Raw genomic sequence first — 57,671 nt, 5'->3', positions numbered from 1 at the left:
GTCAACGCCTCGATGGAGTCCGGCCGGGCAGCTCGTGCGTAGGCCAGTGCACGCAGGGTGGGCAGATGCAGCTTGGACACCAACACCACACAGTGTGTCCGGCTGGGTAGGACGACCTCCCACGAGGAGTCGTCGAGCTCGCGGGCGACCGAGACGTAGTGCCGGTGGATGAGCCGCATGATCCCGAAGGCACCGAGCATCGCCAGGACCGCGATGTAGGCGCCGGAGAGGAATTTGGTCGCCATCACGATCACCAGGACTCCGGCCGTGAGGAGGAACCCGACGGCGTTGATCGATCGGGACCTGTGGATCCGCCGACGCACGGCGGGGACCCGCTCGTGGCCCAGGCGCCGGGTCCAGTGTCGGACCATGCCGAGCTGGCCGAGCGTGAAGGCGACGAACACGCCCACGATGTAGAGCTGGATGAGGAGCGACACCTGGGCGTCGAACGCCACGACCAACACGACCGCCGCGATCGCGAGGAGGACGATCCCGTTGGAGAACGCCAGCCTGTCCCCGCGGGTGGCGAGCTGACGGGGCAGGTACTTGTCGCGCGCGAGGACCGAGGCCAGTACCGGGAACCCGTTGAACGCGGTGTTGGCGGCGAGCGCCAGGATCAGCGCGGTGATGATGATGACGGCGTAGAACGCGATCGGCAACCCCGCGAAGACCGGCCGAGCCAACTGGGCGATCATCGTCTTCTGCCGGTATCCCTCCGGAGCCCCGATCAACTGTGCTGCGGGCTGCTCGGCGATACGGACCCCGAGTCGGCCGGCCAGGGCGATGAGCCCGAGTAGGAACGAGACCGCGAGGACCCCGAGGACGGCCAGCGTCACGGCGGCGTTGCGGGCCCGCGGCTTCCGGAAGGCCGGGACACCGTTGTGGATGGCTTCGATCCCGGTCAGGGCGGCACATCCGGACGCGAACGACTTGGCGACGACGAACGCGAGTGCGAGTCCGGCCACCTCCGCACCGTCCACGGGGACCAGTTCGAATCCCGCGGACTCGGCCCGGAGGTCGCGACCCAGGATCTCGACCTGGAACAACCCCCAGGCGATGAGTGCCGTCATGGACGCGAGGAACGCGTAGACGGGGACGGCGAACATCGCGCCGGTCTCACGGAGTCCACGCAGGTTGAGCGCCGCCAGGAGGATGATCGCCAGGACGGCGAACGGGACCTCCCTGGACTGGACGAACGGGATCGCCGATCCGATGGTCGCGGCGGCGGCCGAAATCGACACGGCCACCGTGAGGACGTAGTCGAACAGCAGGGCCGCGCCGACCGCCAGGCCCGCACGGGGGCCCAGATTGACGGTGGCGACCTCGTAGTCGCCTCCTCCCGACGGGTAGGCACGGACGTTCTGCCGGTAACAGGCGATGACGACCACAAGGACCGCCGCCACCGCCAGTCCCACCCACGGGGTGAACGTGAGTGCCGAGACCCCGGCGATGGAGAGCACGAGGAAGATCTCCTGCGGGGCGTAGGCCACCGAGGACAGCGCGTCGGACGCGAACACCGGCAACGCGATCCGTTTGCGGAGGCTGGTGGCACCGATGGTGTCGCTGCGCGAGGGACGCCCCACGAGGAGACGCTTGGTTCCCACGGAGACCTTCGAGATCCTGGACACCGACATATCGTAGGGCCCGCGAGCCCCGCCGGGCAGCATCCGTGGGTGTGAGTAGCGTGTCCGTCACTGGCTCACGTGCGTGGGCCGTGAGGAGTGGACTCGTCATGAGGGTCGTCGTCATGGGCTGTGGTCGTGTCGGGGCCGCGCTGTCCGTCGAACTCGACGCAGCCGGCCACCAGGTCGTGGTGATCGACCGCGACTCGGCTGCGTTCGCCAGATTGTCGGCCGAGTTCTCGGGGCGCACGGTGACCGGCCAGGGCTTCGACAAGACGGTGCTCACCGAGGCCGGGCTCGAGGGGGCCGACGCATTCGCCGCAGTGTCCTCCGGGGACAACTCGAACATCATCGCCGCGCGTGTCGCCCGGGAGACCTTCGGCGTCGACCGGGTGATAGCGCGCATCTACGACGCGGGGCGCGCAGAGGTCTACGAACGACTGGGGATCTCGACCATCGCCACGGTTCCGTGGGCCACCGGTCGTCTGGTCCGTTACATCACCGCCGGGTCGAGTCCCGTCGAGTGGCGGGACCAGACGGACTCCGTGTCCCTCGTCGCCCTCGACGCACCGGCGGCGTGGGTCGGGGTCCCGGTCGACCGGCTCGCGGCCGCGGTCGGAGGACGTGCTGCGGCCGTCACCCGCTTCGGCGAGAGCCGCCTCCCGGACGCTCACACGCTCGTCCAGGCCGACGATGTCCTCCATATCGTCGTGCCCTCGCAGACGGTGTCGGAACTGGACGACCTGGTGCAGGAAGGACCCTCCGATGTCTGAGAATTCCGTCCCCGACTACGCCGACGGCTCGGGATTGCTCGCCGGAGCCCCGGCCAGGACCGTGTACTCCGCGACCATGCGGGTGGTGGTGGCCGGAGCCGGTGTCGTCGGACGGTCGATCGCACGCGAACTCGTGACCGGCGGCCATGACGTCACGCTGATAGACAAGCGCTCCACCGTGTTCTCGGCCGACCCGGTCGACGGGGCGGATCAACAGGTCGGCGACGCCTGCGAGCTCAGTGTCCTCGAACGGTTGGACGTGCAGGCGGCGGACGTGGTGGTGGCCGCCACGGGTGATGACAAGGCCAACCTGGTGGTGAGCCTGTTGGCCAAGACCGAATTCGCGGTGTCCCGGGTCGTCGCCCGCGTCAACGATCCCCGCAACGAGTGGCTCTACGACGAGCGCTGGGGCGTCGACGTGGCGGTGTCGACGCCCCGGCTGATCGTCTCGGTCGTCGAGGAGGCGGTCTCCGTCGGCGACGTGGTCCGTCTGATGACCCTGCGCCGTGGAGGCGCGAACCTGGTGAGCGTGACGCTGCCGGACCAGACCCCGCTGGCGGGGCGGTCGGTGTCCCGCGTTCGGTTTCCCCGGGACGCCGCCCTCGTCGCGATCCTGCGCGGCGGGCGGGTGATCGTCCCCGAACCCGACGTTCCGTTCGAGCCCGGCGACGAACTGCTCGTGGTGGCCCCGGAGGAGGTCGAGGCCGATATCAGCGAGGTCGTCCTGGGCGGGTGACCGTCACCGCGATCTCCCGTCCGTAGTCCCATCCCGGGGCCAGCGGCAGGTCGTCACCGCTCCAGAAACGGCCCGGGTCGTACCAACTCGCCTCACCCGCGGGCAGGAGTACACCCATCGCCTCCAGGGTGACCCCCACGACCTCCGCGCAGTACGCCGCCTCCATACGCATCGCCGCACCGGCATCGGATCCCGAGCGGCCGCTGCGACCCCTGGCGTCCGGCCGCGTCCCACGTGCCGCCCACCGTCCCCGTGCCCACCTCGCGGTGAGACGTCCCGCGGAGGGGAAGGACACCCCGTTCAACCGGGCGATCGACGCCAGTAGCGCGTCCTCGTGTTCCCCACCCACCTCCGGGGAGATCTGGCGGAACCACGCTCGTTGGCCGTACGGCCCGGCCCACTGCCGGACAGCCGACTCGAGGTCATGCAGCTGCACCCCACGCTGGTGGCGACCCGTCCACACGTCCGGCAGCGCCCGTCCCATCTCGGCGTGCCACAGCAGCGGCGGCATGTCGTCCAGGACCACCGCGACGCCCACGTGATTGACGGGTGCGTTCGTCAGGGTCTGGATCAACCGGTCCGCCGTGCTCCGGCCGCGGAAGAGCCAGAGGTCCCCGGTGCGGGTGCGGTGCGCCGCGGCGGCCAGGGGGACGGTGTCGACGCTCATACCGCGATCCTGCCAGGCCGCCCGTGCGTACCCGCCTAGTCTCGGCCGTATGGCTCCCAGAGGACGACAGTGGCTCAAGGTGATCGGCGCGGCGGGTGCAGCGGGGGTGGCCGCCACGGGGATCCTGGCGGCCCGTTCCGAGCGGCGTCGGCGTTCCTACGAGCCCGATGAGGTGCGGGAGCGGCTGCACGAGCGCTACGCGAGGATCCAGAGTCGGCGGGACGGCGTCGTCGACTAGGGACCGCGCCGGTCGGAGCCCGGGGACGCGAGTCGATATCCTTGCGGAACCATGCCGTCGTCCTCCTCACCCACCCCCGATCTCCGCCGAGCCCGAAACGAACTCTTCGCCCGTCTCGACGATGTCGGCACCCTCGACGCCCATCGTCTCCGGTCCCGGGTCCGGCGTGCCCGGGTCGACCAACTGGATGACCTCGGACGGAGGATCGACGAGGCCGCCGAGCGCGTGCGGCGCCGATCAGAGTCGATCCCCACCCCCCGCTACCCGGAACAGCTCCCGGTCAGCGCACGCAAGGACGAGATCGCCGAGGCGATCCGGGACAACCAGGTGGTGGTGATCGCCGGCGAGACGGGGTCGGGCAAGACCACCCAGATCCCCAAGATCTGCCTGGAACTGGGGCGCGGGGTCAAGGGCATGATCGGCCACACCCAGCCGAGGAGGTTGGCCGCCCGCTCCGTCGCCGAGCGGATCGCGGACGAGCTCGGGGTGGAGATCGGTGGCCCGGTCGGTTCCGCCGTCCGCTTCGACGACCGCACCAGCCCCGAGACGGCGGTCAAGCTCATGACCGACGGTGTGCTGCTCGCCGAGATCCGGCGTGACCGGCTGCTGCGGGCCTACGACACGATCATCATCGACGAGGCCCACGAACGCAGTCTCAACATCGACTTCCTGCTGGGTTATCTCAAGCAGATCCTGCCCCGTCGCCCGGACCTCAAACTCGTCATCACTTCCGCCACGATCGACCCGGACCGTTTCGCCCGTCACTTCGCCGGCCCGGAGGGGCGCCCGGCCCCGGTCATCGAGGTCTCGGGGCGCACTTATCCCGTGGAGGTCCGGTACCGGCCCCTACAGGTCGTACACGCCGATCGCGTGGTCGACCTTGATCCCCTCGACGCGCTCGCCGACGCCGTGGCGGAACTCTTACGCGAGGACGACGGTGACGTACTCGTGTTCCTCTCCGGTGAGCGTGAGATCCGCGACGCCGAGGAGGTGCTGCGGGGCCGGAAGTTCCCGAGCACCGAGATCTTCCCGCTGTTCGCCCGCCTCACGGCAGCCGAACAGCAGCGCGCGTTCCGGGCCCATTCCACCCGGCGGGTGGTCCTGTCGACCAATATCGCCGAGACCTCGGTGACCGTGCCCGGCATCCGCTACGTCGTGGACACCGGCCTGGCGAGGATCTCCCGCTACTCCACCCGGACCAAGGTGCAGCGACTGCCCATCGAGCCGGTGTCCCAGGCCTCCGCCGCCCAACGCGCGGGACGCTGCGGCCGCGTCGCCGACGGGATCTGTATCCGCCTCTACTCCGAGGAGGACTTCGACTCGCGCCCCGAGTTCACCGACCCGGAGATCCTGCGGACGAACCTCGCCTCGGTGATCCTGTCCATGGCGGATCTGGACCTGGGCCCCGTCGACGACTTCCCGTTCGTGGAACCCCCGGACCGCAAGGCCGTCCGGGACGGCCTCACCCTGCTCTCCGAACTCGGGGCGGTGAGGGTCGACGACGACGAGCGCCCTCACCTGACCGAGGTGGGCCGTGACATGGCGGCACTCCCCCTCGATCCCCGACTCGCCCGGATGGTGGTCGAGGGCCACCGCAACGGTTCGCTGTCGGACGTGCTGGTGGTGGTCGCCGCACTGACGGTGCAGGACGTCCGCGAACGTCCCGCGGAGGAGCGGGACAAGGCAGATCTGCTGCACCGCCGCTTCGCGGACAAGACGTCCGACTTCCTCGGATATCTCAATCTGTGGAGGTACATCACCGAGCAGCGCCGTGAGCTGTCCGGCAGCGCCTTCCGCAAGATGTGCAAGGCCGAGTATCTGCACTGGCTACGCATCCGAGAGTGGCAGGACCTCAACGCCCAGCTGCGGAGCATGTGCCGTGAACGAGGGTGGCATCCCGCGTCCGGACACGCCGCGGAGGACGACCTCCACAAGGCGGTCCTGACCGGTCTGCTCACCAATGTCGGTATGCGAGACGAGGAGACCCGCGAGTTCCGGGGCACCCGGGGCATCCGGTTCCAGGTGTTCCCCGGGTCGGACCTGTCCAGGAAGCCTCCCCGCTGGGTGATGGCATCCGAACTCGTCGAGACGTCCCGGTTGTGGGCGCGTGACGTCGCCCGGATCGATCCGGGGTGGATCGAGCAACTCGGGGGTCACCTCACCCGCACCCAGTACTCCGAACCGCACTGGTCGGACGCCCAGGGTGCGGCGATGGCGTATGAGAAGGTGCTGCTGCTGGGATTGACCGTGGTGGAGGCGCGGCGGATCCTGCTCTCCAGGGTCGACGCCCCGCTCGCCCGCGAGATGCTCGTCCGCCACGGGATCGTGGAAGGACGCCTGGATACCCGGGTCCCGGTCATCCGCGAGAACGCCGAGGCCGTGGAGCAGGCCCGTGAACTGGAGACGCGGAGCCGCCGTCGGGATCTGGTGATCGACGACGAGGCATTGGTGGCCTTCTATCTCGATCGCCTGCCCGAGGACATCACCTCCGGCCGGCATCTGGAGTCCTGGTGGAAGAAGCGTGGTCATCGCGACCAGGAGGCCCTCCGTCTCACCCCCGAGGACATACGCACCTCCGAGGCGGTGCCCGATGCCGCCGATTTCCCGCCCCTCTGGCGTCAGGGAGAGCGGAGTTTCGAACTGCGGTACGCGTTCGATCCGGGCGTCACCACCGACGGGATCACGGTGCGCATCCCGCTGCCGCAGCTGTCCTCGGTCACCACCGCCGGGTTCGAATGGCTGGTGCCGGGGCTGCGGGAGGAGCTCTATACCGAGATGCTCCGCACGCTGCCCAAGTATCTGCGTCGACTGTGTTCTCCGCCCGCCGAGTTCGCGTCCCTGTTGGCGGGAGACGTCTCGCCCCGGTCCGCCCCGTTGTCCGTCGCGCTCGCGCGGGCGCTGTCTACTCGGATCGGTACCACGGTCGACCCGCGTGACTTCGATCAGAACCAGCTACCGGGCCATCTCCGGATGCGTTTCGAGGTGGTCGACGGGGACGAGGTCGTGGCCTCCGGAACGGATCTCGCGCAGTTGAGGACCCGGTTGGTGGACAGGGTACGGGCGACCCTCAACGCCCGTCTGGTACCCGACAGGGGGCCCTACCGGGAGTGGACATCCGACACCGTCGGCGACCTCCCGCAGTCGGTCACCGGCTCGGTGGACGGGGTCGAGGTGACCGTCTACCCCGCCCTGCGTGTCGGTGGGGACGGAATTCACCTCGTGGCGTGCGCCACGGAGGACGAGCGTCGATCCACCCAGGCGTCGGCGGTGCTCACGCTGGTCTCGGCCGGCCTGGTCTCCGCGGCGTCGATTCTGCGCGGCCGTCCGGTCCAGCAGCGACTCGCGCTCACCCAGTACCCGCACGGAGGGATGGAATCCCTGGTGTCGGATGCATCGCTCGCTGCGAGTGGGCGGATCATCGCCCGGCGAAAGGGCGCACCGGTTCTCACGGTCGCGGAATTCCACGAACTCCAGGCCACTGCGCGGGCGGAGGTCCCCGGTGCGGTGGCGTCCGCGATCTCGTCGGCGGTTCCCGCGCTGATGGCCGCCCAGTCCGTGTCGGGCCGTCTGGCGGGGGCGCCCGCAGATGTCGCCGACGATGTCCGTCCTTCACTGGACTTCCTCGTCGGGCGCGGATTCCTCGCCCGCCATCCCTCGGATGTGCTTCCACATCTGGAGCGACATGTGCGGGCGGTCGGCCTCCGGTTGGACCTCGCGGAGAAGTCACCCGCCCGGCACGGCGAACTCACGGCGAAGTTGAACCGCTCCGAGTCGATCGTCGAGGAGGCGTGCGCCGCGCTGCGGCGGCGGCCGGGTGGCGCACGGGCGTGCCGCGACCTGCGGTGGATGCTCGCCGAGTACCGGGTGGGGCTGTTCGCGCAGTCACTGGGTACCGCCCGGCCGGTCTCGGCAGAGCGGATCGACAAGGCGGTGGCGTCTGCGCTCGCCCCGCGGTCGTCCCGATGATGCCGCGTGGTCAGCGGCTCGCGCGGCGCTCCCGGAGGGCGATGATCTCGCGTTCGAAGTCGTCGGCCGAGCTGAACTGCTTGTACACGGACGCGAACCGCAGGTAGGCGACCTCGTCCAGATCCTGCAGAGGGCCCAGGATGGCGAGCCCGATCTCGTGGGCGGGAACCTCGGACGCACCGCCGGATCGCACAGCGTCCTCGACCTGCTGGGCGAGGCGACGCAGAGCGTCCTCGTCAACCGATCGTCCCTGGCACGCGCGGCGGACACCGCGGACGACCTTGTCCCGACTGAACGCCTCGGTCACCCCGTTCCGCTTGAGAACCGTCAGCAGGGGCGTCTCCAGCGTCGTGAACCGGTGTCCACACCGGGGGCACTCCCGGCGACGCCGGATCGCCTGACCCTCGTCGACGGATCGTGAGTCGATTACCCGGGAGTCCTCGTGGTGGCATGTCGGGCAGTACATTCCCGTGGGGCCCTTCGTCGACCGGAGTTCACGCGTCTCGGATCGTGCCTGACGGAACGCGGGGGCGGTAGACCACCGCCCACGGTCCATTCTAGGAGGCCCGCTGCCCGGTCACGCGTAGGCGGGTCCACCGAGGAAGGCCACTGCGAGAAGCATGATCACGCCGAATGCGATCCCGCACGCCAGTAGCGCCCAGGCCGGCACGTCGTCGACGACCCCGGTGGACGCCGGGGCCTCGACATGGCACGCCCGCACGCGGTCCGTGGAGACCGGGCGCACGAGCACGCGGCGACCCGGGGCGACCGACGTGACGGCGGCCGGACGGGCGGTCACCCGCGGCCGGACGAGATTCTCCGCACGCGAGGACGTGACGGCGGGCCGGCTGCCCTCCGGTCGGGCCAGGGGGCGTCGCGGCGCACGGGTGGACCGCGCCGACACGTCACCGGGCCGGTCGAGGTGCGCGACCCGTCCACGATGGTCGTCGGGGCAGACCTCGGTCCACCGCGCGGCCGGACGTGGGTGGGACTGAAGCTCGACAACGGTCATGGTGGCTCCCTACTCGATACGGTGTGCGATCGTGATTCGCACACCTGTATGTGTTTCTCAGTACATCTGTTCGAATCCGAACTCCCCTAGAGTTGTATCACGCGACTCCGACACAGTCACGATCCACGGAGGAATTTCTTCGAACACGTGTGTGGCGCGCCGCAGCCCGTGGCACTAGGGTGTAGACAGATCACAGCGTCGAACATCCATTCGCCGAAGGGACCACACGAGATGCCGAAGCCCGATTTCGAGTCACTGACGGACCGACAGAAGAGCGTTCTGCTCCACATCCACGACACCGTCAAGGAGCGTGGCTATCCGCCGAGCATCCGCGAGATCGGGGACGCGGTCGGCTTGCAGTCCACGTCGTCGGTGGCGCATCAACTCCGCACGCTGGAGAAGAAGGGCTTCCTGACGCGGGATCCGCACAAGCCGCGGGCGGTCGATGTCCACGGTGTCCCGGGGCAGAAGTCACGGGGCCGTCGGTCACCTGCTCCGGAGCCCCAGCGTCCGGGCGGCGCGGTCGAACCCGTCTACGTCCCCGTGCTCGGCCGGATCGCGGCGGGCGGGCCCATCCTCGCGGAGCAAGCCGTCGAGGAGATCTTCCCGCTGCCGTCGGACCTCGTCGGATCAGGCGATCTGTTCATGCTCAAGGTCGTCGGCGAGTCGATGATCGACGCCGCCATCTGCGACGGCGACTACGTGGTGGTCAGGCGGCAGAACGTCGCGGACAACGGGGAGATCGTCGCCGCCATGATCGACGGGGAGGCGACGGTCAAGACCTTCCGGAACGACTCGAGCGGAGTCTGGTTGCTGCCCCACAATCCGTCGTTCAGCCCGATTCCGGGCGAGCACGCGACGATCCTCGGCAAGGTCGTGACAGTGTTCCGGAAACTCTGAGTCCCGGTTCGAACGACGCGCCGCCCGTCCCCGCAGGGGTCAGGCGGCGCCGTCATGTGGACCGCGGGCGGCGAACTCGTCCAGTTCGCCGGCCACGGACGCGGGCAGTCGGACCACCAGCCGGGTTCCGTCCTGGGTGTGTTCCTCCTCGACCACTGCGCCCTCGGCGTGGACCCGAGACACCACGTCCCCGCGGGAGTACGGGACGGACAGGGTCACCTCGGTGTCCCCCGAGGCGACGATCTGCGTGATTCGCTCGAGGAGTTCGTCGACACCCTGCCCGGTGACCGCCGAGACGAACACGGCGTCGGGCAGCGCGTGGTGCAACTCGGTGAGGACCACGGGATCCGCGGCGTCGATCTTGTTGATCACCAGGAGTTCCCGAGGCCGCTCCGCGTTCTGCTCCTCGACCACCTCGTTGATCACCTTGCGCACCGCCTCGATCTGGCGGAGCGGGAAGGCATCCGAACCATCCACGACGTGGAGGAGCAACTCGGAGTCGACGACCTCTTCCAGTGTGGACCTGAACGCCTCGACCAACTGGGTCGGCAGGTGTCGGACGAATCCCACGGTGTCCGTGAAGACGACTGCTCTGCCGTCAGGCAACTCGGCCTTGCGCGTCGTCGGGTCGAGTGTGGCGAACAGGGCGTTCTGAACCAGGACGCCGGCTCCGGTGATCCTGTTGAGCAGGCTCGACTTCCCGGCGTTCGTGTATCCGGCGATGGCGATGGACGGCACCGGAGTGGAACGCCGTCGGTGCCGTTTGGTGTCTCGGGCCTGCTTCATCCCCTTGATGTCCCGGCGCAGACGGGCCATCCGCTCGCGGATCCGACGCCGATCGGTCTCGATCTTGGTCTCACCCGGGCCACGGAGACCGACGCCGCCGTTGCTCCCGGCACGACCGCCCGCCTGGCGCGACAGCGACTCGCCCCACCCACGCAGACGGGGGAGCATGTACTCCATCTGGGCGAGGGTCACCTGGGCCTTGCCCTCACGGCTGGTGGCGTGCTGCGCGAAGATGTCGAGGATCAGCGCGGTACGGTCGATGACCTTCACGTTGACCGCCTTCTCCAGCGCGAGCAACTGTCCCGGGGTGAGTTCGCCGTCGCAGATGACGGTGTCCGCGCCGGTCGCGGCGATCACGTCCTTGAGGACGCTGACCTTGCCCGACCCGATGTATGTGGCGGCATCGGGCTTGTCGCGGCGCTGGATGAGCGCGTCGCACACTTCCGATCCCGCGGTCTCGGCGAGCTGGGCGAGCTCGTCCATCGCGGCGTCCGCCTGCGCGGCGGACCCTTCGGTCCAGACACCGACGAGCACGACCCGTTCGAGTCGGAGCTGGCGGTACTCGGCGTCGTTGACGTCCTGGAGTTCGGTGGAGAGTCCCGCCACCCGGCGCATCGAGGATCTCTCCTCGAGCTGGAAATCACCGATGGACGGATCGAGGTCGCGTGTCGGCCGGTCAGCGGCCGTGTGATCAGTAGTCATTCGGGTTCATCTTCTCACACCGGGCCCCCCGGTGTCCCGTGCGAGACGGTGTGCTACCGACCACGGTGGTAATGACCGCGGGCGACGAGTGTGGACGGCCCGGTGAGCGAGGACCCGGCCTCGGTGAGTGAGACCTCGACCTCGCCGCCGGGGACCACCACGACGACGTCGCCCGTCGCCTCCCCCGAGTCGGCCAGCGCGGCGACCGCGGTCGCGACGATTCCGGTTCCGCAGGACATGGTCTCCCCTGATCCCCGCTCGTGGACCCGCATCGAGACCCGACCGTCCACCATCGGGGTGGCGATCTCGACGTTGACGCCGTCGGGGAAGAAGTCCCGGTCGTACACCGGGGTCTCCTGCACCGGCAGCCCGGCGAGGTCCGCGGCGTCCAGATCGGGGACCACACAGGCGAGGTGCGGATTTCCCATGTCGACGGCGAGTCCCGCGAAGGTCCGGCCACCGACCTCCGCCGAGGACAGTCCGAGCAGACGCGGCTCCCCCATGTCCACCCGCACCACCGCGTCATCACCCGAGTGGGAGAGGACCTCGGCGGGGCGGGCCCCTGACCGCGTGCCCACCGGGATGGAGCCGGACTCCGCTCTCCCGGTCGCGACGAGGGCGTGGGCGAAGACCCGGACCCCGTTGCCGCACATCTCCGCGATGGAACCATCGGCGTTGCGGTAGTCCATGAACCAGTCCCCACCGTCCACGCCGGGCGGCAGGGTCGCGAGCACGCCCCGGTCGACGAGGGCTCCGGCGGTCGCGATTCTCAGGACTCCGTCGGCGCCGATTCCGGCACGCCGATCGCACAGTGCCCGTACGAGGTCCACGTCGAGGTCCAGGTCGGCCTGATCGTCCGGGAGGATCACGAAGTCGTTGAGGGTGCCGTGGCCCTTGAGGAAGGCGATACCGTCGGGCTGCGAGGCCTGGCGCGTCGAAGTCATGGCGAAATCGTACTCGCCGGCGGGGGCCGTTCCGCACTGTGGAAATGTCGGATGATGCCGGACGGTACGCCCACTAGAGTCGGCCTGGAGAACGGTCCCCTACCTCCAGGAGAGCATCGATGTCCGAACGCATCACTGTCGGCGGAATCCAGGTCGACGAGGTCCTGTACGACTTCGTCAACTCCCAGGCGATCCCGGGCACCGGGGTCGATCCCGACGCGTTCTGGGCGGGCGCCTCCGAGATCTTCACCGAAATGGCCCCCCGCAACCGCGAACTGCTCGACACCCGCGACCGGTTGCAGTCCCGGATCGACGCCTGGCACCACGAGAACCCGGCGCCGATCGACCCGGGCGCCTACAAGGCGTTCCTGCGGGAGATCGGGTACCTGGTGCCCGAGCCCGAGTCCGTCTCCGTCACGACCGAGAACGTCGACGCGGAGATCGCCACGGTCGCCGGCCCACAGCTCGTCGTGCCGGTCATGAACGCCCGGTTCGCGATCAACGCGGGTAACGCCCGCTGGGGTTCGCTCTACGACGCCCTCTACGGCACCGATGCGATCCCGGAGTCCGACGGCGCCGAGCAGGGCTCGGGATACAACAAAGTCCGCGGGGACAAGGTCATCGACTGGGCCCGTGAATTCCTCGACGACGCCGCACCGCTGGAGTCGGGCAGCCACGTGGGCTCCACTGCCTACGCCGTGGTCGACGGAGGCCTGCAGGTGACCGTGTCCGACGGGTCGACCGCCCGGTTGGCGGCCCCGGAGAAGTTCGTGGGCTACCTGGGCGAGCCCTCGAGCCCGTCCTCGGTCCTGCTGTGCAACAACGGTCTGCACATCGAGATCCAGATCGACCCGGACTCCCCCATCGGCTCGACCGACGGCGCCGGCGTCAAGGACGTCGTCCTGGAGTCCGCCGTCTCCACCATCATGGATTTCGAGGACTCGGTCGCCGCCGTCGACGCCGAGGACAAGACCCAGGGCTACAGCAACTGGCTGGGTCTCATGAAGGGAGACCTGTCCGAGGAGATCACCAAGGGCGACAAGACCTTCACCCGTGTCCTCAACGACGACCGGGTCTTCACCGCGCCCGATGGTTCGGGTGAAGTCCGTCTCCACGGCCGCTCGATGCTGTTCGTGCGCAACGTCGGCCACCTGATGACCAACCCGGCCGTGCTCGACGCCGACGGCAACGAGATGCCCGAGGGCATCCTCGACGCACTGGTCACCTCGCTCGCCGGCATGCACGGGATCGCCGAGGGCAACGAGCGCCGGAACAGCCGCCACGGGTCGATCTACATCGTGAAGCCCAAGCAGCACGGGCCGGAGGAGGTCGCGTTCACCACCGAGCTGTTCGGTCGTGTCGAGAAGCTCCTCGGGCTGCCCGAGAACACCCTCAAGGTGGGCATCATGGACGAGGAGCGTCGTACCTCGGTCAACCTCGCCGCCTGCATCGCCGAGGCCACCGAACGGGTCGTGTTCATCAACACCGGCTTCCTCGACCGGACCGGCGACGAGATCCACACCTCCATGGAGGCCGGGCCGATGATCCGCAAGGGCGAGATGAAGGGCGCCCGGTGGATGAACGCCTACGAGGACTTCAACGTCGACACGGGTCTGGCGTGCGGCCTGCGTGGCCGTGCCCAGATCGGCAAGGGCATGTGGGCCAAGACCGACCTCATGGCCGAGATGCTCGCCGAGAAGATCGGCCAGCCCGAGGCCGGCGCCAACACCGCGTGGGTGCCCTCGCCGACCGGCGCCACGCTGCACGCCACCCACTACCACCGGGTCAACGTCATGACCCGGCAGGAAGAGCTGCTCGCCGGGGGTGCCCGCGCGAGTGTCGACGACATCCTCACCGTCCCCCTGGCCCCGTCCACGGACTGGACGGACGAGGAGAAGAAGGAAGAGGTCGACAACTCCTGCCAGACCATCCTCGGCTACGTCGTGCGGTGGGTCGAGCAGGGCATCGGCGTCTCCAAGGTGCCGGACATCCACGACGTCAACCTCATGGAGGACCGCGCCACCCTGCGGATCTCCTCGCAGATGCTGGCCAACTGGATCCGTCACGACATCATCACCGCCGACGACGTCGAGGACTCGCTGCGCCGGATGGCCGAGATCGTCGACAAGCAGAACGCCGGCGACGACGCCTACCGGAACATGGCACCGGACTTCGACTCGTCCATCGCCTGGCAGGCGGCCCGGGAACTGATCCTCGAGGGCACCAAGCAGCCGTCGGGCTACACCGAGCCGATCCTGCATCGCCGTCGTCGCGAGTTCAAGGCCGCCAACGCGGGCTAGACCGGCGCCGGCCCACCCGCCGACCCGCAGAATCCGCCACGTCCGCCCGACTTCCGATCCCACGCCGGTGGGGCCGGTTCCGGGCGGGGGTGGCGGATTCTCCGCTCTCACGGCCGCGGGCGTCCTGCGCCCGGCCCGATGGCGTCCGGCGGGCGGGCGTGCTCGCCGGACGCGAGATCAGGGGACGAGCCCGGCCACGGCCGCACGCAGGATCGCGACGGCGGCGTCGCGGCGATCGCGCGTGAACCTGGCCTCCGGGCCGGATGCCGACACCGCGAAGGCGGCGTCCCCGGTACCCACCGCGATGGCGACGCAGCGGACGCCCTCCTCCTGCTCGGACTCATCGGTGGCGAACCCGGCCTGTCGCACCAGCCGCAGTTCGTCGATCAACCTGTCGGGCTCGACGATGGTCGAGTCGGTGAAGCGGCGCATGCCCGCCCTGTCGAGCATCCTGCGGACCTCGTCGTCGTCGTCGCCCGCGACCAGGGCCTTGCCCACCGCGGTGCAGTGCACGTCCACCCGTCGTCCCACCTCGGTGAACATCCGCATCGAGTGTGGGGACGGCACCTGGGCGAGGTAGACCACCCCGTCGCCCTCCCGGACGGCCAGGTTGGCGGTCTCCCCGGTGCCCTCGACCACGGCGGTGAGCACCGGCACGGCCCAGGACGCGGTGGCGCGTCCGGCGACGTCGCCGATCCGCTGGAGGCGCGGTCCGAGCAGGTAGTCGCGGCCCGCGTCGCGCCGGAGGTGCCCGCTCTCGGCGAGCGTGCCGCACAACCGGTGGACGGTGGCGGCGGCCAGACCCGTGTCGGCGACGAGGTCCCCGAGGCTCGCCCGACCCCCGCGGATGCTCAGCGCGTCGAGTAGGTCGAAGGCCCGGTCGACGGACTGGACCCGCGGCCGCCCGGGTCCGGGGCTGCTCACGGTCGGCCCTCCCCGAGGATCCCCAGCGCGGCCTCGAGCGGGCGGGGTGCGTGGGCGTCGCGTCCGTGGGTGTCGGTGTCTATCCACCGGATCCGGTGATCCCGGCCGAACCATGACCGCTGGCGCCGGACGTAGCGGCGGGTCCCGATCACCGTCCGTTCCTCGGCGCGGGCCGCCCCGGCGTCGTCGATCCGCTGCTGCCCGTCCATCTCGTCGAGCACCTGGGCGTACCCGATCGCGCGCCGTGCGGTGACGCCCTCGAGCAGCCCGACTCCCACGAGCCGGCGGACCTCCGGGACGAGCCCGTCGGCGAACATCGCGGCCGTACGCGTCGTCAGCCTCTCGTCCAATTCGGGCAGACCGCAGCGCAGGCCCAGCATGCGCGTGCCCCAGCGCGGCTCCCCGATCGTCGGTCGGGAGGCGGAGAAGGGCTTGCCGGTGAGTTCCACGACCTCCAATGCGCGCACGGTGCGCCTGGGGTCGCTGGGGAGGATGGTCTGCGCGGCCTCGGGGTCCACCACGGCGAGTTCGGCGTGCAGGGCCTGCACCCCGATCTGCTCGAGGCGACGTTCGTAGTGGGCGCGCACGTCCGGGTCCGTGTCCGGGATCGACCACCCGTCGACAAGCGCCTGGATGTACATCATCGACCCTCCGCACAGGATCGGCACGTGGCCGCGATCGCGGATCTCGGAGATCTCGCGTTCCGCCTCGGTGCGGAAGTCCGCGACGCTGGCGGTCTCGGTGACGTCCAGCACGTCGAGCCGGTGGTGCGGGATCCCCCGCCGCTGAGCCGGTGTCAGTTTGGCGGTGCCGATGTCCATGCCGCGGTACTGCTGCATGGCATCGCAGTTGACGATCTCACCGCCGAGCCGCTCGGCCAGGCCGAGGGCCAGCTCGGACTTTCCGGTCCCGGTCGGCCCCACCACGGCGACGGGGTTTCGCCCGGTCATGACGGTGCCCCGGGTTCGCCGGGCGTGGCGGCCGGCGCGTCGACGACCACCGTGGCATGCGCGGCGGCCTTCGGCGGCCACCACGCGCCGTGATACCCCACGCCGAACGGTGCCCAGGACAGCGCCTCGACGGCAGTTCGGTCTGCGACGAGCTCCGCCAGGACGAGCCACGAGGGCCGGCTCCACCAGCCGATCTCGTCAGCCACTCGCTCGCCGGGGTCGGGGAGCCCGCCCGAGGCGCGCAACCACCGGGCGAGCCGCCCGTCGAGCGCGATACCGCGGGGGTCCTCCGGTACGGGAGCACGCGGAGTGAGGGAGGCGGGGCCGTCGGCGACGACGACGACGAGGTCGTCCGACACCGGCGTGGGGACGGGCTGCGGTCCCCCGGTCACGCCGACGAACCTCCTCGGGAGGTCGATACCCGCCAGGTCGAGCAGCCACCAGGCGATCAACGCCGGGTCGGGAACCGCAGCGTGCGGCGCCGGCGGGGCACCGGGCGGGCCCACGGGCACGTCGACCCCCCATCTGGAGAGCGAGGAGCGCATGTCCCCAAGACTTCTGCCCGCGTGGTCGGTCCCCAGGACGACGACCCGTGTCGCGCCGCGTCCGGCCCGGCGGAGCATCTCGCATATCGTGGCCACACCGCCCTCGGTCTCGGCCACCGCAGAGCCGGACAGCTCCGGCACGAGGACCGGCGCTCCGGGGACCAGGACGACAGAGGGGCTCACATCCGGAAACCCTACTGACCGCCCCCGACGCCGCGGAACGGACCCGTCCGGGGATGCCGCGGGGATACGGCGGGGATACGCCGGACACCCGGGCGGGGGTTGGTACACACTAGGAGGATGCCGTCTCCTCGATACGGGGCGGCGAGGCGATGACCGGTGCGATCCCGGTGACGGTGCCGTGACACGCGGCAGAAGGAAACGAGGACGACATGACCGAGCAGTCACCCACCGCCCAGGGCGGATCGAGTCCGGGCGGATCGAGTTCGGGCGGATCGAGTTCGGGCGGAGCGACCCCGACCCCCGGTCCGAGGCCGGGTGCGCCATCCCCCGCCGCGTTGGCACGCAAGGTGGCACCGCGGCCGACCCCCGCGGGTACCCCGGGGGTCACGCGCGCCTCGGACCCCTCGCAGTGGGGTCGCGTCGACGAGTCGGGCGCGGTGTTCGTCCGGACCTCCGACGGTGAGCGTCAGGTCGGGTCGTGGCAGGCCGGCGCTCCCGAGGAGGGCCTCGCGCACTTCGGTCTGCGCTTCGATGACCTCGCCGCCGAGGTCGCCCTGCTCGAGACCCGTCTCGAGTCCCATCCGCAGGACGCCAGGAAGACCCGCGCCTCGGCGGAGACCCTGGCCGAACAGATCCCCACCGCCGCCGCCGTGGGCGATCTGGATTCTCTCACCGCGCGTGTGGCTGCGGTGATCGAGCGTTCCGGCGAGGTCGAGGCCGTGTCGAAGCAGCGCAAGGACGAGCAGCGGGCGGCCGCGATCGCGCGGAAGGAGGCGTTGGCGGACGAGGCCGAGGAGATCGGGGCGTCATCGACGCAGTGGAAGTCCGCCGGGGACCGTCTGCGAGAGATCCTCGAGGAATGGAAGACGATCCGGGGTATCGACCGCAAGACGGACGACGCCCTGTGGAAGAGGTTCTCCAAGGCCCGGGAGGCGTTCAACCGTCGCCGGGGCTCGCACTTCGCCGAACTGGACCGCAACCGCGCCTCGGTCAAGAAGGTCAAGGAGGACCTGGTGGAGCGGGCGGAGGCCCTGTCCGGATCCACCGACTGGAACGACACGGCCACGGCGTTCCGTCGTCTCATGGACGAGTGGAAGGCCGCCGGCCGGGCCCCGCGGGATGCCGATGAGGCCCTGTGGAAGCGGTTCAAGGCGGCCCAAGACACGTTCTTCGACGCCCGCCACGCCGCCGCTGCGGAACGGGACGCCGAGTTCGAGACCAACGCCCAAGCCAAGGAGGCCCTGCTCGCCGAGTACGAGGGCCGGATCGATCCTGCGGCCGACCTGGGCGCCGCCCGGTCCACTCTCCGGCAGCTGCAGTCGCGGTGGGAGGAGATCGGCAAGGTCCCGCGCGAGCGGATGGGTCAGTTGGAGGGGCGTATCCGGGCCCTGGAGAAGCGTGTCGCCGACGCGGCGGACACGGAATGGCGTCGAACCGACCCGGAGGCCAAGGCCCGCGCCGGCCAGTTCTGGGACCGGGTCCACGACTTCGAGGAGCAGGCCGCGAAGGCGGACGCTGCGGGCAAGAACAAGGACGCCGAGAGCGCCCGGGCCCAGGCCGCGCAGTGGAAGGAGTGGGCGGAGGCAGCCGAGAAGGCTGTCGACACCCGCTGACGCGCCCCACCGGCGGCCACCCGCCGACGGGCGACGAGAACTCGCAGACGAGAAGAGCCCGGCCCGTCACGACGGGGCCGGGCTCTTCTCGCGCCGGTCATCCCACCGTGCGTCGTCCGGGAGGTCGGTTCAGCGCCCGTCTCCGTGACGGGCGTTCTCCTCGAGGGTGATCTGCTCCGGGGTCCGCGCCCACAGCACGCTCGCCAGCGTGATGACCAGCGCGAACACGATGATCTCACTGAGGTAGAGGCCAATGCCGGGCCCGCCGAAGTCCTGCACATCAGGGTTGGGCCCGCGACCGGACTGGCGGAGCCAGATCGCCAACACGCCGTAGACGGCGGACACGCACGTCGCACTCCAGGCGATCCCGGCGGCCCACCACTTCTGGGTCATGATCATCGCTGCCCCGAACGCGATGGTGCCCACGGAGTACAGGAGCACGAACAGATGGGACGGCAGGGTCGTGTACTGCTCACGCGCCACGTCGGTGAAGAACAGGACGTCGAGTCCCCGCACCCCCTCGCTGTGCGGCAGGGCCAGGGCGACGGCCAACAGGACGATGAGGACGGCGGACGCCAGGTAGGCCCGCCCGATCACGAGGGTGCGCCCGAGGACGCGGTCACGGTCTCGCATCTCCGATTCCGCGTTCCGGGTGACTTCCATGATCCCCGCGATCGGATCGGGACGGTCGTCGGTGCTCACGTGGGGCATCCCTTCTCGGTGGTGACTGGGGCGCTGACGGTGTCGCGCCGGAGCGTGGGAAGTCCGAGCCCGACCCCGATGGGCGGGGTCTCGGGCTTGTGGCCCGCCGCGTGACGATCCCCGGCCCGGGTGGCCCGGTGGCTGAGCACCCCGTCATCGGCGAGCAGGTGGTGAGGGGCCGCTGCGGTGACGCGGGTGGTCACCACGTCACCCGGACGCACCCGATCGGCGTGGTCGCCGATGGGTGCGAAGTGCACGAGCCGACCGTCGCGGGCCCGGCCCGTCATCCGTGCGGTGGCCGCGTCCTTGCGGCCCTCGTCGGCGGTCACGAGGAGTTCGACGACCCGCCCGACCTGCTTCTGGTTCTCCTCGAGGGTGATGCGCTCCTGGAGCTCGATCAGCCGCTCGTAGCGTTCCTGGACCACGGCCTTGGGGATCTGGTCCTCCATGGTGGCCGCGGGGGTCCCCGGGCGGGGCGAGTACTGGAAGGTGAACGCGCTGGAGAACCGGGCCTTCTCGACCACGTCGAGGGTTGCCTGGAAGTCCTCCTCGGTCTCCCCGGGGAACCCGACGATGATGTCGGTGGTGATGGCCGCGTGCGGCATGGCCGCGCGGACGCGCTCGATGATCCCGAGGAAGCGCTCGGACCGGTAGGAGCGTCGCATGGCGCGCAGGACGCGGTCGGACCCGGACTGCAGCGGCATGTGCAGTTGGGGGCAGACGGTCGGTGTGGAGGCCATGGCCTCGATCACGTCGTCGGTGAACTCCGCCGGGTGCGGCGAGGTGAAGCGGATCCGTTCGATCCCCTCGACCCGGCCGGCCGCCCGCAGCAGTGAGGCGAAGGCTCCCTTGTCGGAGGGCTCGTCGGGGTCGTGGAAGGACCGCCCGTAGGCGTTGACGTTCTGGCCGAGCAGCGTGACCTCGAGGACGCCCTCGTCGGCGAGCGCCTGCACCTCGGCCAGGACCTCGCCGGGCCGACGATCGACCTCTTTGCCGCGCAGGGACGGAACGATGCAGAACGTGCAGGTGTTGTTGCATCCCACGGACACCGAGACCCACCCGGCGTATGAGGATTCGCGGGTGGCCGGCAGGGTCGACGGGAAATGCTGCAGGGAGTCGGCGATCTCCACCTCGGCCCGCTCGTTGTGGCGGGAGCGGTCGAGGAGCGTCGGCAGGTGTCCGAGGTTGTGGGTGCCGAACACGACGTCGACCCACGGTGCGCGGGAGACGACGACGTCCTTGTCCTTCTGCGCGAGGCACCCCCCGACGGCGATCTGCAGGCGGGGGTTCGCGTCCTTCCACGGCCGCAGGTGACCGAGGGTGCCGTAGAGCCGGTTGTCGGCGTTCTCCCGGACCGCGCAGGTGTTGAACACGACCAGATCGGGAAGGTGACCTCCGGCCGGGTCGGCGTCGCCCTCGAAGGGCACGTACCCCGCGGCGTCGAGGACCCCGGCGAGACGCTCGGAGTCATGGACGTTCATCTGACATCCGAAGGTGCGAACCTGGTAGGTCCGGCGGGCGTCGCCCTCGGCATGCGCTTCCTGCGCCGCCGCCTGCAGGTCGGTCACGAGAGTATCCACGCAGGCCAGGGTACTCAGGGCGATGCGTGGGCCGCCAATTCGGCGTCCACGACTTTCACCGCCAACCCCGTCGGATAACCCCGCCGGGCCAGGAAGGCGATGAGCCTGCGCCGCTCGCCCTGCACGTCCGGCCCGGACAGTGCGGCGCGCGGCCGGCGATCCAGCCGACCGCGTACCAGTTCGGCGGCCTGCCGACGGTCATCCGACTCGTCGATCTCGCCGACAGCCCGGGCGATGTGCGCCTCCGCCACGCCCTTGTCCCGCAGCTCGCGCTCTAGGGCGCCGCGCGAACGGCCACGGCGTCTCCTACGGCCACGTACCCACTCCTCGGCGAAGTCGGCATCGTCGACCAGTCCCCACGCCCTGACCCTGCCGAGCGCCTCGTCGACAGCCTCCGCGGCGTACTCCTTGTCGAGCAGCCGCTCGCGCAACTCGTGCTCACTGCGCGGCCGGTAGCGCAGTAGTCGGAGCGCGGCGTTCGCGGCCTCGTGTGCTTCGGGGGCCAGGGGCGGAAGGTCCGAGGACCCGGAGGGCCTGGCCTCCACCGCGGCGATCGCCGTACGGAGTTCCTCCGCCCCGGGCGCCCCGGCGCCGCGGGGCCCGCGGGTGTCCCTGCCCGACATCAGAACTCGACGGGCACCACGTCGATCGGCGCGTCCTCGTCGGACTCCGCCTCGATCTCGGCGATCTCCGCCCCCGCGCCGATATTGAGCTTGTCCAGGATCTTGCGCTCAATCTCGTCCCGCACCGACGGGTTCTCCTTGAGGTACCGACGGGCGTTCTCCTTGCCCTGGCCCAACTGGTCCGGTCCGTAGGTGAACCAGGACCCCGACTTCTTGATGAAGCCGTTGTCCACGCCCATGTCGATGAGCGAGCCCTCGCGGCTGATCCCCTCGCCGTAGAGGATGTCGAACTCCGCGATCTTGAACGGCGGCGCGACCTTGTTCTTGACGACCTTGCACTTGGTGCGGTTACCGACCGCGTCGGCACCGTCCTTGAGCGTCTCGATACGGCGCACGTCCAACCGCACCGACGCGTAGAACTTCAGCGCCTTACCACCGGTGGTGGTCTCGGGCGAGCCGAACATGACGCCGATCTTCTCGCGCAGCTGGTTGATGAAGATCGCGGTGGTGCCGGTGTTGTGCAGCGCGCCCGTCATCTTCCGCAGGGCCTGGCTCATGAGTCGCGCCTGCAGGCCGACGTGGCTGTCGCCCATCTCCCCCTCGATCTCGGCACGGGGGACGAGCGCCGCCACGGAGTCGATCACCAGGATGTCGATCGACCCGGAGCGGACCAGCATGTCCGCGATCTCGAGGGCCTGCTCACCCGTGTCCGGCTGGGAGACGATGAGGTTGTCCGTGTCCACGCCGAGCTTGCGGGCGTACTCCGGATCCAGGGCGTGCTCCGCGTCGATGAACGCCGCGATCCCGCCAGCCGCCTGCGCGTTGGCCACGGCGTGCAACGCGACCGTGGTCTTACCCGAGGACTCCGGCCCGTAGATCTCCACGACGCGTCCCCGGGGGAAGCCGCCCACGCCCAGTGCCACGTCGAGGGACAGCGCCCCGGTCGGGATGACCTGGACCGGCGGCCGGTTGTCGTCACCCAACCGCATGACCGAGCCCTTGCCGTAGGCCTTGTCGATCTGCGCGAGGGCCAGTTCCAGCGCCTGTTCGCGATTCTGGGCCACGCCCGTCTTGGTCCCCGACTTCGCGGTGGTCTTGGGTGCCATGGTGCTCTCCGTTCCTGCGCGACCCCCGGCGTCCGGCCGATCGGTCTGGGTGGTGATTCAGTTGCGGACGTTACGGGCCGGGTACGACACGAACGTCTCGCGCGAACCCGGCGACCGCTTTCCTGTGGAGGAAGGGCGCCCTGTGGACGGGGCGAACCGTCATCACGTGACACCCAGTGTAGGCGAACGGGTGTTCGAGGTCGACCGACACGCCGCGGACGGAGCGCTAGTGCAGCTGTTCGGGTACCTCGAACTCGGCGCACAACGCCAACCACACTCGCTTGACGGGGAGGCCGGCGTCGATCGCCTCGAGGGCGGTCCTCCCGCCACACTCCGCCAGATGGTGCGATCTGGTCAGACTGTCGGCGCGGAGTTCACCGAAGGCCTCCACGGTGCGTGCGCGGAACTCGGTCAGGGTCACGTCTCGCCCTCCCCTACGGACGACGACGGGCCGCCGGCGTGGTCGCCGACGGCCCGTTGCCGCGAGATCACTGCTGTTCGGTCTGCGCCTGCTGCTGCTGCGGCGGCGCGGCCGGCTCGGACTGGCCCTGGCCGAGCTGGCCGGTGGCACCGGTACCGGACCCGAGTTGGCCGCCCTCCGCCATCGACGCGCGGATCTGCTCGAGGCGGCTGTGGCCGGCCATCTGGGTCGAGGCCTGCTCGACCTCGAGCATGCGACCCTGCACCGAGTTCTGTGCGAGTTCCGCCGAGCCCAGGGCGTTGGCGTAGCGTCGCTCGATCTTGTCGCGGACCTGGTCGAGGTTCGGGGTGTTGCCGCCCGAGGACAGCTCCGACATCGACTGCAGGGAGGCGCTGACCTGCTCCTGCATCTTGGCCTGCTCCAGCTGACTGAGCAGCTTGGTGCGCTCGGCCACGCGCTGCTGGAGGACCATCGCGTTCTGCTCGACGGCCTTCTTGGCCTGGGCGGCGGCCTGGAGCGACTGGTCGTGCAGGCCCTTGAGGTCCTCCACACTCTGCTCGGCCGTGACCAGTTGGGCCGCGAACGCCTCCGCGGCGTTCTCGTATTCGGTGGCCTTGGCCGCGTCACCCTTCTGGCGCGCCTGCTCCGACATCTGCAATGCCTGCCGGGTGGAGCCCTGGAGCTTCTCGATCTCCGCGAGCTGCCGGTTGAGCTTCATCTCCAGCTGGCGCTGGTTGCCGATGACCGCCGCAGCCTGCTGCGAGAGCTGCTGGTGCTGACGCTGCGCGTCAGCGATCGCCTGCTGGATCTGGACCTTGGGGTCGGCCTTCTCGTCGATCTTCGAATCGAACAACGCCATGAGGTAGCGCCATGCCTTGGTAAACGGATTGGCCATCGCTGCGTAGTGTCCTTCTGCCGATTCGGACGACGGGTCTGTTCAACGGTACCGAACAACGCACGGTTGCGACCACCGGGCGTGACGGGCGCGCGGTCAGGCCGCGAGCACCGGCTCGGTGAACGTGCCCGGAGGGGAGACCTCGAGGGCGGCGCGGATGAGGATCTCGCCCAGGGAGACGTCGAGCGCCCCGGAGATGGAGGCCAGCAGTTCGCTGGAGGCCTCCTTGCGGCCGCGCTCGATCTCCGAGAGGTACCCGGGGCTCACACGGGCGGCGTCGGCCACGTCCCGCAGGGTCCGACCGGATTCCCCGCGCAGGCCGCGCAGGACCGTCCCGAGCGTCTCGCGTAGCAGAGGGGCACCGCCGGGCTGGTCCGGTCTGGGCAGGGTGGTCATCTGGATGTTCGGCATCACGGGGTACAACGCATCACATCCCGGATTCGTTCCCGTCGTCGTCGTCACCGGTCCCCTCCCCCGTCGCCGCCGCGATGACCAGCTCCAACGCCGCCGTGCACGCCGCCGTACGGATACGGCTCCGGTCGCCGCTCAACGCCAGCGTCACGGACCAGGGCTCCCTCCCGGGAACCGTCAGGCCGACGTGGACGGTCCCCACCGGCCTGCCCTCCTGGGGCTCGGGCCCCGCCACCCCCGTCAGGCCCACGCCGACATCGGCACCACAGCGCCGCGCAGCCCCGCGCGCGAGTGCGCGGGCGGTCTCCGCGGACACGGCCCCGTGCCGCTCCAGGACCTCGGTCGGCACCCCGGCGAGGTCGTGCTTCAGCTCCGTCGCGTAGACGATCAACCCGCCGCGGAGCACCATGCTGGCCCCCGGCACCTCGGCGACGGTGGCCGCGAGCAGCCCGGCCGTGAGGGACTCGGCCGTCGCCAGGGTCCATCCGCGGTCCCGCAGTGCGGAGACGGCGGCGGCCGCCGGCGGGGACACGGCGGCGGAGGGATCCACGGGGGTCAGTCCGCGGTGCGTGCGGCCCGGCGGGCCTTGACCAGGTAATCGATGCCGGTGAAGACGGTGAGCACCACGGCCGCACCGACCACGATCCATTCCACCGGCCACACCCAGTGCGGCAGCGGCAGGATGAGCATCCCCATGCCGACCGTCTGTGTGACGGTCTTGAGCTTGCCTCCCCTGCTCGCGGCCACGACGTAGTCCACCCCGAACAGGCGCCACAGCGTGATGCCGACCTCGCGGACCAGGATCACCACGGTCACCCACCAGAACAGCTCGCCCACCAGTGAGAGCGAGATGAGCGCGGCGGCGATGAGCGCCTTGTCGGCGATCGGGTCGGCGATCTTGCCAAAGTCGGTGACCAACCCGAGCTTGCGGGCCAGGTGACCGTCGACGTAGTCGGTGAACATCGCCACGGCGAAGACGACGAACGCCCCCACCCGCCACCAGGGATCCTGGGCGTCGGCGACGAAGAACAGGACCACGAAGACGGGGACCAGGAGGATCCTCACCACCGTGAGGACGTTCGCGATGTTGAGGACGGGCACCTCGTCGGTTCGGCGCCTGTTCTCGCGCGTGGAAGCAGTCACCCCCTCACCTTAGCGAGGACGGCGGGAATACCCTTGGTCGCGACGCACCCCCGACCCCGATCCCAGGAGATCCACGATGCCGCTCTTCGCCGTCACCTACCGCTACTCCGACGCCCAGACCGAGGAGCGGGAGGCCAACAAGCCCGCCCACCGCGAGTGGCTGTCCGCCCGCGTCGACGACGGGTCCGTCCGGTCCGTGGGACCGTTCGTCGACGGATCCGGGGCGTTGCTGGTGGTGGAGGCCGACGACGACGAGGCCGCACGATCGCTCGTGGGCGACGACCCCCACTGCCTGCGCGGAATGGTCTCGGAGATCACGGTCCGGGAGTGGAAGCCGGTCTTCGGCGCCCTCGCCTGACGCATACCCCGCCCGGCCGCTACCCCACCGGGGTCTCGGCCGGGTCGCGGAGGTCGGCCGGCTCGTCGTCCGGATCCTCCTCCGGCGGGGCCCCGCCCTTGATCATCCAGAGCACCGAGGCGAGTTCCTCGGGCTTGACCAGCACGTCGCGTGCCTTGGACCCCTCGGAGGGTCCGACGATGTCGCGCGACTCCATCAGGTCCATGAGGCGGCCGGCCTTGGCGAAGCCGACCCGGAGCTTGCGCTGCAGCATCGAGGTGGAGCCGAACTGGCTGGACACCACGAGCTCCACGGCGGCGAGCAGGTCGTCGAGGTCGTCGCCGATGTCGGCGTCGATGTCCTTCTTGCCGTCCTCCTTGGCGGCGGTGATGGACTCGTCGTACTCGGGCTCGGCCTGGTTCTTGGCGTAGTCGACGACCTCGTGGATCTCCTCGTCGGTGATGAACGCACCCTGCATACGGATGGGGCGCGAGGCACCCATCGGGATGAAGAGCCCGTCGCCCATACCGATGAGCTTCTCCGCCCCGGCCTGGTCGAGGATGACCCGGGAGTCGGTGAGCGAGGACGTGGCGAACGCCAGGCGGGACGGCACGTTGGTCTTGATGAGGCCGGTGACCACGTCGACGGACGGCCGCTGCGTGGCCAGGACGAGGTGGATGCCGGCCGCACGGGCCTTCTGGGTGATGCGGACGATCGCGTCCTCGATGTCGCGGGGCGCGGTCATCATGAGGTCGGCCAGCTCGTCGACCACCGCCACGATGTACGGGTAGGGGCGGTAGACGCGCTCGCTGCCGGGCGGCGTCGTGATGGCTCCCGACTTCACGCGCTCGTTGAAGTCGGTGATGTGGCGAACGCGGGTGGACTTCATGTCCTGGTAGCGCTGCTCCATCTCCTCGACGAGCCACGCGAGCGCCGCGGCCGCCTTCTTGGGCTGGGTGATGATCGGCGTGATGAGGTGCGGGATGCCCTCGTACGGCGTGAGCTCCACCATCTTGGGGTCGACGAGGATGAGGCGGACCTCGTCCGGGGTGGCCCGCGTGAGCAGGGACACGAGCATCGAGTTGACGAAGCTCGACTTACCCGAACCGGTGGAGCCGGCCACCAGGAGGTGCGGCATCTTGGCCAGGTCTGCGGTGACGAAGTCGCCCTCGATGTCCTTGCCCAGTCCGATGAGCATCGGATTGTGCTTGCTGGCGGTCTTGGGGTCGGTCAGCACGTCCGCCAGCCGCACCAGTTCGCGGTCGAGGTTGGGCACCTCGATGCCGACCGCGGACTTGCCGGGGATCGGTGCCAGCAGCCGCACGTTGTCCGTGGCGACCGCGTAGGCGATGTTGCGGTGCAGGGCGGTGATCTTCTCGACCTTCACGCCGGGGCCCAGTTCGACCTCGTAGCGCGTGACCGTCGGGCCGCGGGTGAATCCGGTGACGGCCGCGTCGATCTTGAACTGCTCCAGGACGCCCTGGATGGCCTCGATCATCTGGTCGTTGGACTCGCTGCGCGCCTTGGGCGGGTCGCCGGCCGTGAGCAGGCTGACGGGCGGCAGTGCGTAGTCCACGCCGTTCAGCAGCTGGGTCTGGGAGTCGAGCCGCTCCGCGTCGCTCTCGGAGGCGGTGTGGGTGGACGGGACGTTGGTCTGCGGGACCGCGGAGGTGTCCACCGACGGTGTCGAGACGGGACGTCGGGGCGCGGTGGCCGGCGAGGACGGAGTGGCCGAGGCCGGCGGGCGGGCCGGGGCCTCGTCGGCGTCGGCGCCCGCAGGCAGGACCTCGGTCCTGCGGGGGGCGGGCTTCCGACGTGCCGGGGCCCGGGCCGGTTCCTCCGGGGGGAGGTCGGCGACCTCCGGGGCCGCCTCGGGCTCGGCGGATGGCCGCGCGGCGCGGGGCATCTCGACCGTCTCGCCCGCCGTGGGGGTATCGGACCACGCGGCGATCCGGCGGCGGGAGCTGCGCCGCGTCGCCGAGCGCTCGGTCTCGGACGTCCGCGTCGTCTCCGCGATCGGGTACGCCGTGGTCATCTCGTCGTCCCAGTCCTCGTCGGAATCGACGTAGTCGTGGTCGACGATGTCGCCGCTGCCGTCCCAGCCGAAGAACCCGCGGACGATGCCGGGGATCTCGCGCGCGGGCCGCCCCACCATCACCAGGATCCCGAACGCGACGAGCAGGACGAGGAGCGGTACCGCGACGAAGACGGACAGGCCGGCCTCGAGCGTTCCACCGACGATCCGGCCGAGCACCCCGGCGCCGGACCGCACCCCGTCCGGATCCGTCGGCGAGCCGGACCCCAGGTGCCACAGTCCGAGCACACCGAGAGCGGCGACGGTCGTCCCGACCAGCCAGCGCGAGTGCACGTCGGGACGGGGTTCGCGGGCCATGACGAGCACGCCCCATCCGCCCAGCAGGAGCGGCAGGAGGGCACCGGGGGTACCGACCACCGTCCGGATCCCGGTGTCGATCCAGTGGCCGATCGGACCGGCCGCGCCGAACCACACGGCGCCGACGAACACGATCGCCACGCCGATGAGGATCAGACCGAGACCGTCACGGCGGTGCGGCGGGACCACCTTGTCGTCGTCTCCACCCCCGAGGCCACGGACCCCGTGGCCGACACCCTTCGCCATCGCGGACCACCCTCCGCGCAGCCCACGCCCCACGGCACCGAACGCACCCGAGGTGCGTTCCGGCGCCGGGGCGGCGGTCCGAGGACCGCTGCGGGTCCCCTTCTTGGGGGTCGAGACGACCGCACCGCGACGGGAACCGCCTCCCCGCGACGACGACGGGGTGGACTTGGTCGATCGCTGTGCTCCCGAGGTCGAAGCCGGACGTCGGCCGCCGGGGGCACGGGTGGAGCGCGTGCTCGAGCTGGATGCCATGGCCGTCACTCTATCGTCTGGAGCACCACTGGTAACAGCAGCCACACGGGGGTGGGGTGGTTCAGATGCCGCGTGGGACGGCTTCGAGCGCGTCGATCCCCCGCTGGGCACCGGAGATGTCGATCTCGACCTCGTCGCGACCGAACGTCCACAGGAGGAACTCGACGGGATCCGCCGTGATGCTCACCAGCGGGGCGAGCGCCGCGCCCGTCGAGACCGACGCGATCGTGGCCGATCCAACGTGGGCCGGGGTGCGCAGGTCGACGCGGGCCGCGACCTTGCGCAGGAAGGTCTTCGCCACGGTCGTGGCGAGGGACCAGACCCGTTCGAGGTCGTCCACCTCGAACTCGCGGGGTGCCCACCCGGGGCGCCCCCTGCGCACGTCCTCGTGGTGGACGAGGTACTCGGCCAGGTTCGCGACCCGGTCCGCGTAGCGCAGCGGTGAGTACCAGGGAGCTCCCCCGGCGATCGTGTCGAGCAGGTCTTCCCACGGGCGCTCGGCCTCCCGCAGGCGCAGGTGCTCCATCCGGTCCGCGAGGGCGGGGACGACTATCCCCGCCGCCGCGTCGGGTCGGTACTCCCGCACGACGAGGTGTGCGGCCAGGTCCCTGGTCGTCCAGCCCTCGCACAGCGTCGGGGCGTCGGGCCCGATGGCACGCATGCTCTCCACGAGAGCGCTGCGCTCCCGCTGCGCGAGGGTCGGACGGCTGGGACTCACCGGACTCAGACCTGCGCGACGGCGGAGGTGATGACGGTGGGCACGATCATGGGCTTGCGGCGCCACTTGTCCGACACCCACCGGCCGACCACGCGCCGCACGGCCTGGGCGAGACGGTACGGATCGGTCTCGCCCTCGCCGGCCAGGTCCCACAGGGCGTTCTCCACGAGCTCCACGACCGGGTCGAGTGCACCCGGCTCGTCGGTGAAGCCCTTACCGATGATCTGGGGCTTGCTCACCGGCCGGCCGGTACGCGGGTCCACCACGACGGTCGCGACGATGAAGCCGTCCTCGCCGAGCGCGGTGCGGTCCGCGAGGACCGTGTCGCCGACGTCGCCGGTGGACAGGCCGTCGACGTACAGGTTGCCGACGGGGATCTGACCGACCACGGACGCCTTGCCGTCCACGAGGTCGACCACGACGCCGTTCTGCGCGAGGACGACGTTCTCCTCCGGTACCCCGGTGGCGATCGCCAGGGCCTTGTTGGCGCGCAGGTGCCGCCACTCACCGTGGACCGGCATGGCGTTCTTCGGTCGTACGGCGTTGTAGACGAAGAGCAGCTCGCCCGCGTCCCCGTGGCCGGAGACGTGGATGTTGGCCTCGCGGCTGGTCACCACGTTCACACCCATCTGGGACAGACTGTTCTGCACGCTGAAGACGGGCTCCTCGTTGCCCGGGACGATCGACGAGGAGAACAGCACGGTGTCGCCCTCGGAGAGGTTGATCTGCCGGTGCTCGCGGCGGGCCATCCGGGAGAGCCCCGCCATGGACTCGCCCTGGGTCCCGGTCGTCATGACGACGACCTTCTCCGACGGGAGCTTGGCGGCCGTGTCCATGTCCACGATCACCTTGTTCGGATCGGTGAGCAGGCCCATCTCGAGGGCGATCTCCATGTTCCGGATCATCGACCGACCGGTGAGCGCGACCTTGCGACCGCTCGCGGCGGCGGCCGCGATGACGGACTGGACGCGGTAGACGTTGGAGGCGAAGCAGGCCACCACGACGAGCTGACGCGCGTCGGAGATGAGCCGCTGGAGCGCGGGACCGATCTCCGACTCCGAGCGACTGACCCCCGGGGTGGTGGCGTTGGTCGAATCCATCAGCAGCAGGTCGACGCCCTCGTCGCCGAATCGCCCCATCTTGGGCAGGTCGGTGGGGCGCTTGTCCGTGGGCAGCTGGTCGAGCTTGATGTCACCCGTCATCATCACCGACTGGCCACCGGCGCGGATGACCAGGCCGAGGCACTCGGGGATCGAGTGGTTGACGTCGAAGTAGCGCACCTCGAACTTGCCCAGGGTGCTCACGCTGGACTCGTCGACCTCGCGGAAGACCGGCTTGATGCGATGCTCGCGGCACTTCGCGGCGACCAGTGCGAGCGTGAACCGCGATCCGATGACCGGGATGTCCGGGCGCAGCTTGAGCAGGAACGGGATCGCCCCGATGTGGTCCTCGTGGGCGTGGGTCAGCACGAGCGCCTCGACCTGGTCCAGACGATCCTCGATGTGGCCGAAGTCCGGGAGGATGAGGTCGACGCCGGGCTCGGTCGAGCTCGGGAAGAGGACGCCGCAGTCGACGATGAGCAGCTTCGAGTCGTACTCGAAGGTCATCATGTTGCGGCCGATCTCCGTGACGCCGCCGAGCGCCACCAAGCGCAGCGCACCCTTGCGGGGCTTGGGCGGGCTGGGTAGGCGGACGGTCATGTCGCCGCCCTGCATGGTCTTCACGCCACCGAACTCGGCGGTGGAGGTGTCGCCGCGACCGCGGCCGCGTCCGCTGCGACCACGGCCGCCCTTCTGACCCCCCGAGCCCTGGCCGCCTGAGTTCTGGCCGCCGTTCTGGTCGCCGCTCGAGGATCCGCCCTTGGCTCCCGAGGACGAACCCCTGCCCCGGCCACGCGATCCGCCCTTAGGCGAGTCCTTCTGGCCGCTGTCTTTCTGGCCGCTGTCTTTCTGGCCGCTGTCTTTCTGGCCGCTGTCTTTCTGGCCGCCGTCCTTCGGGCCGTCGCCCTGCTGGTTCCTACCCTGCTGGGGCTGGTCCTGCCTACCCTTGGCCCGATCGGAGCGTCCCTGCCCCGCGTCTGCGGCGGGGGCGTCGGCTACCGGGGTGGGCTCGGTGAACTGCACGGCGGCCGTGGCCGCCGGCTCTCCCGAGGGCCGTCCTGCGGCACGTCGGGTGCGGCCGCGTCCGCGGCCGGTGGAGGTACTTTCCGTCATCTGGTGACTCCTGCTCTGTGCAGCAGCGCCGCGAGGGCGTCTCGCTGCTCGTCGGTTGGTGGTAACTGCGGGAGTCGCGGCACACCGGCCGGGACCCCGAGAAGTTCTAGTGCTGCTTTGGACATCGACACACCTCCGAGCGCCCGCTGGGCGTCGAAGAGAGGGAGGAGTCCGAGGTTGATACGTCGTGCCGTCTCGATGTCGCCACTCAGGTACGCACGGCGCAGGTCGACCAGCCGTGATGCGGCTACATGGCCGATCACACTGACGAACCCGGTCGCTCCGACGGCCAGCCACGGGAGGTTGAGTTGGTCGTCCCCCGAGTAGTAGACGAGGTCGCAGTGGGACATGACGGTGACGGCGTCGTGGAAGTCGCCCTTCGCGTCCTTGACCGCCACGATGTTCGGGTGGTCGGACAGACCGATCAGGGTGTCCGCCTGGATGGGGACCACCGATCTCGGCGGGATGTCGTAGAGCATCACGGGCCGGTCGGTCGCGTCGGCGATCGTCCGGAAGTGGACGTCCAGTCCTGCCTGGGTGGGCTTCGAGTAGTACGGCGTCACCACGAGCAGTCCGTGCGCCCCGGAGGCAGCGGCCTGCTTGGCCGCGTGCACCGAGTGCGCGGTGTCGTACGTACCGACACCCGCGACGATCGTCGCCCGGTCCCCCACCTCGGCGAGGACGGTCTCGAGGACCGCGATCTTCTCCGCGTCGGTGGTGGTGGGCGATTCCCCCGTGGTGCCGGAGACGACGAGACCGTCGCACCCCGAGTCCACGAGATGCCGCGCGACACGTGCGACGGCCTTCAGATCGACGTAACCGTCGGACCCGAACGGGGTCACCATCGCCGTGACGACCGTGCCGAACGGCGCGGGGCGCCCTGTATCGGCGGGGGCCCAGCCACGGTCGGTCGGCGCTTGCCGGCCGACAGGGCCCCCGGTGGTCACGTGTGTCATGGTCTCCCAGACTACCCGCAGTACCCGGCAGACCCCGATTCCCACCCTGGGGGCGTCGTCATCCCTCGAGAACGTAGGGGCTGACCGCGATCTCCGAGCCGTCCTCCAGCGTGGCGATCTCGAAGTCCGAGAACACCGCCGGCGCCGCCTCGCGGAGACGACGGAGTACGTCGATCGCCAGGCCCCGGATCTCGGTGTCGGCGTGCTCGGTGGCGCGCATGCCGATGAAGTGGCGCCACGAGCGGTAGTTCCCCGTCACGACGATCCGGGTCTCGGTGGCGTTCGGTAGCACGGAGCGGGCGGCCTGCCGGGCCTGCTTGTGCCGCAGCATGGGGTTGGGCACGTCCGCGAACCTGTCCTCGAGCTTCGCCAGCATCTCCGCGTAGGCGTCACGGGAGGCGTCGGTCGCGCGCCGGAAGATCTCGACGAGCTCGGGATCGTCCGCTATCGCCGGTGGGGGCACCACCTTCGAATCGTGTTCGGGGACGAAACGCTGGGACAACTGGCTGTAGGAGAAGTGGCGGTGCCGGATCAGTTCGTGGGTGCACGAGCGGGAGATCCCGGTGATGTAGAACGACACACTCGCGTGCTCGAACACCGACAGGTGCCCGACCTCGAGGATGTGCCGCAGATACCCGGCGTTGGTCGCGGTGCGTGGATTCGGTTTCTCCCAGCTCTGGTAGCAGGCCCGCCCCGCGAACTCGGCCAGCGCCGATCCGCCTTCGGCGTCCGTCTCCCACTCGACCTCGTCGGGCGGGATGAACTCGGTGTGCGCGACCAGGCGGACCTGCCGCCGGACGAGCTCGGACATCGTGGGTCTCCTTCGGTGATGTGCCCGGCGGTTCAGCCGAGCAGATGTGCGGCGACGGTGGCCGCGACCTCGGCGGCGGTGTCGAGATCCTGGCGTCCGGGTTCGCCGGTCAACTGGACTGCGGGGGCGACGGCCTGCAGTCCCCAGCCGGTGGCGATCCGTTCGACCGAGTTGACCGCTCCCGCGGTGTCGTTGTCCCCGTGTACGCACAGGGCGTACGGCCGGCCTGCCACCGCTCCCTCGCAGGTGTAGTAGGTGCGGTCGAAGAAGTGCTTGAGCGCGCCGGACATGTACCCGAAATTGGCCGGGGTGAGCAGGACATAGCCGTCGGCGCGCAGGACGTGGTCGTCGGTGGTGGCCAACGCGGGGACGGACTCGACCGCGATCCCTTCGAGTTCGGGATGGTCGAGACCGGTGACGAGTGCTTCGAGAATGCGGCGCAGGCGTGGTGACGGGGCGTGGTGCACGACCAGTACCGTGCTCATCCCAGACCCTTCCCCGAGGTGAGTTCCGTCTCGCGCAGCCCGATGGCGGCCTTCATGACCTCCCGGGCGCGGACGCGGTCGCCGGCGTGGTCGTAGGCCCGCGCCAGCCGGTAGGTCGTCCGCCAGTCGTCGGGGGCGGCCTGGTACTCGGCGCTGACCCGGTCGAACAGCGCGTCCGCCGCGTCATGCTCGAGTCGGCCGGAGGGGCGTCGCTCCATGTCCGCGAGATCGAGTTCGATCCCCTCCGCCGCGGCGGCGGCCGAGATCCTCTGGAGTTCGAGGCCGTTGCGGAAGATGGCCCAGGTCGCCCAGGCGCCGACGCCGGTGAGCAGGATGATCCCCGCCCCGAGCCCGCGCACGGCCAGATAGTCGGAGGCGCTGACCATCGACCAGCCGAGGTACAGCAGGTACCCGAAGGCCACGACCAGGCCCAGCGCCGTGAGGGCCATGACCAGGGGCTTGACGATGCGCTCCACGGCGGTGGTCCTAGAGGTCCATGAAGGAGTCGAGCCCGACGGTCAGGCCCGGGGCCCCGGCGATCGAGCGGACCCCCAGAAGCACTCCGGGCGCGAACGAGGTGCGGTCCAGCGAGTCGTGCCGGAGGGTGAGGGTCTCCCCCTGCGTCCCGAGCAGCACCTCCTGGTGGGCGACGAGGCCCGACAGTCGCACCGAGTGCACGCGGATCCCGTCGACGTCGGCGCCGCGGGCCCCGTCGAGTTCCGTGGACGTGGCATCGGGCGACGGCCCGAGCCCCGCCTCCCGGCGAGCCGCCGCCATCATGGCGGCGGTGCGGTGGGCCGTCCCCGACGGCGCGTCGGCCTTGTTGGGATGATGCAGCTCGACGATCTCGGCGGACGGGAAGTACTTCGCGGCCTGGACCGCGAACCGCATCATCAGGATGGCACCGATGGCGAAATTGGGCGCGACCAGTACACCGGTCCCGGGACTGTCCTCCAGCCACCCCCTGAGGGTGGCGAGACGGTCCTCGGTGAACCCGGTGGTGCCGACCACCGCGTGTATGCCGTTGGCCACGCAGTACTCGAGGTTGTCCAGCACCACGTCCGGGTGGGTGAAGTCCACCACCACCTCGGCACCGGAGTTGACGAGCGCGTCCAGCGGATCGCCCTGGTCGACCTCCGCGACGAGTTCGAGGTCCTCCGCGTCACGGACGGCCTCACAGATCGCCGTCCCCACCTTGCCGCGTGCGCCGAGCACTCCGACCTTCGTCACCGTCATCGTCTCCTCACGTGGTCCTCGTCGAGCCCGTCCAGCCTATCCGCCGACGCGCCCGAGCAGTCCAGCCGCGCCGTCGCCGGGCATCCCGGGGCCGACCGCCGCCAGACACCACGGGGCGGACTCGTCGGTCCAGTAGGCGGCGACCTCGTCGCGGGTGACCCGACGGAGCCTGGCCACCGATTCCTCGACGGGGACCACCGTGTCGCGGTCCAGGAGGTGTCGACCGATCCGCGTCATGCGGGAGAGCGGATCGTCCAACCCGAGCCTGATCGACCCCGTGAGGTGGCCGATCGCCCGACCCACCTCGTCGGCGGCGGGCGGCGCGGCCAGCATCCCGGACACGACCTCGCCCACCTCGTCGCACAGTGCGTCCACACGGTCCACCGGGGCGCCGGCCACCACCGTGAGCAGACCGGTCGGCCGGAACTGGTCCATGCCCGCATAGACCGTGTACGCCAGACCGAGTTCCTCGCGGATGCGTTGGAACAACCGGGAGCTCAGTCCCCCGCCGAGAACCGCGGTGCCGACCTGCGCCGCGGCCCGGTCCCGGTGATCCCGGGCCGGGGTTCTGCGGGCGAGGGCGATCAACGCCTGTTCGGAGTCGTCGTCCTCACCGGTGAGGACGGACGTCGCGGCCCACCCGGGCGCCCCCGCGCCCGGCCCGGTGTCGCCACCGCCGGTCCCGGCGCCGAGATCGGCGCCGTCCCGCGACGTCCCGTTGCGGGACACCGCCGCCGCCAGTGGCCCGGCGGCGATCCGGCGCACGAGGGCGTCGTGATCGAGACGCCCGGCCGCCGCGACCACGACGTCGCCGGCACCGAGCATGCGTCGGTGGAATGCCCGTAGGGTCTCGGCGTCCAGTGCTTCCACCGACTCCTCGGTCCCGATGATCGGGCGGGCGAGCGGGTCGCTACCGAGGGCCGCGGTGGCGACCAGTTCGCAGGCGAGGTCCTCCGGGTCGTCCGCACGGCCGGCGAGCTCGTCGAGCACGACGTCACGCTCGATCTCGACGTCGGCGGGGTCGCAGGATCCGTTGGCGACGACGTCCACCAGGACGTCCACCGCGGTGTCCAGCCCCTCGGCGGGGACGTGGACGTGATAGCAGGTGTGCTCGCGTCCCGTGAAGGCGTTGAGGTCACCACCCAGCAGGTCGATACGCTGGGACAACTCCAGACCGGACGCCGAGCTGGTGCGCTTGAACAGGACGTGCTCCAGGAAGTGCGCGGCGCCGTGTTCCCCGGGGCCCTCGTCCGCGGATCCGGACCCTATCCAGACACCGACCGCCGCGGTGTGGCACCACGGTAGGTCCTCGGTCACCACACGCACGCCCGGGATCGACCGGTCCACGCGGATCGTCGGGTTCACGGTCCTTCCCTTCTGTCGACGAACGAGGCACGCACCCCGCGCGCGGGGTGCGTGCCTCGTGGGGTGCCGGGCGCCGTGGGGGGGGGCGGACCGGCGGGGTCTCAGTCGTCGGTGCCGGAGTCCGCGTCGGCTCCGCCGTCCGAGTCGTCACCGACCGGGACGAGACTGATCTTGCCGCGGTTGTCGATGTCGGCGATCTCGACCTGCATCTTGTCGCCGACGTTGACCACGTCCTCGACCTTGCCGACGCGCTTGCCCTGGCCCAGCTTGGAGATGTGGACCAGACCGTCGCGGCCCGGCAGCAGCGAGAGGAAGGCGCCGAACGGGGCGGTCTTCACGACCGTACCGAGGAAGCGCTCCCCGACCTTGGGCAGCTGCGGGTTGGCGATGGCGTTGATCTTGTCGATCGCGGCCTGGGCCGACTCGCCGTCCGTGGCCCCGATGTACACGGTGCCGTCGTCCTCGATCGAGACGGACGCGCCGGTCTCCTCGGTGATCGAGTTGATCATCTTGCCCTTGGGCCCGATGACCTCGCCGATCTTGTCGACCGGGACCTTGATCGCGATGATGCGGGGCGCGAACGGGCTGAGCTCGTCGGGCTCGTCGATCGCCTCGGCCATCACGTCGAGGATGGTGAGCCGGGCCTCGCGGGCCTGGGTCAGCGCGCCGGCCAGCACCTCGGACGGGATGCCGTCGAGCTTGGTGTCGAGCTGGAGCGCGGTGACGAACATGCCCGTGCCGGCGACCTTGAAGTCCATGTCGCCGAAGGCGTCCTCGGCCCCGAGGATGTCCGTCAGCGCGACAAAACGTCGTTCCGACTCACCGGCCTCGTTCGTGATCTCGTCGGAGACCAGGCCCATCGCGATACCCGCGACGGGGGCCTTGAGCGGCACACCCGCGTTGAGCAGCGACAGCGTCGAGGCGCAGACGGAGCCCATGGAGGTGGAGCCGTTGGAGCTGAGCGCCTCGGAGACCTGGCGGATCGCGTAGGGGAACTCCTCGACGCTCGGCAGGACCGGCATGAGCGCGCGCTCGGCGAGCGCGCCGTGGCCGATCTCGCGACGCTTGGGCGAACCCACGCGACCGGTCTCACCGGTGGAGTACGGCGGGAAGTTGTAGTGGTGCATGTAGCGCTTGCTGGTCTCGGGCCCGAGCGAGTCGATCTGCTGGGCCATCTTGACCATGTCGAGCGTGGTCACGCCGAGGATCTGGGTCTCGCCGCGCTCGAACAGCGCCGAACCGTGGGCGCGCGGGATGACCTCGACCTCGGCGGACAGCGCGCGGATGTCCCGCGTGCCGCGGCCGTCGATCCGGAAGTGGTCGGTGAGGATGCGCTGGCGCACGACCTTCTTGGTCAGCGACTTGAACGCGGCCCCCACCTGGCCGAGGCGGTCGGAGAACCGCTCGGTGAGCTGCTCGAGGACGGTCGCCTTGAGCTCGTCGGTCGCGACGTCGCGATCCTGCTTGTCGGCGATCTGCATGATCTCGCCGAGCTTGGTCTCGGCGATCTCGGCGACGGCGGCGTAGACGTCGTCGGCGTACGGCGGGAACAGCGGGAACTCCCGCGGCGTGCCGGGCGCGGCGTCGGCCAGTGCCTGCTGTGCGGCGCACAGCTCGGCGATGAACGGCTTGGCGGCTTCGAGCCCCCGGGCCACGACGTCCTCGGTGGGGGCCTGCGCGCCCCCGGCGACCTTCTCGATCACGTCGTCGGTGGCCTCGGCCTCGACCATCATGATCGCGACATCGGCGGTGTCACCGGAGCCGACGACACGGCCGGCGACGACCATGTCGAACACGGCGTCGTCGAGCTGCTCGACGGTCGGGAAGGCGACCCACTGGCCGGCCGGGTCGGCCGACGTCGGGATGAGCGCGACGCGCACGCCGCCGACCGGACCCGAGAAGGGCAGGCCGGACAGCTGGGTGGAGGCGGAGGCGGCGTTGATGGCCACCACGTCGTACAGGTCCTTGGGGTCGAGGCTCATGACGGTCACGACGACCTGGACCTCGTTGCGGACCCCGTCCGCGAAGGTGGGGCGGAGCGGCCGGTCGATGAGCCGGCAGGTGAGGATGGCGTCCGTGCTGGGACGCCCCTCGCGGCGGAAGAACGAACCGGGGATCCGTCCCGCGGCGTACATCCGCTCCTCGACGTCCACCGTCAGGGGGAAGAAGTCGAAGTGCTCCTTGGGGTGCTTGCCCGCCGTGGTGGCGGACAGCAGCATGGTGTCGTCGTCGAGGTAGGCGACGACCGCACCGGCGGCCTGCTTGGCCAGCCGGCCGGTCTCGAAGCGGAGCTCGCGGCGACCGAAGTCGCCGTTGTCGATGGTCGCGACGGTCTCGAAGACCCCGTCTTCGACCTCGACGGCCGTGATCTGTGGCATGTGTTTCCTGTCGTGTCGGGTGCATGGGCCGCACGGCGGAATCGTCCCGCCGGGGCCACCGGGCGTCACGTCAGGGGGTCCCGGTTCGACCTCGGTCTTCGATCGAAGCGGCCGGAACGCGTGCCACGGATGCTGATGCTCCCGGGCGTCGGGTTCCGGCGGCCACTACCGAGGACCGTCAATCGGACCTGTCGACCACCCCGGCACGTGTGCACCGGCTCCACCGAGGCTATCAGGGAAAACCGTCCGGGTCACCGGGCGCGCGCGGGTGACGCCCCCGAGACCCGGCGGCCCGGTTCGCGGAAATGCACCGACCCCGCCCGGATGGACCGGGCGGGGTCGGTGACGCGGTGGTCGTCGTGCGTCAGCGACGCAGGCCGAGACGCTCGATCAGCGAGCGGTAGCGCGCGATGTCGGTCTTGGCGATGTACTTGAGCAGACGACGCCGACGGCCGACCATGAGGAGCAGGCCGCGCCGCGAGTGGTGGTCGTGCTGGTGGGTCTTGAGGTGCTCGGTGAGCTGGGAGATCCGCTTGGTGAGCATGGCGATCTGGGCCTCGGGCGAGCCGGTGTCGGTCTCGTGGAGGCCGTACTCGGCCAGGACGGCCTTCTTGTCTTCGGTGCTCAGCGCCATGGTGACTCCTGGTTGTTCCAGTCCGCGTGAATGTTGGGCCCCGCCGCCGCGGACCACAGGAGGGCCGACGGGAGACGTTACCAGTCCACGGACGTGTCGGCCCAATGCGAGGTCACGGCCGGTCGACGTCCGCCCCGAGCACGGTCCGGGTCGTGGTGACGTCGCGGTCCATGGCCACGAGCAGCTCGTCGACCGAGGCGAACTTCACCATGTCGCGGACGTGGTCGACGAAGTCGACCGCCGCCAGTCGTCCGTACAGGTCGGCCGACTCGTCCAGGACGAACGCCTCGACGCTGCGGGCGGAGTCCCCGAACGTCGGGTTGGTGCCGACGGAGATCGCGGACGGGTAGCGCCGTCCCGGGACGATCGTGCCGTCGACGGGGCCGTCGTCGAGCACGGTGAACCACCCGGCGTACACGCCGTCGACGGGCACGGCGGTGTACTCGGGAAGGTCGAGGTTGGCGGTCGGGTAACCCAGGTCCCGCCCCCCGCGCCCGGCACCGTGGACCACGACGCCCGAGACCCGGTGCGGTCGGCCGAGGACCTCGGCGGCGCCGGCCACGTCGGCCTCGGACAGCAACCGGCGGACACGGCTGGAGGAGACGGTCTCTCCCCCGGCCTCGAGCAGGTCGACGATCTCGCAGACGATGCCGCGGTCGGCGCACAGCTCGCGCAGGGTCTCCGGGGTACCGGCCGCGCGTCGACCGAACGTGAAGTTCCGCCCCACGGTGACCGCGCGGGCCCGCAGGCCGCGGACGAGGACCCGGTCCACGAACTCGTCGGGCTCCCACGACGCCATCTCGCGGTCGAACGGCAACGCGAACACGGCGTCGATCCCGAACCCGCCCGCGAGCTCGGCACGCCGCTCGAGGGGGGTGAGGACCGACGGGTGGGTCCCCGGCCTGACGACCTCGACGGGGTGGGGGTCGAACGTCACGAGGACGGGACTCGCGCCCAGGTCCCGGCCGTGGCCGACGGCGCGGTCCACCAGGCTCCGATGACCCCGGTGGAGCCCGTCGAACACGCCGAGGGCGACGGAGGTCCCGCCGTCGGGGATCACGATCTCGTCGAACGTCCGCCACAATTGCACGGCGACCACCTTACGCGCGGCGTTCACAGGCCCGCCGGGCGCATGACCACGACCGGAGCTGCACGCCGCCCCGATTCCGAGACCAGCGCCGCGACCCGGCCGTCCGGGCCGACGGCGGCGACGACCCCGGCGTCACCGCGGGCCTCGAGCCATCGGCCGTGGCGCAGTCCCTCCGCCTCGTCGGCGTCGATGTCGCGTCGGGGGAACGCGGTCAGCGCGGCGGAGTCGAGGTCCAGCGACAGTGTCGGATCGGTCTCCAGCTGGTCGAGGGTCCGTGCCACGTCGAGACCGAACGGCCCGACGTGGGTGCGGCGCAGCGCCGTGAGGTGACCGCCGACCCCGAGGGCGGAGCCGAGGTCCCGGGCGAGCGCGCGGATGTAGGTTCCGGTGGAACAGTCGACGACGACGACGAGGTCGATCACCGCACCGGAGCGGGCCCGCTCGAGCACGTCGAACCGGGCGACGGTGACCCGCCGTGACCGGAGCTCGACCTCCTCCCCCGCCCGCACCCGGTCGTAGGCCCGCCTCCCGTCCACCTTGATCGCGCTCACCGCGGACGGGACCTGGTCGATCTCCCCGGTCAGCGCCGCGACGGCCGCGTCGATCGCCTCGTCGGTCACGGCGGAGGCGTCGGTGGTCGAGGTGGTCTCCCCCTCGGCGTCGTCGGTGGTCGTGGTCTGGCCGAGACGGATGGTGGCCTCGTAGGACTTGGTCTCCAGTGCCAACAGTCCGAGCATCTTGGTGGCGCGTTCGATGCCCACCACGAGCACCCCGGTGGCCATCGGGTCGAGCGTTCCGGCGTGGCCGACCTTGCGGGTACCGAAGTAGCGTCGGAGCCGTCCGACGACGTCGTGGCTGCTCATTCCCCCCGGCTTGTCGACGACCACCAGGCCGGGGTCGGGAGCGGGGCGGGGGTCGGGTCTGCGCGGCGTCACGGGCCCACGCTAGCGACCCCGGCGGGTCGCAGCACGATCGCCGAGGCCACGTACCCGTCCCGGACGGCCCAGCGGCCCCGGAACTCGACCAGATCGGGCCCCCCGTCCACGGCATGGCCGTCGATGAGGATCCGCGATCGCAGCGTGCCGGTGACCACCTCGTCGTCGTCGCCGTCCGGGACCAGGGTGATGTGTGCGTCACCGAACCCCAGCCACCGGTGGGTGAGCGGGAACCACGCCTTGTACGTGGCCTCCTTCGCCGTGAACAGCAGCGCATCCCAGGCGACGTCCGCGACCTCGGCGCGTGCCGCACGGACCCACGCCGCCTCCTCGGGCAGGGAGACGGCCTCGAGGACGCCCGCGGCCAGCGGTGCGTGGCGTTCCACGTCCAGTCCGAGCGACCGGACGCGGGCGGTCGGCGCCAACGCGGCGGCCCGCAGCCCCTCCGTGTGCGTCAGCGTGCCCACCAGGCCCGGCGGCCACACCGGCATGCCCCGACCCCCGCGCAGGACGGGGCCGGCGGGCACGCCGAGCCTCGACATGGCCTCCCGGGCACACGCACGCGCGCCCGCGAAGTCGATCCGGCGCCGCTCGACGGCGGCCCCGATCTGCTCGACCTCCACCGGGTACAGCGACGCCAACAGCGCCGCGTCGTCCAGGCCCAGCTCGGCGTCGGTCACCCCCACCACGTCGGGCGGGAACAGGTCGTCGATCACCGCTCGTCCTCCAGATAGGGGCCGGGGTCACCGGGCCGGGCGATCCTCGGCAGGCCACCCTCGTCGCGGACCCACTGGACCTGCGGACCGTCCGGCGCCGGGAGGATCTGACGGGTGAGCGGATCCGGCCGCCCACGCCCGTTCCACTCCCTCGGATAACCCAGGGAGACCTCCTCGAAGCGCACGCCGTCGTGGACCGTGGTCCGCGGGATGTGCAGGTGACCGTAGACGCACGCGGTGGCGCGGTACCGGCGGTGCCAGTCTGCCGTCTGATCTGTCCCGCACCACAGCGCGAAGTCCGGGTGCCGCAGGACCCGGGTGGGGTCCCGGAGCAGCGGCCAGTGGTTGACGAGCACCGTCGGGTGCGCGGGATCGAGGCGAGCCAGCCGCGTCGTCGTACCCACGAGACGCTCCCGACACCAGGCGACCGCGTCACCGTAGGGGGCGGGGTCGATGAGGAACTCGTCCGAGGCCACGACGCGACGCTCCCGCGCACCGGCCAGGGCGTCCGCCCGCGGCTGCCCTGCCACCCGCGTCCAGCTGTAGTCGTAGAACAGGAACATCGGCACCACCCACGCGGGCCCGCCCGGTCCGGTCCACAGGGGGTAGTCGTCCTCCGGGGTGTCGACCCCGATGGCCCGGCACGCCTCCACCAGCCGGTCGTACTTGGTGGTGGACGTGATCCCCTCGTCGTCGCGGCCGATCCACAACTCGTGGTTGCCGGGCGCCCAGATCACCCGTTCGAAACGCGCCGCCAGTCGCTCGAGCGCGTCCACGACGTGGTCGACCTTCTCGGCCACGTCACCGGCCACGATGAGCCAGTCCCCCGGGTGCGCGGGGTGGATCTCGTCCACGACGTCCGCGTTGCCCCGATGTCCCACGTGCAGGTCGGACACCGCGCGCAGGGTCGGTTGCACGCCCGTCGCCCCGGCGGTCATCCGTCCACCTCCTGCAGGGCCCGTGCGCCCGGCGTCTGCGCTCCCAGCACCATCCACCGGTCGCCGCGCACCCGGGCCACGACGGCGATCAGTCGGAGACCGACGAACACCCCCATCCCGACCCAGATCCCCGGCAGCCCCCACCCGAGGTGGCGGGTGACGAGCAGCACGGGCAGGAAACCCAGAAGCGCCGCGACCACGGTGCTGGTGCGCAGGTACGCCGCGTCACCGGCGCCCAGCAGCACGCCGTCGAGTCCGAACACCACCGCGGCCGGGATCACCACCACCGCCATCCCGATCAGGGCGACGACCAGGCGATCAGCCACCCCGGGATCCCCGGACAGCAGCGATGCCAGGGGTGCTCTGAACACGGCCGTCAGCAGGGCGAGCCCCGCTCCCAGACCCAGTGACCACACCACCACCGCTCGTGCCAGCGCCCGGCCGTGGGCGGCGAGTCCGGCCCCGAGCGCGGCGCCGACGAGCGACTGGGCCGCGATCGCGACCGAGTCCAACACGAGCGAGTACAGCGCCCACAATTGCTGTGCGAGGTGGTGCGCCGCGAGCGAGTCGACGCCGGCGGCGGCTGCCGCGGTGGTGGCGACGGCGAAGGTGATCTGGAACGACGCGGTACGGATGATCAGGTCCACGCCCATGCGGAGCTGGCTGACGATCACGGCGCGGCGTGGCCGCAGCGACCCCGGGCGCTCGAGGACGAGCGCGACGAGGAAACCGGCGGCCATGAGCAGTTGACCCGCGAGATTCGCCCAGGCACTCCCGACCAACCCCAGCGCCGGGGCCGGCCCCAGACCGGGGACCAACACCACGCACCCGGCGGTCGACACGCCGATGCCCACGCCGACGAGCACGAGCGGGGTGCGCAGGCGCTGGACGCCCCTCATCCACCCGTGGCCGGCTGACGCCACGAGGATGCACGGGATGCCCCACACGGCCACCCCGAGCCATTCGGCCGCGCCGGCGGCCACGTCCGCGTCCGCGGCGAGTACCCGGGTGATCGGCCCGCGCGACGCCAGTACGACGGCCACCACCAGCGCGCCGACGGCGACGGCGATCCACGTCGCCTGCACCCCCTCGGCCACGGCGTCGCCGCGGCGGCCCGCCCCGTGCAACCGGGCCGATCGGGCGGTGGTCCCGTAGGACAGGAAGTTCATCTGGGTGCCCAGCACCAGAAGGACGAGGGCTCCCACGCCGAGCGCGGCCAGGTCCTCCGGGCCCTGGCGACCAACGATGATCCCGTCGACCAAGAGATAGACGGGCTCGGCGGACAGCACGGGCAGGACCGGCAAGGCGATCGACCAGAGTCGGCGTCCGATCGCTCCCAGCCCGACGGCCGGATCCGGCCCGGTGTGCGTCACGTCAGCCGAGGAGTTCACGGAGCCTCGTGCTGATGGTCTCCACATCACCGCGCATCGTGCAGCCGGCGGCCGACGGATGGCCGCCGCCCCCGAGCGCGGCCGCGATGGCCGAGACGTCCACGGCGTCCGCGCCCTGGCCACCGGGTCGCGAGCGGAGGGAGACGGCCCACTCGCCGGGCAGGTACTCCTTCAGCAGCACCGCCACTCGGGCCTCCCGGACGCCGCGGAGGTGCGAGACGAGGGATTCCACGTCGTCCTCGTCCGCTGCCGAGATCACCTCGTGCGGGACGGCCAGCCACACCGATCCGCGCCCGCCCACCGTGTCGACTTCCAGACGCACCGTCCTCAACAGCCCGCCCAGCACCCGCAGCCAGGCGAACGAGTGCGCGTCGAGCAGGGCGTGGGTGAGTTCGGTGGTCTCCGCGCCCGCGGCCAGCAGTCGTCGGGCGGTCTCGTGCGAGTTCGCGCCGCCCCAACGGAAGGATCCGGTGTCGGTGACGAGCCCGGCGTAGAGGCTCGTGGCCGTCACGGCGTCCACGGGGAACCCGCCCGCGTCGAGGACGTCCAGGACGAGCGACGCCGTCGACGCGGCGTCCGGGTCGAGCAGCATGTGGGAACCGAAGCCCGGATTGGACCGGTGATGGTCGACGACGAGGACCTCCGCTGCCGCGTCGGCGAGCCGGCCCCACCGGCCCACCCGGTCCGGGCTCGCACAGTCCAACGTCACGACGAGACCCCGATGGGCGGGGACCTGCGCGAGGGGCACCACCCGGTCGGTCCCCGGGATGGCCCTCATCGCCCCCGGGACGACGCCGGGATCGAACGAGTGGTGGACGGTCACGCCCCGCGCACGCAACGCCCGGGCGAGACCGGAGGAGCTACCGAGCGCATCCGCGTCCGGGCGGACGTGGCACAGCACGGTCACCTCGTGGTGACGGGCCAACACGTCCGCCGCGCCGGCGGCGTCCACCGGTTCGGTCACCGATCGTCGTCCTCCGGCCGGTCCGCCTCCTCCGGCTTGCGGTACGGGTCCTCGTCGCCCGCCGGACGGGCCCCCTCGGCCACGCGCCGGACCTGTTCGTCCTGCGCCCGGGCCTTGGCGAGCAGTTCTTCCATCTGGCGCGCCGCGTCCGGCACGGAGTCCAGCACGAAGGTCAACTCCGGGGTGAACTTCACCCCGGTCTGTTTGCCGACCATCGTGCGCAGGCGGCCCCGCGCGGCGGTCAACGCAGCCTCCGCGGCCTCGTGGTCCGGCTCCTCGTCGAGGGTCACGCCACGAACCGTGTAGTACAGCGTCGCCACCCGCAGATCCGCGGTGATCCGCGAATCGGTGATCGTGATGAACTCCAGCCGGGGGTCCTTGATCTCGTGCTCGATGGCCGTCGCGACGATCTCGCCGATCCGCTTTCCGAGCCGTCCCGCGCGTCCCTTACCGGTCATGGGGATCCTCCTTGGCGTGATGCGGTCGCACGGCGACCACGGGTTGACGAGCATGCCGCGGGGGCAGGTCCGTTTCCAACGGATCCCGCCCCCACGACAGTGCCCTGCGACGTCAGTCGCGCGGCTTCTCGACGAGCTCGTAGGTCTCGATGATGTCACCGATCTTGATGTCGGAGTACGTCACCGTCAGACCACACTCGAAGCCCTCGCGGACCTCGGTCGCGTCGTCCTTCTCGCGACGCAGCGAGGAGATGGTCATCTCCTCCGCCACGACCTTGCCGTCCCGGATGAGCCGGGCCTTAGCGTTGCGACGCATGATGCCGTCGAGCACCATGCAACCCGCGATGTTGCCCACCTTGGAGGAGCGGAACATGTTGCGGATCTCCGCCTGGCCGAGCTTCTTCTCCTCGTAGATCGGCTTGAGCATGCCCTTGAGCGCGCTCTCGATCTCGTCGATCGCCTGGTAGATGATCGAGTAGTACCGGATGTCCACGCCCTCGCGGTTGGCCAGCTCGGTGGCCTTGCCCTCCGCCCGGACGTTGAACCCGATGATCACCGCGTCGGACGCGGCCGCCAGGTTGACGTTGGTCTCGGTGACGGCACCGACACCGCGGTCGATGACGCGCAGCTGCACCTCGTCGTCGATCTCGATCCCCAGGAGGGCCTCCTCGAGGGCCTCGACCGTACCGGAGTTGTCGCCCTTGATGATGAGGTTGAGCTGGCTCGTCTCCTTGAGATGCGAATCCAGGTCCTCGAGGCTGATCCGACGACGGCTACGGGCGGCCATCGCGTTGCGCTTGCGCGCGTTACGACGGTCGGCGATCTGCCGTGCGGTCCGATCCTCCTCGACCACCATCAGGGTGTCACCGGCGCCACAGACGCTGGTCAGGCCGATGACCTGGACCGGACGCGACGGGGTCGCCTCGGTGACGTCCTCGCCGTGCTCGTCGACCATGCGCCGGACGCGGCCGTAGGCGTCGCCGGCGACGATCGAGTCGCCGACCCGCAGCGTGCCGCGCTGGATGAGCACCGTGGCGACGGGACCGCGACCGCGGTCCAGGTGCGCCTCGATGGCGACACCCTGCGCGTCCATGTCCGGGTTCGCCCGCAGGTCGAGAGACGCGTCGGCGGTCAGGACGACCGCCTCGAGCAGCGACTCGATGTTGAGACCCTGCTTGGCGGAGATGTCGACGAACATCGTGTCGCCGCCGTACTCCTCCGGCACCAGGCCGTACTCGGTCATCTGGCCGCGGATCTTGTCGGGCTGAGCGCCCTCCTTGTCGATCTTGTTGACCGCGACCACGACCGGCACCTCTGCCGCCTGCGCGTGGTTGATCGCCTCGACCGTCTGCGGCATCACGCCGTCGTCCGCCGCGACCACGATGATCGCGATGTCCGTCGACTTCGCGCCGCGGGCACGCATGGCGGTGAACGCCTCGTGACCCGGCGTATCGATGAAGGTGATCGTGCGATCCACGTCGTCGACCGGCACCGTCACCTGGTAGGCGCCGATGTGCTGGGTGATGCCACCGGCCTCACCCTCGCCGACCTTCGCCGACCGGATGCTGTCGAGCAGTCGGGTCTTGCCGTGGTCGACGTGACCCATGACCGTGACGACCGCGGGACGGATCTCGAGATCGCTCTCGTCACCCTCGTCCTCACCGAAGGATAGGTCGAACGAATCGAGCAGCTCGCGATCCTCGTCCTCGGGGCTGACGATCTGGACCTTGAAGCCCATCTCCTCACCGAGCAACTGCAGCGTCTCCGGGGTGACCGACTGCGTGGCCGTGACCATCTCACCCAGGTTGAACAGGGCCTGGACCAGCTGCGCGGGGTTGACGTCGATCTTGTCCGCGAAATCGCTCAGCGAAGCACCCTGTGCCAGTCGCAGGACCTGCCCGCGACCGTCGGGAAGCCGGACGCCGCCGACCTCCGGGGCCCGCATCGAGTCGTATTCCTGACGCTTCTGCCGCTTCGACTTGCGACCACGACGCGGGGCGCCACCGGGACGACCGAACGCACCCGCGGCACCACCGCGGCCACGGTTGCCGCCACCGGGACGACCCCGGAAACCGCCGCCACCGGCTGCGGGGGCACCGCCGCCGCCACCGGGACGGAAACCGCCGCCACCCGGACGGCCACCGGGACCACCCGGACGGCCGCGACCCGCGGCGGGACGTGCGACCTGTCCCGGCATCTGACCGGGGCTGGGACGCGCCGGCATGTTGCCGGGGTTGGGACGGGGACCGCCCTGGCCCGGTGCGCCCGACCGCTGCGGGGGACGGGGACCACCCTGACCGGGTGCGCCCGGACGGGCGCCTCCGGGACGGGGACCACCCTGGCCGGGTGCCGGGCGGGGACCGCCCTGCGGACGCGGCGCGGGCGTGGTGCCGCTGGAGTACGGGTTGTTCCCGACGCGAGGCGCCTTGGGACCGGGCTTCGGCCCCGCCGCGCGCGGCCCGGGAGCCGGACGGGAGGCTGCGGCGGCCGCGCCGGGGGTCGCCCCCGGGGTCGGACGCTGGGAACCGGGCTTGGCGCCCGGAGTCGGACCGGCTTCCGGCTTGGGAGCCGGCGTGGGGGCCGCGGGCTTGGCGCCCGGAGTCGGACCGGCTTCCGGCTTGGGAGCCGGCGCGGGGGCCGCGGGCTTGGCGCCCGGGGTGGGGCCGGCCGCGGGCTTGGGAGCCGCCGAGCGCGGATCCGCGCCCGGACGGGGGCCCGGTGCCGGCTTCGAGGGTGCACCCGGCTTGGGCGCAGCGCCTCCTGCGGATTTAGACGGGGCGGGGGCGGAGTCGCCGCCTGCCGGTGCATGTGCCTCACGCAGGCGCCGGACGACCGGGGCCTCCAACGTCGAGGACGCGGACTTGACGAACTCTCCCTGATCGCGGAGTTTCGTCAGAAGTTCTTTACTGGTGATACCGAACTCTTTTGCCAGCTCGTGTACCCGGGGCTTGCCTGCCACTGCTCTCCTCACTGCGAGGTCTCCACGGCAGGGCTGGCCGCGCGACCTCGGTCTACATTCGATGGACGTTCATCGCTGGAGCTTCACGGTGTGCTCATCGTGTCTGGTCCGTTCCTTCTCTTGTGCTCCCCCTGCCGAACCGAGCGGTCGGCGGGTGATGTCGTGCCCGAGGCGTAGTGCCTCGAGTACCTCCGTGAGCGCGTCCTGGGACACGTTCCCGGCGATCCGCAGGGCCCTGGTGAAGGCCTTGCGGTCGAGCGCTGTCGTGATGCACTGCGGTTCGCGATGCACCCAGGCTCCTCGTCCGACCGCCCGTCGGCGCGGATCGGGCGAGAGAGCGGCCGTCTCCGGATCGTGAACGATCCGGAGGAGTCGGGAATCGGTGTCCCGACCCCGGCAACCGACGCAGGTCCTGACCGGACCCGCGGCCTCGGCGGTACCGAACCGCTGGTCCTTGCGTCCCTGCATCCGGCCACCTCGGTCTCTCGCCGCCCGGCCCGAGTGGACGGGTGGACGTGAAGTCACTGTGACAACTGATCAGTCTACAGACAATGCCGTGTCGACACTAACGGCGCGCCCGACCGCGTGGCGCCGGGCGGCGCAGCGCGTCACTCCGCGTCGCTGTGGATGTCGATCCGCCACTGGGTCAGGCGGTGTGCCAGACGTGCGTTCTGGCCTTCCTTGCCGATCGCCAGGGACAGCTGGTAGTCGGGGACGACGACGCGGGCCGCCCTGGTGGTGGCATCGGCGACGGTGACGGAGATCACCTTCGCCGGGGACAGGGCGTTGCCGACGAACACCGTCGGGTCGTCGTCGTAGTCGACGATGTCGATCTTCTCGTCGTTGAGCTCCGCCATGACCGCGCGCACACGGGCCCCGTTCGGTCCGATGCAGGCGCCCTTCGCGTTGAGTCCCGAGATGGTGGATTCCACCGCGATCTTCGTCCGGTGGCCCGCCTCACGCGCGATCGCCGCGATCCGCACCGAGCCGTCGTCGATCTCCGGGACCTCGAGCGCGAACAGTCCCCGGACCAGGTCCGGGTGGGTGCGGGAGAGCGAGACGGAGGCGCCGTGGGGCCCCTTGTGCACCCCGACGACGTGGCACTTGATGCGCTCCCCGTGCGTGTAGGTCTCGCCCGGTACCTGCTCGGCCGGGGCGATGGTCCCCTCGGTGCCCCCGTTCTCGGGTCCGATGTGGACGACCACGATCCCACGGGCGTTGGCGCGGGAGTCGGACTGGATGACCCCACTGACCACCTCGCCCTCGCGCGCGACGAGATCACCGTAGATGCGGTCGGTCTCGGCTTCGCGCAGACGCTGCAGGATGATCTGCCGTGCCGTGGCCGCGGCCACCCGCCCGAAGTCGGAGGGGGTGGCGTCGAACTCCCCGATGCGGTTGCCGTCCTCGTCCACCTCGGCGGCCATGACGGCGACCGTGCCGGCCTTGCGGTCCAGCGCGATCCGGGCCACCCTATGCGAGCCCTCGGTCCGCTTGTAGGCGGTGAGCAGCGCGTTTTCGAGAGTGTGCACGAGGTCGTCCAGCGGGATCTCGCGCTCTCGGGACAGCATGTTCAGCGCTGCCATGTCGATGTTCAACTGTTTTCTCCTTCTCGCACGCCGTGCCCGGGGTTCTCCGGCTCGGACAACAGGTCCAGCTCCTCCTGTGGCGCTGGCCGGAACTCGACCCGGATCACGGCGCGGGCCACCCGATCCAACGCTACCGAGTCCACTCTGGTCCCCCGGCCCGCCCTGGACACGATGCGGACGGTCCCCGAGTCCTCGTCGAGGTCTCCGACCCGCCCCCGGGTCGGCCCGTCGGCGCCGTCGACGTAGAGCAGGTCGACCTGGCGTCCGCGGGCACGGGCCCAGTGACGGGGGTGCTCCAGCGGCGCGTCGACGCCCCTGCTGGTGACCTCCAGCGTGACCGGCTGGCCCGATCCCCCCCACTGCTCGGCGAGGGGGTCGAGATCGACGGAGAGTTCGGCGAGATCGTCGAGGGAGACGCCGGAGTCCCCGTCCACGACGACCGTCACGTGCCACGTGGACGAACGGGTGTCCTCCCGGAGGTCCTCGAGGTCGAGGCTGCGGTCCGAGACCGCCTTGCGTATATGGGCCCGGTCGGGCTCGGGGACGATCACTGTGCTCCTGGAGTGCGGGCTGGCGGATTCCGTTCCGGGACGCGGACGGGCCGCATCACTGTACCGCCTCGCCGCCCCCTTCTCCGACCCCTGGCAGGATGTCGGAGTGCCCCATTCCGCCCCCGTCGCCCTCTCGCGCCGTCAGTTCGCCGTCGCGGCCGCCGGAGTCGCCGGGCTCGCAGTCGCCGGCGGCTGTGCCCTGCCCACGGTCACCGACCGCCCCGATCCCCTGCTCGGCCTGCTCGAGGCCGCCGAGCGCGACGCACGGGAACTCGCGGCCGCGGACGCCTCCCACGGCGATCGGGTGGGTGCCCTGCGTCGGCTCGCCGACACCCGGAGAGTTCACGCGGAACGGCTCGCCGGGCTCGTGGACCGCCCGCAGGACGACGAGCAGCAGCCGACCCCAGTGCCGACACCGGCGCCGGTCTGCCCGCCCGCCGAGGAGGTGCGCTCGCGACTCCGCGCCGACGCGGCCGACGCCGCCGGTGCGGCCGCGGCGACCGAGGGGGCCCGCGCGGAGATCGCCGGCGCGGTCTCGGCGGCGTGCACGGCGGCGGTCGAGGTGGAACTCGCGTGAGCGCTCCGGTCGGATTGGCCGCCGAGGACGCGGCGGTCTACGGGTACGGTCTCGTCCTGTCCCGGGCGGACGGCTCCATCCGAGCCGCGGTCAGGCGTGAGCTCGCTGCTCATCGAGCCCGTCGGGACGCGGCTGAGGTGTTGTGGCCGGCATCGCCCCCCGCGCCGGTCGGATACGTCCCCGATCCGGACGCCCCCGGCGCTCCCGTCCTTCTGGCGATCCGGATCGAATCGGACTGTTGCGAGGCCTGGCGCGTCGAACTCGGCCTCGCCCGGACGCCGGAGACCCGCCGTTTCTGCGTCGACGCCCTCACCGCGGCGGCGGTGCAACTCGCACGCTGGAGAACCCTGGTCCCGGGAGCGCCGTTCGAGGCGCTACCCGGGTTCCCGCCGCCGGCCTGAGGCTCAGGGGCGTCCGGCGCCGATCAACCGGACGATCTCCTCCGCGGCACCGTCCACCGGGACCTGGGTGACCTCGCCGGTGGCGCGCTCGCGCAGCTCGACGGTGCCCTCGGACCAGCCGCGACCCACCACGACCACCCACGGCACACCGATCAGCTCGGCGTCCTTGAACTTCACTCCGGGCGAGGCCTTCCGGTCGTCGAAGAGGACCTCGAGTCGGGCGCGGTCGAACGCCTCCACCAGCGTCGCGGCTCCCGAGATCGCGGCATCGTCCTTGTTGGCGATCACCACGTGGACGTCCGCGGGCGCGGCCTCAGCGGGCCAGACCAGGCCCTTGTCGTCGGCGAACTGCTCCGCGAGTACCGCCACGAGACGCGAGACCCCGATGCCGTAGGACCCCATGGTCACCCTCGCGGGCTTGCCGTTCTCGCCCAGGACGTCGAACCCGAAGGCGTCGGTGTACTTCCGGCCCAGCTGGAAGATGTGGCCGATCTCGATCCCGCGCGCCAGGGTCAGGGTGCCGTGCCCGTCCGGTGCCGGGTCGCCCTCCCTCACCTCGGCGACCTCGATGGTGCCGTCCGGGGTGAAGTCACGGCCGCACACCAGGTCCACCACGTGCTTGCCGGGCTCGTCTGCTCCGGTGATCCACGCCGTGCCGTCGACGACCCGGGGGTCGACGAGGTAGCGGACCTCGTTCTCCTGCAGCGCGCGCGGGCCGATGTACCCCTTCACGAGGAATGGGTTGGTCTTGAAATCCGCCTCGTCGAGGATCTCGACCTCCGCCGGCTCGAGCGCGGCCTCGACCCGCTTCATGTCGACCTCGCGGTCGCCCGGTAGGCCCACCGCCAACAGCTCCCAGTCCTGACCGGGCCGACGCACCTTGAACATGACGTTCTTGAGAGTGTCCGCGGCGGTGACCTCCCGGCCGAGGTTTGCGGAGTTCGCCCAGGCGACGAGCGTGTCGATGGTCGGCGCGTCCGGGGTCTCGTGCACGACCGCCCGCGGCGAACCCTCGATCGGGAGGGCGGGCGGCGCGGGGGTGACAACTGCCTCGACGTTGGCCGCGTACTGCCCGTCGGTGGATCGGACGAACGTGTCCTCGCCGGCGGCGGAGACGGCGAGGAACTCCTCGGAGGCGGAACCACCCATCGCGCCGGAGGTGGCGGCACAGATGACGTACTCGATCCCGAGACGGTCGAAGATGCGTCGGTACGCCTCTCGGTGCGCCTGGTAGGAGCGTTCGAGTCCGGCGTCGTCGACGTCGAACGAGTACGAGTCCTTCATGACGAACTCGCGACCGCGCAGGATCCCGGCACGGGGTCGTTCCTCGTCGCGGTACTTGGTCTGGATCTGGTACAGCGTGACGGGCAGGTCCTTGTACGAGGAGTATTCGCCCTGCACGGTGAGCGTGAAGAGTTCCTCGTGGGTGGGGCCGAGCATCATGTCGTTGCCCTTGCGGTCCTTCAGCCGGAACAACGCCGGGCCGTACTCGGTCCACCGTCCGGTGGTCTCGTACGGTTCCCGCGGGAGGAGTGCGGGCAGGGTGATCTCCTGCGCGCCGAAGGCGTTCATCTCCTCGCGCACCACCTGCTCGACCCTGCGGAGGGTGCGCAGACCCAGCGGCAGCCAGGAGTACACGCCGGGAGCGACGCGGCGGACGTACCCGGCGCGGACCAGCAGTTTGTGGCTGAGGACCTCGGCATCGGCCGGGTCATCGCGGAGCGTGCGCAGGAAAAGGTGGGACAGACGCGTGATCACGATGCACCAGCCTAGCCGCCCCTGCTCGCGGACCCGCCGCCCGCCGTCGGGGCTGCCGGTGGCCTCGGTACCCTGAGCCGGGTGCGAATCCTCCTGTCCCCTTCCGAGACCAAATCCGTCGGCGGGTCCGGGGAGCCGCTCGACCTGGCCGCGCTCTCGCTCCCCGAGCTCGAAGGAACCCGCCGCGCCGTCGCCGACTCCCTCGTCTCGCTGTGCTCGGGGGAGGCGGCGGCAGCTCGCGACGCGCTCGGGCTGAGTGAGAAGCTCGGCGACGAGGTGACACTGAACGCCGACCTGTGGACCTCCCCCACCGCGTCGGCGCTGAGCCGCTACACCGGCGTCCTCTTCGACGCCCTGGACCCCGCCTCGTTCACCGCGGCCACCCGGTCACGAGCGGAGTCGCGGCTGTGGATCGGCTCGGCCCTGTTCGGCCTGCTCGGTGCTACCGACCCCATTCCGCACTACCGCCTCTCCGCCGGGACGCAGTTGCCCGGACTGGGCACCCTGCGTTCGACCTGGAAGCCGGCCCTCACCGCCGCCACCGCCGGGTGGGGCGACGACCTCGTGGTGGACCTGCGCTCCGGCGGCTACCACCAGCTGGGGCCGGTCCCGGGGGCGATCACCGTCGACGTCGTCACCGACTACCCCGACGGCACGCGCAAGGTGGTCTCGCACTTCTCCAAGCATCACAAGGGTCTCCTCGCCCGTACGCTCGCCACGTCCCGGGCCGAGATGGGTGACGTCGCCTCCCTCCTCCGGGTGGCCCGTCGGGCCGGGCACACCCTCGAGCGCACCTCGGAAACCGTTCTCACCATGGTCACGGAGCCGTGAGTTCGAGTCCCGATCCCGACGCCGACGCCGACGCCGACGCCGACTCCGTCCCCGCCACGCCGCGGGTCCTTCCCTCGCACGGTTCCCGCGCGGCGTGGCGGCTGCAGGAGGAACCTGGGCTCGCCTCGTTGCCCCGTCTGTGCCTGTCGCCGGTCCAGTACTACGAGGCGCACCTCTTCGGATCGCCCTCCGCTTTCCCGCCCGGACATCGGCGCCACGACCAGGGCGTGGCCGCCGACCTCGACCTCCCCGGCGACCTGCGGGACGACATCGAGGCGTGGATCGACGAATGGAAAGAGAACTTCGTCCATCTCGGCGACCGCCCCGTCGACCAACCAGTGTGGCGCGAGGGCTTCGACGAGTTGGCCTGGCTCGACCGCGGCTACGAGCTCGCCGACCGGCTCGAGGTGAGCCTGACCGGAACGGCGGTGTTCTGCACCGCGGAGCGGTATGTCGTGTGTGAGCTGGCCGCCGATCAACTGGACTACGTCCACCCTCTGCGGGGCGACTACGTGCGCACCGAGGGCTGGCGGGCGCCGGGCAACGGACCCGACCCCGACCGCACGCCGACGATCCGGCTCATGCCCGAGTACGGCGTGACGTGGGGACTGTGGGCGGGACGGCTCCCCTACTACCAGCCTCCCCGCCTCCGGGACGGGTTCATGGACTTCGCCACGCCTCGCAGCCTTGGACTGACCGCTGATCTGGAGAGCCGGATCCTGCGATGGAATGACGACTGGCGGCGCGGATTCGCGGACTACGGGAGCAGCGTCGACGACAGCGGCGCCGCCCTCGGCCTTCTCGGCTACGGCTACGGCGTGCCCGTCTGGACCGACGGCGTCGATCCGGTCGACTGGTACCGCGAGGGACTGGCGATCGCGCGCCGCCTGGCGGAGGAACTCCCAGGCGTGGAAGTCGAGTTGGTGGCGATCCGCAACGTCTGTTCGGCGCGGCTGGTCATGCAGGACCACACCTCGCACCTACGCGGTCAGGATCCGGCCACCTACTCGGACGTCTTCCTGACCGAGCGGCGCCGCGTCGGTTCCTGACGGGCACGCACCACGCCCGGCGTCGGGATGGGTCAGCGGTGCCGCAGGTCCGTGGACAGCGCCTGCGGAAGCCCGGCCACGTCGCCGACCACCACGATGGCCGGGGGCCTGACGTCGTGGGTCGCCAGGGTGTCGGTGAGGGTGCCGAGGGTGCAGCGATGGGTCGACTGACCGTCGAGACTGCCGTCGACGATCACCGCGGCCGGGGTGTCCGACGAGCGACCCCCCGCCATGAGCGACTCTGCGATCGCCGGGGAGTTCTTGACCCCCATCAGCACCACCAGCGTCCCGCGCATACGAGCGAGGGCGTCCCAGTCGATGAGGGAGCCCGGGTGTCCGGGCGGGAGATGCCCGGACACGACCGTCAGTTCGTGTGTCATCCCGCGGTTGGTCACGGGAATCCCCGCGAGGGCCGGGACCGCGAGGGCGCTGGAGACGCCCGGCACGACCGTGCACGGCACTCCCGCCTCCGCGCACGCCTGCGCCTCCTCGTAGCCACGCCCGTAGAGGAACGGGTCCCCGCCCTTGAGGCGGACCACGAACTTGCCGGCTCGTGCCCGGTCCACCAGCACCTCGTTGATCGCGTCCTGCGCCATGGCCCGCCCGTAGGGGATCTTGGCCGCATCGACGATCTCGACGTCCGCCCGCAGCTCGGCCAGTGGGCGCTGGGGGGCGAGACGGTCGGCCACGACCACGTCGGCGCGGGCGAGCAGTCGACGTCCACGCACCGTCATGAGGTCGTCGGCCCCCGGCCCGCCTCCGACCAACGCGACCGTGCCGCGGAGCGCCTCGTCGACCTCGGGTGCCTCCGCCCCCGCGTCGCTGAGGGCCCGCGCGACCACGTCCCGGGCCTCGGCGGTACGCGCGCGGTCGCCGGTGAGAACTGCGACGAGCATCTCGCCCCTGCGGACCACCGCCGGGGTCACCGCGGAACCCGACGTCACGGCGTCAGCCCGGACGCAGAAGGTGCGGTTCTGCTCGGCCTCGGCCGCGACCCGGGCGTTGACCAGAGAGTTCCTCGTCGCGGCGACCACGTACCACGCACCCTCGAGATCGCCTGATTCGTACTCTCGTGGCTCCCACCAGATGCGCCCGGCGTCCACGAGTCCCTGGAGCGTGGGCGTGACGTCGGGGCTCACGAGGTGCACCACCGCACCCGCCTCGAGCAGCACGGGGATGCGTCGTTGCGCCACGGACCCTCCGCCGATCACCACGACACGACGGCCTTCGAGGTCCAGACCGACGGGGTACGGGTTCACAGGCCGGATCATGCTGCTGATCCTATCCGCCCCCGGCTCGGCCCCAGGCCCCGGCCTGGGGCCCGTGACACGACTCACCCCCCGGCCACCACGTCGGGCGACCAGGGGATGAGGAATGGTGCGTGGTGGCGGATCAGCGCCGTTCCGTCAGGCCTTCTGGTCGAGCTTCAGGGTGCGGGTCGAGCGCTCGAACTGCTCGGTGAACAGGGTCGGCTCCTCGGCGAGGTCCCGGCCGAGCGAGGGGATCATCTCCTCGAGGGCCGGGGTCCAGTCCGCGAACCGGCTCGGGAAGCAGCGCTTGAGCACGTCGACCATGGCGTCCACCGCGGTGGAGGCGCCCGGGGAGGCTCCGAGCAGACCCGCGATGGACCCGTCCGCCGCGTTGACCACGGCGGTGCCGAACTCGAGGGTTCCGCCCCGGCCGCTGGGCTTGATCACCTGGA

55 protein-coding genes (1 of these 55 running past the window's edge) are annotated in these 57,671 nt (G+C 70.7%); 12 read left to right on the top strand and 43 right to left on the bottom strand.

Annotated elements, in window-relative coordinates:
- On the bottom strand, positions 1-1,634 hold the 5' portion of the coding sequence (locus AC3DEV_RS05955) for an APC family permease (RefSeq protein WP_371517740.1). The gene continues 373 nt to the left of window position 1, outside the view; only the first 1,634 of its 2,007 coding nucleotides appear in the window; it begins with the start codon at positions 1,632-1,634; its stop codon lies beyond the left edge, outside the window.
- Positions 1,635-1,732: 98 nt separating this feature from the next.
- On the opposite strand from AC3DEV_RS05955, the gene AC3DEV_RS05950 reads away from it, so the two are divergent.
- A complete protein-coding gene (locus tag AC3DEV_RS05950) occupies positions 1,733-2,395 on the top strand; it encodes a potassium channel family protein (protein ID WP_069389080.1) in 663 nt (220 codons plus the stop codon).
- A 76-nt stretch (positions 2,396-2,471) separates the two neighbouring features.
- Positions 2,472-3,131 carry a potassium channel family protein gene (locus AC3DEV_RS05945; RefSeq protein WP_069389099.1) on the top strand — a complete coding sequence of 220 codons (660 nt, stop codon included), beginning with the start codon at positions 2,472-2,474 and terminating at the stop codon, positions 3,129-3,131.
- Here AC3DEV_RS05945 and AC3DEV_RS05940 read toward each other — a convergent pair.
- Complete coding sequence (locus AC3DEV_RS05940; RefSeq protein WP_488371554.1) at positions 3,106-3,798, bottom strand: hypothetical protein; 693 nt, start codon at positions 3,796-3,798, stop codon at positions 3,106-3,108. The two genes, AC3DEV_RS05945 and AC3DEV_RS05940, sit on opposite strands and share 26 nt — an antisense overlap.
- Before the next feature lie 49 nt (positions 3,799-3,847).
- Here AC3DEV_RS05940 and AC3DEV_RS05935 point away from each other — a divergent pair, with 49 nt between their 5' ends.
- Positions 3,848-4,036 carry a hypothetical protein gene (locus AC3DEV_RS05935; RefSeq protein ID WP_067717794.1) on the top strand — a complete coding sequence of 63 codons (189 nt, stop codon included), beginning with the start codon at positions 3,848-3,850 and terminating at the stop codon, positions 4,034-4,036.
- Between the two features lie 51 nt (positions 4,037-4,087).
- Entirely contained in the window at positions 4,088-8,002 is a 3,915-nt protein-coding gene (gene hrpA, locus AC3DEV_RS05930; RefSeq protein WP_488371553.1) for an ATP-dependent RNA helicase HrpA, read from the top strand.
- 10 nt (positions 8,003-8,012) lie between these two features.
- Here the strand turns inward: hrpA and nrdR are convergent, their stop codons facing one another.
- Positions 8,013-8,468, bottom strand: coding sequence for a transcriptional regulator NrdR (gene nrdR / locus AC3DEV_RS05925; RefSeq protein ID WP_069389083.1), 456 nt, complete (start codon positions 8,466-8,468; stop codon positions 8,013-8,015).
- A 111-nt stretch (positions 8,469-8,579) separates the two neighbouring features.
- Positions 8,580-9,014, bottom strand: a complete 435-nt coding sequence (locus AC3DEV_RS05920; protein ID WP_067717786.1) for a hypothetical protein — start codon at positions 9,012-9,014, stop codon at positions 8,580-8,582.
- Positions 9,015-9,203: 189 nt separating this feature from the next.
- On the opposite strand from AC3DEV_RS05920, the gene lexA reads away from it, so the two are divergent.
- Complete coding sequence (gene lexA, locus AC3DEV_RS05915; protein ID WP_371517770.1) at positions 9,204-9,914, top strand: transcriptional repressor LexA; 711 nt, start codon at positions 9,204-9,206, stop codon at positions 9,912-9,914.
- Positions 9,915-9,953: 39 nt separating this feature from the next.
- On the opposite strand, the gene hflX is transcribed toward lexA, so the two are convergent.
- Together hflX and dapF are read right to left on the bottom strand one after the other, a co-directional pair.
- Positions 9,954-11,402, bottom strand: a complete 1,449-nt coding sequence (gene hflX / locus AC3DEV_RS05910) for a GTPase HflX (RefSeq protein ID WP_067717780.1) — start codon at positions 11,400-11,402, stop codon at positions 9,954-9,956.
- A 53-nt stretch (positions 11,403-11,455) separates the two neighbouring features.
- Positions 11,456-12,346, bottom strand: a complete 891-nt coding sequence (dapF, locus tag AC3DEV_RS05905; RefSeq protein WP_283467206.1) for a diaminopimelate epimerase — start codon at positions 12,344-12,346, stop codon at positions 11,456-11,458.
- A gap of 119 nt (positions 12,347-12,465) precedes the next feature.
- On the opposite strand from dapF, the gene AC3DEV_RS05900 reads away from it, so the two are divergent.
- Complete coding sequence (locus AC3DEV_RS05900) at positions 12,466-14,646, top strand: malate synthase G (protein WP_488371552.1); 2,181 nt, start codon at positions 12,466-12,468, stop codon at positions 14,644-14,646.
- 177 nt (positions 14,647-14,823) lie between these two features.
- On the opposite strand, the gene AC3DEV_RS05895 is transcribed toward AC3DEV_RS05900, so the two are convergent.
- The 3 genes from AC3DEV_RS05895 to AC3DEV_RS05885 are packed head-to-tail and all read right to left on the bottom strand — an operon-like array spanning position 14,824 to position 17,248.
- Positions 14,824-15,570, bottom strand: coding sequence for an IclR family transcriptional regulator (locus AC3DEV_RS05895; RefSeq protein ID WP_488371551.1), 747 nt, complete (start codon positions 15,568-15,570; stop codon positions 14,824-14,826).
- A complete protein-coding gene (gene miaA / locus AC3DEV_RS05890) occupies positions 15,567-16,520 on the bottom strand; it encodes a tRNA (adenosine(37)-N6)-dimethylallyltransferase MiaA (RefSeq protein ID WP_488371550.1) in 954 nt (317 codons plus the stop codon). The genes AC3DEV_RS05895 and miaA overlap by 4 nt, the downstream gene beginning before the upstream one ends.
- Entirely contained in the window at positions 16,517-17,248 is a 732-nt protein-coding gene (locus AC3DEV_RS05885; protein WP_488371549.1) for a class III extradiol ring-cleavage dioxygenase family protein, read from the bottom strand. Before AC3DEV_RS05885 ends, miaA begins: the two co-directional genes overlap by 4 nt.
- A 209-nt stretch (positions 17,249-17,457) precedes the next feature.
- Here AC3DEV_RS05885 and AC3DEV_RS05880 point away from each other — a divergent pair, with 209 nt between their 5' ends.
- Positions 17,458-18,861: a DUF349 domain-containing protein gene (locus AC3DEV_RS05880; RefSeq protein WP_488371548.1), complete on the top strand. Its 1,404-nt coding sequence runs from the start codon at positions 17,458-17,460 to the stop codon at positions 18,859-18,861.
- Positions 18,862-18,990: 129 nt separating this feature from the next.
- Here the strand turns inward: AC3DEV_RS05880 and AC3DEV_RS05875 are convergent, their stop codons facing one another.
- The 9 genes from AC3DEV_RS05875 to pgsA form a co-directional block, all read right to left on the bottom strand.
- The gene (locus AC3DEV_RS05875; protein ID WP_120283427.1) at positions 18,991-19,572 is read right to left on the bottom strand and encodes an Rv2732c family membrane protein; all 582 of its coding nucleotides are present in this window, start codon (positions 19,570-19,572) and stop codon (positions 18,991-18,993) included.
- Positions 19,560-21,131 carry a tRNA (N6-isopentenyl adenosine(37)-C2)-methylthiotransferase MiaB gene (miaB, locus tag AC3DEV_RS05870; RefSeq protein ID WP_488371692.1) on the bottom strand — a complete coding sequence of 524 codons (1,572 nt, stop codon included), beginning with the start codon at positions 21,129-21,131 and terminating at the stop codon, positions 19,560-19,562. Before miaB ends, AC3DEV_RS05875 begins: the two co-directional genes overlap by 13 nt.
- A 26-nt stretch (positions 21,132-21,157) precedes the next feature.
- Positions 21,158-21,766: a regulatory protein RecX gene (locus AC3DEV_RS05865; protein WP_067717753.1), complete on the bottom strand. Its 609-nt coding sequence runs from the start codon at positions 21,764-21,766 to the stop codon at positions 21,158-21,160.
- A complete protein-coding gene (gene recA / locus AC3DEV_RS05860; protein WP_067717750.1) occupies positions 21,766-22,872 on the bottom strand; it encodes a recombinase RecA in 1,107 nt (368 codons plus the stop codon). Before recA ends, AC3DEV_RS05865 begins: the two co-directional genes overlap by 1 nt.
- 226 nt (positions 22,873-23,098) lie before the next feature.
- Positions 23,099-23,293 (bottom strand): DUF3046 domain-containing protein, encoded by a 195-nt coding sequence (locus AC3DEV_RS05855; protein ID WP_067717747.1) that lies wholly within the window; start codon positions 23,291-23,293, stop codon positions 23,099-23,101.
- A gap of 67 nt (positions 23,294-23,360) precedes the next feature.
- Positions 23,361-24,188, bottom strand: a complete 828-nt coding sequence (gene pspA, locus AC3DEV_RS05850; protein WP_067717744.1) for a phage shock protein PspA — start codon at positions 24,186-24,188, stop codon at positions 23,361-23,363.
- 96 nt (positions 24,189-24,284) lie between these two features.
- Complete coding sequence (locus AC3DEV_RS05845; protein WP_067717740.1) at positions 24,285-24,599, bottom strand: helix-turn-helix domain-containing protein; 315 nt, start codon at positions 24,597-24,599, stop codon at positions 24,285-24,287.
- Positions 24,600-24,615: 16 nt separating this feature from the next.
- Complete coding sequence (locus AC3DEV_RS05840; protein ID WP_463059901.1) at positions 24,616-25,149, bottom strand: nicotinamide-nucleotide amidohydrolase family protein; 534 nt, start codon at positions 25,147-25,149, stop codon at positions 24,616-24,618.
- Positions 25,150-25,154: 5 nt separating this feature from the next.
- Positions 25,155-25,742, bottom strand: a complete 588-nt coding sequence (gene pgsA, locus AC3DEV_RS05835) for a CDP-diacylglycerol--glycerol-3-phosphate 3-phosphatidyltransferase (protein ID WP_488371547.1) — start codon at positions 25,740-25,742, stop codon at positions 25,155-25,157.
- A gap of 76 nt (positions 25,743-25,818) precedes the next feature.
- Here pgsA and AC3DEV_RS05830 point away from each other — a divergent pair, with 76 nt between their 5' ends.
- Complete coding sequence (locus tag AC3DEV_RS05830; RefSeq protein WP_269501358.1) at positions 25,819-26,100, top strand: YciI family protein; 282 nt, start codon at positions 25,819-25,821, stop codon at positions 26,098-26,100.
- 19 nt (positions 26,101-26,119) lie between these two features.
- On the opposite strand, the gene AC3DEV_RS05825 is transcribed toward AC3DEV_RS05830, so the two are convergent.
- The 22 genes from AC3DEV_RS05825 to AC3DEV_RS05720 all read right to left on the bottom strand — a co-directional run bounded on the left by AC3DEV_RS05825 (position 26,120) and on the right by AC3DEV_RS05720 (position 51,353).
- On the bottom strand, positions 26,120-28,969 hold the full coding sequence (locus AC3DEV_RS05825) for a DNA translocase FtsK (RefSeq protein WP_488371546.1): 2,850 nt from the start codon (positions 28,967-28,969) through the stop codon (positions 26,120-26,122).
- Positions 28,970-29,030: 61 nt separating this feature from the next.
- The gene (locus AC3DEV_RS05820) at positions 29,031-29,687 is read right to left on the bottom strand and encodes a TIGR03085 family metal-binding protein (RefSeq protein ID WP_488371545.1); all 657 of its coding nucleotides are present in this window, start codon (positions 29,685-29,687) and stop codon (positions 29,031-29,033) included.
- Positions 29,688-29,692: 5 nt separating this feature from the next.
- Entirely contained in the window at positions 29,693-31,900 is a 2,208-nt protein-coding gene (locus AC3DEV_RS05815) for a ribonuclease J (RefSeq protein WP_488371543.1), read from the bottom strand.
- Complete coding sequence (dapA, locus tag AC3DEV_RS05810) at positions 31,897-32,856, bottom strand: 4-hydroxy-tetrahydrodipicolinate synthase (protein ID WP_472981359.1); 960 nt, start codon at positions 32,854-32,856, stop codon at positions 31,897-31,899. Before dapA ends, AC3DEV_RS05815 begins: the two co-directional genes overlap by 4 nt.
- 58 nt (positions 32,857-32,914) lie before the next feature.
- Positions 32,915-33,667, bottom strand: a complete 753-nt coding sequence (gene thyX / locus AC3DEV_RS05805; protein WP_067717719.1) for an FAD-dependent thymidylate synthase — start codon at positions 33,665-33,667, stop codon at positions 32,915-32,917.
- A gap of 32 nt (positions 33,668-33,699) precedes the next feature.
- The gene (locus tag AC3DEV_RS05800; protein WP_119192157.1) at positions 33,700-34,152 is read right to left on the bottom strand and encodes a flavodoxin family protein; all 453 of its coding nucleotides are present in this window, start codon (positions 34,150-34,152) and stop codon (positions 33,700-33,702) included.
- Positions 34,149-34,628 (bottom strand): hypothetical protein, encoded by a 480-nt coding sequence (locus AC3DEV_RS05795; RefSeq protein WP_488371542.1) that lies wholly within the window; start codon positions 34,626-34,628, stop codon positions 34,149-34,151. Before AC3DEV_RS05795 ends, AC3DEV_RS05800 begins: the two co-directional genes overlap by 4 nt.
- Before the next feature lie 10 nt (positions 34,629-34,638).
- The gene (dapB, locus tag AC3DEV_RS05790) at positions 34,639-35,388 is read right to left on the bottom strand and encodes a 4-hydroxy-tetrahydrodipicolinate reductase (RefSeq protein ID WP_488371541.1); all 750 of its coding nucleotides are present in this window, start codon (positions 35,386-35,388) and stop codon (positions 34,639-34,641) included.
- A 36-nt stretch (positions 35,389-35,424) separates the two neighbouring features.
- Positions 35,425-36,753, bottom strand: a complete 1,329-nt coding sequence (locus AC3DEV_RS05785; protein WP_067717709.1) for a M16 family metallopeptidase — start codon at positions 36,751-36,753, stop codon at positions 35,425-35,427.
- Positions 36,754-36,854: 101 nt separating this feature from the next.
- Complete coding sequence (locus AC3DEV_RS05780) at positions 36,855-39,122, bottom strand: polyribonucleotide nucleotidyltransferase (protein WP_256819590.1); 2,268 nt, start codon at positions 39,120-39,122, stop codon at positions 36,855-36,857.
- Between the two features lie 373 nt (positions 39,123-39,495).
- Positions 39,496-39,765 (bottom strand): 30S ribosomal protein S15, encoded by a 270-nt coding sequence (gene rpsO, locus AC3DEV_RS05775; RefSeq protein WP_067717704.1) that lies wholly within the window; start codon positions 39,763-39,765, stop codon positions 39,496-39,498.
- A gap of 112 nt (positions 39,766-39,877) precedes the next feature.
- Positions 39,878-40,882 (bottom strand): bifunctional riboflavin kinase/FAD synthetase, encoded by a 1,005-nt coding sequence (locus AC3DEV_RS05770; protein WP_488371540.1) that lies wholly within the window; start codon positions 40,880-40,882, stop codon positions 39,878-39,880.
- On the bottom strand, positions 40,879-41,790 hold the full coding sequence (gene truB / locus AC3DEV_RS05765) for a tRNA pseudouridine(55) synthase TruB (RefSeq protein ID WP_271798999.1): 912 nt from the start codon (positions 41,788-41,790) through the stop codon (positions 40,879-40,881). Before truB ends, AC3DEV_RS05770 begins: the two co-directional genes overlap by 4 nt.
- Positions 41,787-42,506, bottom strand: coding sequence for a 4'-phosphopantetheinyl transferase family protein (locus tag AC3DEV_RS05760; RefSeq protein ID WP_475396051.1), 720 nt, complete (start codon positions 42,504-42,506; stop codon positions 41,787-41,789). The genes truB and AC3DEV_RS05760 overlap by 4 nt, the downstream gene beginning before the upstream one ends.
- Positions 42,503-43,444, bottom strand: coding sequence for a metallophosphoesterase family protein (locus AC3DEV_RS05755; protein ID WP_488371539.1), 942 nt, complete (start codon positions 43,442-43,444; stop codon positions 42,503-42,505). The genes AC3DEV_RS05760 and AC3DEV_RS05755 overlap by 4 nt, the downstream gene beginning before the upstream one ends.
- Positions 43,441-44,862: an MATE family efflux transporter gene (locus AC3DEV_RS05750; protein ID WP_488371538.1), complete on the bottom strand. Its 1,422-nt coding sequence runs from the start codon at positions 44,860-44,862 to the stop codon at positions 43,441-43,443. Before AC3DEV_RS05750 ends, AC3DEV_RS05755 begins: the two co-directional genes overlap by 4 nt.
- Positions 44,819-45,799, bottom strand: coding sequence for a DHH family phosphoesterase (locus tag AC3DEV_RS05745; protein WP_488371536.1), 981 nt, complete (start codon positions 45,797-45,799; stop codon positions 44,819-44,821). The genes AC3DEV_RS05750 and AC3DEV_RS05745 overlap by 44 nt, the downstream gene beginning before the upstream one ends.
- Positions 45,796-46,257, bottom strand: coding sequence for a 30S ribosome-binding factor RbfA (gene rbfA / locus AC3DEV_RS05740; protein WP_067717687.1), 462 nt, complete (start codon positions 46,255-46,257; stop codon positions 45,796-45,798). Before rbfA ends, AC3DEV_RS05745 begins: the two co-directional genes overlap by 4 nt.
- 112 nt (positions 46,258-46,369) lie before the next feature.
- Positions 46,370-49,216: a translation initiation factor IF-2 gene (gene infB / locus AC3DEV_RS05735; protein ID WP_096905340.1), complete on the bottom strand. Its 2,847-nt coding sequence runs from the start codon at positions 49,214-49,216 to the stop codon at positions 46,370-46,372.
- 69 nt (positions 49,217-49,285) lie between these two features.
- A complete protein-coding gene (locus AC3DEV_RS05730) occupies positions 49,286-49,684 on the bottom strand; it encodes a YlxR family protein (RefSeq protein WP_082923981.1) in 399 nt (132 codons plus the stop codon).
- 140 nt (positions 49,685-49,824) lie between these two features.
- Positions 49,825-50,811: a transcription termination factor NusA gene (gene nusA, locus AC3DEV_RS05725; RefSeq protein WP_069389518.1), complete on the bottom strand. Its 987-nt coding sequence runs from the start codon at positions 50,809-50,811 to the stop codon at positions 49,825-49,827.
- Complete coding sequence (locus AC3DEV_RS05720) at positions 50,808-51,353, bottom strand: ribosome maturation factor RimP (protein ID WP_067717678.1); 546 nt, start codon at positions 51,351-51,353, stop codon at positions 50,808-50,810. The genes nusA and AC3DEV_RS05720 overlap by 4 nt, the downstream gene beginning before the upstream one ends.
- Before the next feature lie 106 nt (positions 51,354-51,459).
- Between AC3DEV_RS05720 and AC3DEV_RS05715 the strand changes: the two genes are divergently transcribed.
- Positions 51,460-51,930 carry a hypothetical protein gene (locus tag AC3DEV_RS05715; protein WP_143337679.1) on the top strand — a complete coding sequence of 157 codons (471 nt, stop codon included), beginning with the start codon at positions 51,460-51,462 and terminating at the stop codon, positions 51,928-51,930.
- On the top strand, positions 51,927-52,331 hold the full coding sequence (locus AC3DEV_RS05710) for a DUF4439 domain-containing protein (protein ID WP_082923979.1): 405 nt from the start codon (positions 51,927-51,929) through the stop codon (positions 52,329-52,331). The genes AC3DEV_RS05715 and AC3DEV_RS05710 overlap by 4 nt, the downstream gene beginning before the upstream one ends.
- A gap of 3 nt (positions 52,332-52,334) precedes the next feature.
- Here AC3DEV_RS05710 and AC3DEV_RS05705 read toward each other — a convergent pair whose 3' ends face one another.
- Entirely contained in the window at positions 52,335-54,089 is a 1,755-nt protein-coding gene (locus AC3DEV_RS05705; RefSeq protein WP_067717670.1) for a proline--tRNA ligase, read from the bottom strand.
- Between the two features lie 81 nt (positions 54,090-54,170).
- Between AC3DEV_RS05705 and AC3DEV_RS05700 the strand changes: the two genes are divergently transcribed.
- Positions 54,171-54,920, top strand: coding sequence for a YaaA family protein (locus AC3DEV_RS05700; protein ID WP_120283463.1), 750 nt, complete (start codon positions 54,171-54,173; stop codon positions 54,918-54,920).
- Positions 54,917-55,969, top strand: a complete 1,053-nt coding sequence (locus tag AC3DEV_RS05695) for a hypothetical protein (protein WP_488371534.1) — start codon at positions 54,917-54,919, stop codon at positions 55,967-55,969. The genes AC3DEV_RS05700 and AC3DEV_RS05695 overlap by 4 nt, the downstream gene beginning before the upstream one ends.
- A gap of 32 nt (positions 55,970-56,001) precedes the next feature.
- Here AC3DEV_RS05695 and cobA read toward each other — a convergent pair whose 3' ends face one another.
- On the bottom strand, positions 56,002-57,240 hold the full coding sequence (gene cobA, locus AC3DEV_RS05690; RefSeq protein WP_120283467.1) for a uroporphyrinogen-III C-methyltransferase: 1,239 nt from the start codon (positions 57,238-57,240) through the stop codon (positions 56,002-56,004).
- Between the two features lie 135 nt (positions 57,241-57,375).
- Positions 57,376-57,671, bottom strand: a 296-nt coding sequence (locus tag AC3DEV_RS05685; protein WP_488371533.1) for a malate:quinone oxidoreductase, incomplete at its 5' end; no start/stop codon positions are given.

The organism is Dietzia sp. IBK-p2-15D (assembly GCF_057773105.1).
This window is presented reverse-complemented; position numbering and strand designations above follow the sequence as displayed.

What these genes read in the sequence shown, in the direction of transcription:
- AC3DEV_RS05950 (WP_069389080.1), top strand. Translation starts at nt 1,733, where the DNA reads ATGAGGGTCGTCGTCATGGGCTGTGGTCGTGTCGGGGCCGCGCTGTCC.
- AC3DEV_RS05945 (WP_069389099.1), top strand. Translation starts at nt 2,472, where the DNA reads ATGCGGGTGGTGGTGGCCGGAGCCGGTGTCGTCGGACGGTCGATCGCA.
- AC3DEV_RS05940 (WP_488371554.1), bottom strand. Translation starts at nt 3,798, where the DNA reads ATGAGCGTCGACACCGTCCCCCTGGCCGCCGCGGCGCACCGCACCCGC.
- AC3DEV_RS05935 (WP_067717794.1), top strand. Translation starts at nt 3,848, where the DNA reads ATGGCTCCCAGAGGACGACAGTGGCTCAAGGTGATCGGCGCGGCGGGT.
- hrpA (WP_488371553.1), top strand. Translation starts at nt 4,088, where the DNA reads ATGCCGTCGTCCTCCTCACCCACCCCCGATCTCCGCCGAGCCCGAAAC.
- nrdR (WP_069389083.1), bottom strand. Translation starts at nt 8,468, where the DNA reads ATGTACTGCCCGACATGCCACCACGAGGACTCCCGGGTAATCGACTCA.
- AC3DEV_RS05920 (WP_067717786.1), bottom strand. Translation starts at nt 9,014, where the DNA reads ATGACCGTTGTCGAGCTTCAGTCCCACCCACGTCCGGCCGCGCGGTGG.
- hflX (WP_067717780.1), bottom strand. Translation starts at nt 11,402, where the DNA reads ATGACTACTGATCACACGGCCGCTGACCGGCCGACACGCGACCTCGAT.
- dapF (WP_283467206.1), bottom strand. Translation starts at nt 12,346, where the DNA reads ATGACTTCGACGCGCCAGGCCTCGCAGCCCGACGGTATCGCCTTCCTC.
- AC3DEV_RS05900 (WP_488371552.1), top strand. Translation starts at nt 12,466, where the DNA reads ATGTCCGAACGCATCACTGTCGGCGGAATCCAGGTCGACGAGGTCCTG.
- miaA (WP_488371550.1), bottom strand. Translation starts at nt 16,520, where the DNA reads ATGACCGGGCGAAACCCCGTCGCCGTGGTGGGGCCGACCGGGACCGGA.
- AC3DEV_RS05880 (WP_488371548.1), top strand. Translation starts at nt 17,458, where the DNA reads ATGACCGAGCAGTCACCCACCGCCCAGGGCGGATCGAGTCCGGGCGGA.
- AC3DEV_RS05875 (WP_120283427.1), bottom strand. Translation starts at nt 19,572, where the DNA reads ATGCCCCACGTGAGCACCGACGACCGTCCCGATCCGATCGCGGGGATC.
- AC3DEV_RS05865 (WP_067717753.1), bottom strand. Translation starts at nt 21,766, where the DNA reads ATGTCGGGCAGGGACACCCGCGGGCCCCGCGGCGCCGGGGCGCCCGGG.
- recA (WP_067717750.1), bottom strand. Translation starts at nt 22,872, where the DNA reads ATGGCACCCAAGACCACCGCGAAGTCGGGGACCAAGACGGGCGTGGCC.
- pspA (WP_067717744.1), bottom strand. Translation starts at nt 24,188, where the DNA reads ATGGCCAATCCGTTTACCAAGGCATGGCGCTACCTCATGGCGTTGTTC.
- AC3DEV_RS05845 (WP_067717740.1), bottom strand. Translation starts at nt 24,599, where the DNA reads ATGCCGAACATCCAGATGACCACCCTGCCCAGACCGGACCAGCCCGGC.
- AC3DEV_RS05830 (WP_269501358.1), top strand. Translation starts at nt 25,819, where the DNA reads ATGCCGCTCTTCGCCGTCACCTACCGCTACTCCGACGCCCAGACCGAG.
- AC3DEV_RS05825 (WP_488371546.1), bottom strand. Translation starts at nt 28,969, where the DNA reads ATGGCATCCAGCTCGAGCACGCGCTCCACCCGTGCCCCCGGCGGCCGA.
- AC3DEV_RS05815 (WP_488371543.1), bottom strand. Translation starts at nt 31,900, where the DNA reads ATGACGGAAAGTACCTCCACCGGCCGCGGACGCGGCCGCACCCGACGT.
- dapA (WP_472981359.1), bottom strand. Translation starts at nt 32,856, where the DNA reads ATGACACACGTGACCACCGGGGGCCCTGTCGGCCGGCAAGCGCCGACC.
- thyX (WP_067717719.1), bottom strand. Translation starts at nt 33,667, where the DNA reads ATGTCCGAGCTCGTCCGGCGGCAGGTCCGCCTGGTCGCGCACACCGAG.
- AC3DEV_RS05800 (WP_119192157.1), bottom strand. Translation starts at nt 34,152, where the DNA reads ATGAGCACGGTACTGGTCGTGCACCACGCCCCGTCACCACGCCTGCGC.
- dapB (WP_488371541.1), bottom strand. Translation starts at nt 35,388, where the DNA reads ATGACGGTGACGAAGGTCGGAGTGCTCGGCGCACGCGGCAAGGTGGGG.
- rpsO (WP_067717704.1), bottom strand. Translation starts at nt 39,765, where the DNA reads ATGGCGCTGAGCACCGAAGACAAGAAGGCCGTCCTGGCCGAGTACGGC.
- AC3DEV_RS05755 (WP_488371539.1), bottom strand. Translation starts at nt 43,444, where the DNA reads ATGACCGCCGGGGCGACGGGCGTGCAACCGACCCTGCGCGCGGTGTCC.
- AC3DEV_RS05750 (WP_488371538.1), bottom strand. Translation starts at nt 44,862, where the DNA reads ATGTGGAGACCATCAGCACGAGGCTCCGTGAACTCCTCGGCTGACGTG.
- rbfA (WP_067717687.1), bottom strand. Translation starts at nt 46,257, where the DNA reads ATGACCGGTAAGGGACGCGCGGGACGGCTCGGAAAGCGGATCGGCGAG.
- AC3DEV_RS05730 (WP_082923981.1), bottom strand. Translation starts at nt 49,684, where the DNA reads ATGCAGGGACGCAAGGACCAGCGGTTCGGTACCGCCGAGGCCGCGGGT.
- cobA (WP_120283467.1), bottom strand. Translation starts at nt 57,240, where the DNA reads ATGATCCGGCCTGTGAACCCGTACCCCGTCGGTCTGGACCTCGAAGGC.